Source organism: Vibrio sp. 10N.222.51.C5 (assembly GCF_041474575.1).
In the GTDB taxonomy this organism is placed as follows: Bacteria; Pseudomonadota; Gammaproteobacteria; order Enterobacterales; family Vibrionaceae; genus Vibrio; species Vibrio crassostreae_C.
The window spans coordinates 1-57,671 of the sequence record NZ_JBFRUJ010000032.1 but is presented as its reverse complement, the minus strand read 5'-3'; the positions used below and the strand labels follow the sequence as shown (position 1 = coordinate 57,671).

The following is a 57,671-nucleotide window of genomic DNA, read 5'->3' as shown; positions in this document are numbered from 1 at the left end:
CTTACAAAATATACTTCCTTCAGGCGCTCCGTTATCAGCTCTCCAAACAAGAAGTGCATTAGTTGATGCGTACAAGTGGAATGAACAAGTTGATGGTAGTTCATTAGCTCTGTTCAGCATGTACGCGAAATTGAGCGATAGAGCCGACCCTGCTGAATCTTTGCTAGCGACGACAGTCTTCAGCTTAGAAACGGAAAGCAGCCAAATTTTATTGACGAGTGCTCAAGTTAATGCGTTCAGAAAAGGTCGAGCGGTTAAAAGTGAACCTTTAACGAAAGGGGTTAGAGGGAGCTATTTAGTTCATAAGTCTCTGACGCTGCGAGCACATCAAACCAAAGTTTGGTCGATTGTCGCTGATATAGACAAGACTCATTCCGATATCTGTCAGCTTCAATCTGAGCTCTCTGTTCCTGCTAACCTAGCACTAGCTTTAGAAAAGAGCGTTGCAGATAATCAAGATGAATTGATCACATTAATGTCTGGCGCGGATGCGTGGCAAATAACAGCTGAAGAAAATACCAGCGTTCACCATTATGCCAATGTGTTGTTCAATAACATGCGTGGTGGCGTGTTTGAAAACGGCTATATGTTAGAAAAGGTTGACGTAGTTAAAACTATGGAAAAGGCCAACTCTCAGGTAGCTGGCCGCCATCAAGACTTTTTTGATCAGTTAGGGGATGTTTTCAGCCATTCTGAATTAGTTTCGCGCGCTAAAGCGACAGGGGATTCTCAATTAGTTCGATTGAGCTACGAGTATCTACCGCTTACTTTTGGACGTCGTCATGGTGACCCTAGTCGCCCTTGGAACCACTATGAGATTAAGCTTAAAGATGAAAATGGCGAACGCTTACTTTCTTATCAAGGCAACTGGCGTGATATTTTCCAAAACTGGGAAGCGATGGCTCTTAGTTATCCAGGGTTCATCAAATCATTCATCTCTAAGTTTGTTAATGCTTCAACGGTGGATGGTTACAATCCGTATCGAATTACTAAAGATGGTGTAGATTGGGAGCTGTTAGAGGCGGATGATCCTTGGAGTAACATTGGTTACTGGGGCGATCATCAAATCATTTATCTATTAAAATTCATTGAGTTAGCAGACAAATTTGAGCAAAGCGATCTTATCGAATTACTAGAGAGTGACATTTTTAGTTATGCCAACGTGCCTTACGAGCTTTGTGGAGTTCAAGGCCTCTTTGATAACCCTAAAGATACCGTAGAGTTCAACCAAGACTTGCAGGAATTGACAGAGCAACGTGTAAAGAGCTTAGGCAGTGACGGTCGCTTGTTGATGACGGGTGACCAAGAAGTTTATATGGTCAACTTAATGGAGAAGATACTCGTCCCTTTATTGGCGAAATTGAGTAACTTAGTGCTTGATGGTGGTATTTGGCTCAATACACAACGTCCAGAATGGAATGATGCAAACAACGCTATCGTTGGCAACGGCCTCTCAATGGTAACCTTGTACTACATGCGTCGCTATGTTGCCTTTATGCAGCGCCTGTTAGAGAAGTCACCATCGTCATACAGTATTTCCAAAGAAGTGTTTGAGTGGATGTCTTCTGTTACACAGATCGTTTCAGAGGCAAATACAGAGATTCGTCAAGATACGGTCACTCGTCAAACGCGTAAAGCAATGCTGACTAAGCTGGCTAAATCCGCTGCTAATTATCGTGAGCGCGTGTACCGAGTAAATGGATTCTCAGGGAAAACGAAAGTTGAGAAAGAAGCGATTGTTCAATTGATGGGCGCGAGCTTAAAAGTCCTAGATTCTACGATTGCAAACAACTTGCGTGAAGACGGTTTGTACAATGCGTATAACATCTTGAGTTGTTCTGGTGAGAGCTTAATGGTTGAAGAGCTTTACCCTATGCTAGAAGGGCAAGTTGCAGTATTGAGCTCGGGTCTATTATCATCTAAACAAGCGGTTGAGTTGTTGGATAAATTGTTTGCCAGTGACATGTATCGTGCTGATCAAAATAGCTTCATGCTTTACCCTGACCGTGAGCTGGCTTCTTTTATGGACAAAAACTGTTTAGACGCTAAAGACATTGACCAGAGCAAATTGTTAAGCATGATGGTTGTTGCCAAAGATAACCGATTAGTAAACCAAGACAGCAAAGGTTCTTACCACTTCAATTCAAGCTTTGAAAACAAAGGTTTCCTTCAGGCTGCGATTGATGAAATTAAAGCCGATTACCCGTCAATTAGTGATGATGAATTTTGTCATGTATCTAGTTTGTATGAGCGTGTATTCAACCATAAAGCCTTTACTGGGCGTTCGGGAACCATGTTTGGTTATGAAGGTTTAGGTTGTATCTATTGGCATATGGTTTCTAAGTTGCTGCTAGCTGTGCAAGAAAACTATCAGCATGCTTGGAGTATGGACTCTAATAGCCAGGAAACTCTTAAATTAGCGGATTACTATTACAAAGTGAGAGCTGGTATTGGTTTCAACAAAACGCCGGAAAACTACGGTGCGTTTCCGACGGATCCGTATTCTCATACGCCAAAGCACTCTGGAGCACAGCAGCCAGGGATGACAGGGCAAGTTAAGGAAGAAGTGATTACTCGTTTTGGAGAGCTAGGTCTAGAGGTCGTTGATGGCACAATTGTAATTAACCCTTCACTTCTTAGTCCTAAAGAGTTCTTACAAAAAGCGGCGACTTTTGACTGCCAAAATATTGAAGGACAAATGCAGAGCTTTATTGTTCAGGCTGGGCAACTGGCTTTTACTTACTGTCAGGTACCGTTTATTTACCAACTCAATGATGAGCCAACACAGGGTATTGAAGTTCAGTTTAAAGACGGAACAAGTGAGGCATTTGCATCGTTAACGCTAAACCATGAAATGGCTTCACAGCTCTTTTCTCGTAGTGGTCTTATTGAGAAAGTCGTTGTCGTGTTGTCAAAGCACCAGTTACTCTAATTCTAATTTAAAGTGAAATAAAAAGGCTCTAAGTGAATACTTAGAGCCTTTCTTTTAAGTGTAAAAAATGGGGTGCTTGATATACAAAAATCAAAGCTTAGCCACGGACTCTCTTACAATCAATGTCGGGGTTAGTTTGTGCTTCAATGGGTAGTCGCGTTTATTAATTAACGATAAAACACCTTTTGCAGCTTCTTCTCCCATCTCATGAACTGGAAAGTCGACCGTCGATAAGCGAGGACGAATATGCTGGCTATGAGTATCGTTATCGAAGCCTACGACTGAAAGGTCTCGCCCAATAATGAGGTTTCGCTCTGCTGCTACGTCATATACAGCAAGCGCGATGTTGTCATTTTGACAGAAAATCGCGGTGATCTCAGGGTCTCGGTCTAACAAGCGTCGCGCAGCTTCGTGGTTGCCTTGATGATCAAAGCGTCCCTCTACAAACAGCCCTGCGTCGTATTCGATACCGAACTCTAACAAGGCATTTCGATATCCTTGAAAGCGATCTCTACTATCAACTTTACTCAACTGGCCTGTGATACAAGCGACTTTTTTATGCCCATTTTCAAGTAAGTGCTTCGTTGCAAGGTAGCCACCAAGCTCATTATCAATGTAAATACAGCGATCAGAAATCTCAGGAATAAAACGGTTGAGAACAATCATTGTTTCACTGTCTTTCGCTATTTTGATCAGTTCGTCATCACTGAGCTTGTCTGAGTGAACAATGAGGCCATCCACAAGTTTAGATTGCAAAAACTGGATAGAATCGAGCTCTTTGGTTCGTGATTCCTGGCCACTTGTAACGATTAAGTGAATATTATTTTGGCGAACGGTATCTTCGGCTGTATGCATTAATGGTCCATAGAAAGGCCCATCAAGCGAACCAACTAGCATGCCAATGCTATTTGAACGACTGGAGGCTAGAGCTTGTGCAAACGCATTAGGCTTGTAGCCTAGTTGATCAATAGCTTTGAATACTTTTTCGCGATTGGCTTCCTTTACCGTAGGGTGACCATTTAATGCTCGTGAGACGGTTGATTGAGAAACTTGAGCAAGTTCAGATACTTCTTTAATGGTGATCAATGGTAGTGGCCTTATCTCTACAAGGAGTGAACTAAGCTATATTACCTTCGTGATCAATAAGAGCCTAGTAATCCAATGATTAATATTTAAAAACTCAGAACTGCTTAACGCTAAATTTGAAGGTTAAGCATACAAAGTAACGTCACGAATATTTCCATATACTCGTTCAAATATCAAGCAAGCGCTTTCTTTGTGTTGTAATAAAAGTGAATCTGTTTTTCTGAACTTCGTTGTAAGCTAGAAAAAACAGAAGCCTTAGAATAAAGGGATTCTAGGGTGTTATGCAGATAATCAGGTCAAAAAATTCTTGAGAATCTACACAAACCACAACGAATTTTAGCAAAATGTGAAACCCAACAAGAAAGCGCTTTCTTAAGGTGAGCGTTGTCTCTTTTTTGAACTATGCACTTTTATATACTCATTTTGAAACAGTCGTGCATGGCATATTGGGTCCATGCTCGCGGACTTATTCATTTATCGACTTTCTGTTATGGGCTCCGATATTACGTGTCGCCTGCTTAGAAAGTCGTGATACAAGGAGTTGTAATGCAAGATCTAACCAATCAGGTAAAGATATTAACGTCTTTTATTTCTGCCGCTTTGATGTCTGGCTGCACGGCGATAGAGCTGCCGGTATCCGAAAGTGCTGACTTAGCTCAAACTGAAAAAGCGATTGTGCTATCCCATGCTCCAGTTACTTTAAGTTCAGACTGGCAATTGGTGTGGGAAGACCAGTTTGAAGGCGAGCAAATAAATAAACGTAATTGGTCATTAGAAGTGAACTGTTGGGGAGGAGGGAACAATGAACAACAGTGCTACACGGATGATCCTAATAACGCATTTGTTAAAGATGGCTTTTTACACATTGTCGCGCTGAAGCAAAGTCATACTGGGCCTGACAATGCCGAAGGTACGATTGGCGGAGCAACTAAAACACTCCCTTATACTTCTGCGAGGCTAAGTACAAGAGACAAGCGTGACACCAAATATGGCCGTTATGAAATCAGAGCAAAGTTACCCGGTGGACAAGGTTCATGGCCCGCGATTTGGATGCTGCCAACCGACAATAAATATGGTACATGGGCTGCTTCTGGCGAAATCGATATTATGGAAGCGGTTAACCTAAACACACTTTCAGATGCGGCGGGAGCGAAAAATGATGCTCTAGAGAGCCGGGTCTACGGGACGTTACATTACGGACGAAATTGGCCAGACAATGTTTATAAAGGGCAAGCCGCGACATTGCCAAATGGTGTGAACCCTACTGAGGGCTTCCATACATACGCGATTGAGTGGGAAGAAGGTGAAATTCGTTGGTATGTAGACAATATTCATTACGCGACTCAAACTCAAGAGGGCTGGTACAGCCAATATGAAGCGGAAGAAGGGAAACTCATTAATGCGAGTGGAGCAGCTCCGTTTGATGAAAAGTTTCATTTGTTATTGAACTTGGCCGTCGGTGGGGCGTGGTCAGCAAACGCAAATGATAAAGGCATCGACGAAGGTTTGTTTCCGAAAACAATGCTAGTTGATTCAGTAAAGGTTTACCGTTGTAAGGTTGATCGTTGGAAAGGAAAAGGGTGTGCAAGTCGTTCTGAACATGCAATACAAGTGATAGGGCACGAAGCTCCAGAGATCTTAGCAACCGATGATAGTTATGCTGATGGACCAACGTTGGAGATTTTTACCGAAACTCTTAACGCAAGCTTGGCTTATGCAAGTTATGACCCATTGGATATTGTTGACTATCAAGAAGTGAGCGAACCAGATCGTGGAACAGTGCTACAAGTGAATAAGAATGAAGGATCAGGAAATATCTATTTTCGTTCTCCTGTAACGGATGTGACACATTGGCAAGAAACGGGTGAACTGGTCTTTGATTTGAAAGTTGAGAGTATGGCCGACGGGGTTGAACTACTGGTTAAGATGGACAGTGGCTGGCCGAAAACAAGTGACTATACCGTGCCGCTATCAGCAATGAATGAATGGAAGACGGTACGTATTCCAATAGCTGACATTTTAAAGAGAGACAACCGTTTTGCTGGTGGGAATCAGGCTGATCCAACAATGATCACTAACCTTTTAGTGTTTGAGCCTCAAGGAAAAATGAGTTTTAAATTAGACAATATGCGATTTGAAAAGTAAGCCTTTTAACTAAGGGGTTTGAATAAAAGTCTGAATATAAAGGGAACATACAATGTATGTTCCCTTTTTTATTTTGACGATTATTTGAGGAAGGCAATCGACGATGTATTCCGAAACAGGTTCTGAGTGATTGAACGGAGCAATTCGTCCTTAATATGTAAACAGTGACATTTTTCTTGGTTCCATGATTGTTCAAACAAAATACTTAACATCTTTATTTTTGTGACTCACGCATAAGAAAGCGCTTTCTTTGGTGGGGTTGATCACGGTTTATATTCACGAGATCGATTTATACTCTTTCCATACCAACTGAGCGGTTAGAGCCAATAAGATTAAGAGTGCATAGTGAATGTGGGCTTAGATTTGATCTTCTTTAAATCTGTTCGATTGGTTTTTTTAAGAAAAACAAAGAAAGCGCTTTCTTTTTGAAAGTATAATTTGGAACATGGAGTTATTATGAAACTTTCTAAGCTTACCCTTGCTTGTTTAGTCGCTACTGCTGGCTTGTCTACTGTACCTGCTGTACATGCCGAAAAATCGGATGGATTTGAATTTCACGGTTATTTCCGTGCTGGTGTTCTATTCAGTGAAAATGATGATTTTAAACGAGCAAAGTTCCCAGCATCTAAAGAGCGTTTAGGTCGATTGGGTGTTGAGTCGGATAGCCACTTTGAAGTTGCACTGCAGAAAAATTTTGAGAATGACGGTGGTCAGAAAATTCGAATCAAAACACGAGCAGCAGCCAACAATGCGGAATATGCAACCAACCAACTTGGTGCCAATGCCGATGCAACCAACAGCGAAATTGGTATGGCAGAAACTTTTGTCGAGTTTGAAGGTGTATCTGAAACCGGTGTTGTATGGGGTGGTAAGCGCTTTTATGGTAAAGATAATTACATCTTTATGACCGACTTTTTCTACACGGATATGTCAGGTACTGGTGTTGGTATTGAAGGTGTTGAGCTAGGTGGTAATAAGTGGGACTTTGCTTATATTGCAAGCGATGACTCTGGCGATACAAGTTTCTGGGGTGACAGCAACAACATCATGCATGCACTTCATGCTGGCGTGAACTTTGGCAGTGTTGAGCTTCACGCTATGGCTAAGTATATGCCAGACAATATGGTCGATTTAGGTTTTGGTAATGGCCCAGAAGCATTCGCTGAGAATGGCTATGAAATGACGGCAATTGTTCACACTGAGTCTGTCTTTGGGTTGTCAGATAAAGGTTTTACAAAATACATCGCGCAGGCTGGTAAAGGCTTAGGTTCAGGTAACCTTTTAGGCGGTACTCTTACGACTTACAACACGTACAAGCCTGGTAGCGACTATCAAAGTTGGTTAACGACAGGCACGGGCTGTGGTACGTCTTGTTTGAAGGCTGTTGATGAAAACGATGTATCGCTACGTGCTTTAGCATGGGGTGGGTACTTTTTTGAAAATGGTGTGAATATTTTCCACTCTCTTCAAACCCAGTACAACGATTTTGACAATGGTGACACAGACGGCTGGGTATCAGCAATGGTGCGACCAACGTTCCCAATTTCAGAAAACTTCTTTATCGCTACCGAAGCTGGTTACATGTACAACTACGAAGACCGTAATGGTGAGTCAAAGAATTCTTATGATTACAAGCTAACAGTAGCACCGACTCTAGTTGTGCACTCTGGCTTCGGTCCATCTCCAGAAATTCGCTTCATGGCATCTTACCTTGATGGTGAAATGCAAGATGGTACGGGTAAAGAGGGCGACTTTGTTGTAGGTATTCAAGCTGACATGTGGTGGTAGAATTTTTTACCTTCGGGTCTTAAGTGATATCGAGCATACCGGGGGAGTGGTATGACGGCCTTGCCTTTAGGGCGGGCAAGGTTCTCGATATCCTATTTATTGCAATAGTTGAGCTCTTTCCTAGCAGCACAAAGAGTTTCATTTTTATTGCTATGAGTCTTCCATATTTGAGTTTCGTTTCAAATGTGTTCTTGCCAAAGATACTCATCGACCGCTTCGAAAGGAGCGGTTTTTTTATGTGTGACATATCTAATCTTTTAAGGCTTAAGGCTTAAGGTTTAAGGGGGAAAGGGGGAAAGGGTTATGAGTTATGGGAAGAATGTTGCTTTCTAAATTCGCGAGGGCTGCATCCATTTTGGGCCTTAAAACATTTGGAGAAATAGTTGCTGTCAGAAAAGCCGCAAGACTCAGCAATGTGTTGGATGCTTTTGTTGTCGTTTAATAATAAGGATGCCGAGTGTCGAATTTGAAGGTCTTTGACGTATTGGTTTGGGGATGTATTTAAAAACTGCCTGAATAACCTTTCTAGTTGCCGCTTGCTGATATAGGCCGCTTGCGCAATGGTTTCTGTATCTAACCCTACTTCTTTGTAATGACGGTCAATATGTGCGAGAGCACGGCTCAATGCCAGGGTTGTTCTTGGTAAGCTATGGGTCTGTTCTTGATATCGCCGAGCAAGTTCTATCGCAAGTTGCTGCATTGTGCTCGTCAATATGATTTCAAACCCCTGTTCTGCGTTGTCGTATTCCGATTTGATTTGTTGTAGAAGTCCATTGATTCGTTTCAACTGAGAAAGTGATAACGTAAGCTTTGCTTGATATTCAGATGCTTGTCGAGCAATTGGTTCTACCTTGAAAAGCGCTTGATAACCTGGCATTTGACGCATTGAAGGGACCTCAAAAAAAGGCAATGCCGTATCAAACATCAAGTTTACAATCTTCAGTTTATTTACTTCACAAAATCCATGTTCAATATCCCCATTTATAACAAATACATCTCCTGTACTTAAAGGGTAAGTGTGGCTAGCTACCGTATGCTTTCCACTACCACTCACAACTAAGAAAAGTTCAGAAAAGTCATGGCTATGTTCGTCAAAGTCGAAATCGTGATGACCATCGACATAGGCAAATTTTATCTGAGGATATCTCTGATGACTTTGGAGTCTAAACTTGGTTTTCATGTCGCTATTTTACCTATTTCTGTCGCTTATTTGGTAGTTAAACGCCGTGGTTAAGATTACTATTTTTTGAACAAAGACAATATTAACTTTTAGAGCGAGAGGTCAAATTTTTGCTCTAAGTAAAAAAATAGTAGGACTTTAAATGAATACTGTGGAAATTCTCGAAGCACAGAAGCAGCTTGCACCCATAAGTCGACAAGCGGCTACTGAGGGCATTGTGCTACTAAAAAATAGTGATTCAATATTGCCATTGCAGGCTAGTGATACGGTGTCTCTTTTTGGTCGCTGTCAGATTGATACCTACCGAAGTGGCACTGGATCTGGTGGAGCTGTGAATGTCCCTTATTCCGTTAATGCATTACAGGGCTTGTATGAGAATCCAAACATCAATCTTAATCTCAGTTTGGTGGAGGTATACAAACGTTGGGTCAAGGACAACCCGTTCAATGACGGAGGAGGTGGTTGGGCAGCAGAACCTTGGTTTCAAGATGAAATGCCTCTTTCAAATTCAGTTGTGATGGATGCCGTTGCCAAATCTAACAAAGCCGTTATTTTTATCGGTCGAACGGCGGGTGAAGATCAAGATAATGCACAGCAGCAAGGCAGTTACAATTTAACCGCGCTAGAAATACAAATGTTGGAGAAAGTGACAGAATATTTTGATGATGTCATTGTGATACTGAACGTGACCAACATAATCGATATGTCATGGACAAGTTCACTTAAAGGTTCTGCTGCGATTAAGGCTGTTCTGTATAGTTGGGCCGCAGGTATGGAAGGTGGGCATGCTTTAGCTGATGTTTTATCAGGTGATGTTAGCCCGAGTGGACGTTTGACCGACACTATTGCGCACTCTTTATCTGATTATCCTTCCAGCGCTAGCTTCGGAAATAAAGAGCGTAATCTGTACCAAGAAGATATCTATGTCGGGTATCGGTATTTTGAAACTTTCAATCCTAAAGCTGTTCAATTTGAGTTTGGTTTTGGGCTGTCCTACACCCGCTTTTCCAATAAATTAAATGCATTGACGACTCTTGGTTCCGGCTCTGAACAAGAGTTGGTCTTCGATATTGAAGTTAAAAACATAGGCGAGAAATACAGTGGTAAGGATGTGGTTCAACTGTATGTTGAATCGCCTCAAGGTCACCTTGGTAAGCCTTCACGAGCACTGATCGGTTTTGTGAAAACACCGACCTTGGACCCGCAAGATACGGTGTGTTTGACTATTTCATGTCCTCTATCTTCCTTCGCATCATTTGATGACTCCGGTAAAACGGGACACCCAAATAGTTACGTACTTGAAGCTGGAGAATATCACTTTTATCTAGGAGGAAGTGTTCGCCAGGCAAAGCTTGTTAGTGAGAGCGTTAAAATAGAAGAGCTGTTAGTTGTTGAGCAATTAACGGAAGCACTTGCTCCTGTCACCGGATTTAGTAGGTTGATCCCAAAAGGCAACGAGGAAAATGGTGTTTACAGTTGCGATTACGAATCTGTGCCGCTGCGAACTATTGATTTGAGTAAACGTATTCTGAGTGAGCTTCCAAGCTCTATTCCTCTTGGTGAAGATACGGGCATTCGTTTACTGGATGTTAAGCAGGGGCGAGCGAACATTGACGAATTTATCTCGCAAATGACCGTAAAGCAGTTAGCGACAATTGTTCGTGGGGAAGGTATGTGCAGCCCTAAGGTGACGCCAGGTACTGCTGCTGCTTTTGGGGGTGTTTCGCCGAGCTTATTTGATTTAGGTATCCCTGTCGTTGCAGCTGCTGATGGTCCGTCTGGTATCCGAATGGACAGCGGACATAAAGCATCTCAAGTCCCAATTGGTACATTATTAGGCTGTACATGGAACCCAGAACTGAATGAGAAACTATTTCATTTAGTGGGGAAAGAGATGCAAGCCAATCATATTGATACGTTGCTTGGTCCTGGGATTAACATCCACCGCCACCCTTTGAATGGTCGAAATTTTGAGTATTTCTCAGAAGATCCATTTCTCTCAGGGGTAATAGCTGCATCTCAAACTCTTGGTCTTAAAGCTGCAGGAGTATCTGGCACAATCAAGCATTTGGTGGCGAATGATCAAGAAACGTCACGGTTTGATGTTGATAGTGTTATATCTCAAAGAGCACTTCGTGAGATTCATCTGAAGCCTTTTGAAATAGCGGTAAAACAAGGAGGAGCTTCGAGTGTTATGACCTCCTACAACCCTATTAATGGTCACTGGGCTGCATCCAATTACGACCTCAATACTACGATTCTTCGTGGGGAGTGGGGTTATAAAGGGATAGTGATGACGGATTGGTGGGCAAAAATGAATGACCCAATCAAAGGTGGCTCTGAAAGTCGAAGTTACACATCCTTTATGCTTCGCTCTCAAAATGATCTTTATATGGTTGTTGAGCATGATGGTGCGGAAAATAACGTGTCGAATGACGATACGTTACAGGCGCTTGAAAACGGAACGTTGAGCTTAGGGGAGTTGCAACGAAGCGCGATGAATATTTGTCGTTTTATTATGGACTCTCCAGCAATGGGTCGCCCATTAGTCGCTTTTGATCCAGTTAAGAGCTTTGAGGCGACCCAAAATCTTAATAAACAACAGAGTAAAACTGATGGAGACTTTTGCTCTCTGACGGCAGAGCAACATGCAATAGTATTACCACTTAATATCAGAGAAAACCGTAGCATTGTTTTGGAAGTTAAACAGGCTGGTGTGTATCGATGTGCAGGTATTGTTAACTACGATAGTGGCACTTTGGCTCAATCTGCGTGTAGTTTAAGTCTCAATAACGTGTACGCGATGTCTCTATCAGTGAATGGTACTAATGGCGAGACAGTTTCAGTTGAGGGGCTCTCCGTTAAGCTTGATAAAGGCTTTTATTCTTTGGATATTGAATTCATCAAATTAGGCTTAGAATTGGAGCAATTAGTATTTTCGTTTATGCCTGAATAGGGCTAAGGGATAACAGTCGTTTATTTAACTCTCGTTGCTCAAAAAAGAGGTAAAGTGAGAGAAAATAAACGACTACTTTGAGGTTGAGTTATTGTGCTTTTTGATATTGCTTCATCGCGTCAACAAAGGAGTTTCGCATCCCTTCGATTCCTAATCGCTCAGATTCTTCAACGTAAGTCAGTGCTGCACTAAAATCTCCAGATGAAACCGAGTTTTCTATAAGAGTTTGATAAACCTCTTTCTTATTCAGTGTATTTTCCGTTAATAAATCTGATTGGGCTACGGTTGATTCTGGAATAATTTGTTGAACTCGCTTTTGACGGTTTTGTTCTTCAACAACGGTGGTTACCGCTGTGAATTTAAAATCAAAGGAGACTTTCCCGATTGCAGAATGAGGGATGGCGTAGTCCGTGTTATGAGCGATGTTTGCCTGGATATCACCAGAACGTATCGCCATATCACTTGGTTTTTCGACAGGAGTTGTTTCCGCGAGTGCTTCGCTGGTTGTGAATACGACCAAGTAAGCAGGAGCCTCGCCGTTTAAGTAACGTTCTTGCAGTTCGATTTGCGCGCCATATTGTGCACCATCAAGCAGGCTAAGTGGTTGGTACTTAATACTTTCATTGCCAATGACATCTAGCGGCTGGTAATTTTTGTCTAAGACTAAAAGTGACGGAACGAATGCTGAATAACTAGCATTTGAAGTCACTGAAAAACGAATAGCATCTAGTGTTGCAGGAAGCTTTAGCCCTCCAGCAAAGGATCGGCCCGATTTGAACTCGATCTTAGGGCTTGCTGTGGTGATCGAAACAGATGTTTCTTCTGGGTTCGTAACGCTTTGATATTGAATTGTACTCAGGTTTTCACAGCAGTTTTCGTTGTTCTGTAGTGACTCTAGCCCCGGAGAAGTTTTGTGGTAGCTAACCGGTGACTCTGTCACTGTTGAACAGGCGCTTAGTGCGAATACCGCTGGTAGAATTGCTAAATATTTCATAATTTCTCACAGTTAAAAAAGCATATCTGATTCAGAGTGCCTGATTGATAATAGAGACACACTACAAGAAAGCGCTTTCTTTTTGAGTGACGAACACCAAATTTAAAGAAATACTCGCTAATAATTAGTACGAATTAGGTAACAGGCTGCCGTTGGGCTGTTACCTAGATTGAAAGTTAACGAGATACCGAACTTAACAACTGAGTAAAGCGTTGCCATGATTTTTGGTCAGCTTCATGTTGATAGTTATTCGATCCGAATACTGTGAAGGCGTGTGGCGCACCACTATAAGTGATCATCTCATGCGGAACTTTGGTTGATTCAAGTTGAGCGGCGAGGCTTCCAAAGTCGTGCATTGAAATCATGGCATCAGCCGTGCCGTGGAACACGACTACGGGAGCTTTAGTCTGCGAGTAGTCTTGACCTTTTGGTGTTGATAAACCGCCATGGAAGGTGACATAAGCCTTCGAAGGAATGCCCGCACGAGCGGCTTCCAATACAGTGGCTCCGCCGAAACAGTATCCCATCATTACGTTGTTATCTAAGTTGCCGCCAAGTCTTTTCGCTTCCATGGCACCAGCGTTGAGCAACGTACGCATTTTTTCTCTGTCTTTATACAGCTCGCCTGTATGTTGCTTTTTATCTTTCACTTCCGTAGGGCGAATGCCTTTACCAAATAGGTCGATGGCGAACACGTTGTAACCGAGTTCGTTGAGCATCTCAGAACGTTTCTTTTCGTAATCGGTTAAGCCATCCCAATCGTGTATTAGCAGTACCAAAGGCGCTTGGTCACTGGCTTCACTCCAATAACCTTCGTAATCCATCCCATCGACTTGGTAAGTGACGTTTTCTCCTGATATCGCAGAGAAGGGCAGTAAAACTGAAAACAGGCCGAGCGTAGTGAGTTTTCGCATGCGTAATTCCTTTCGATGACAATTGACGTTCCAATCGAAAGTATAGATAACGCGATGATTCTCGCCAGATTTCTGTCTCTAACTTGAAATGTCTGGCAGGGATAGCAGGTGGCTATTACTGATAAACAGCCATCGAAAGGGAGTGCGATGGCTGTTCATGATGCGCTGAGAAATTCTCAGTTCGCAGAAACGCGGGGCATTAGAGTAGAAAAGAACGGATTACTACCAAGTAGCGTTATCAGCGGTGTGACTACTTCGAAGTTCTGGGTACTTACGTTGATAGCGCGGCAACATCGACTCATTACCTAAGATACCACCTTGATGGATATAGATGACAGTTTTGGTTGGGTTATCTTCTTGCCATTGTTCTAAGCATTGCCACATTAATGGGTCGTAGAGCAGGTCGAATTCAATATCAGTTTGTTCTTGTAGAGCCAACCAAGTTTGATAGTCCTGCTGGTACAACTTACCAAAGTGGTGTTTGGCTTTAAGCGGTAATATCTGCGGGTGATCGGTTTCGCCAAGCTCGTTGAACTGTTGCGTTAGGTAATCACTGCCGCCAACACATGCACAGGTTAATACCGGGATGTTGTGTAGTTTTAAATGCTTATGTAGATACAGAGCCGTGGCGCCTGTGCCTGCTGGCAGTGCCACAACAAAATCGTATTGGTTTTCAAAGCGAGTCCAGCTCAGTATTTCCATCGCCAGTTGTTTTACGCCATATTCAGAAAGCTGAGAGCGTCCACCTTCTGGTAACACAATGCATTGTGAGTCAGGCTGTCTGACTTGCTCAATATACGTCTGTGGATGAAGTTCAGAGCCTGTTTCTTTGACTGAAATAACCTCAGCCCCAAGGTCGATAGCGCCACGGTAGTTGCCGAGTGGGCGTTCTTGTAGCCATTGAGGCAGGTGGTCGACGTAGAACTCAAGCGTCCAACCTTTGATTTTTGCAAGTGCGGCGAGCGAGAACAATGAGTTGGCTTGAGCGGAACCATAGCTTATTAGGGTGGTAGTGCTTGGGTGCTCGTCTTCCAGTAGCTTCATGAACTTTCTGGCTTTGTTGCCGCAAAAGTGGGAATGAAGCTGATCGTCACGCTTTAAGAAAAAGGTGTGGTCGTTGTATTGATGTTGAGTTACAGGGCTATTATTTAGTTTCATCGCACTTAGACAAAATGCTGACTCAAGAGCCAGCATTTTTAAATCAAATAGGACGGACGAGTATCTAGTAGCCAGAGGCGGCTGTAAACCAACTAAATCAAGTTTTCGTTCGATATTGACGCGGATGAATCGGCTTGAAAGGTGATCTTGGCTGTGCATCCACCACAGCTGCGATTAAACAATTCAAAGTCCCAATGAAAACGCTGACACAAGTCATCGACAATCAACAAACCTAGCCCGTGTCCATTCGGGTTGTATTGCTCCTGAAGGCCTTCGCCTTGGTCTTCAATAATAAGACTGTCTTGAGAAAGGGTAATAGTTACTGTACCGCTATTAGTGGCTGCAATCGCGTTTCTTAACAAGTTACCGACCAACATATTCATTATCGCGCTGGTGGCCTGAATTGTGGGTTCTGATTGAACTTGTAAGGTTATCGCGACTTCCTTCTCGTCAGCCTGCAACGAATTTTTAGAAACGATAGTCTCTAGCTCTTGCTGGCTGAATAAACGTAGCGGTGCATCGTCACTGTTTCTTTCATAGCGAACGAGGCCAAGCAGTGCATCGACCATTTCAGACATTTGAACAATGGCTTCATCAATACGTTCAACCTGACGAGATTGAAATTCGGTTGTTTCGCTTCTCAGTAACAGTTTGTTGGCACCACGAGCAACAGTCAACGGAGTTCTTAGTTCATGACTTGAGTAGCGTGCGAAAGCTTGCTCGCGTTTTACTAGAGAATTGATTTCTCTTCTGTATTGATTGAGTTGATCCGTCAACTGACGAAACTCCACCGCCGCATCGTCATTCACTCCAAATTCTTCGTTTAGATTGAGCTTATTGGATTCAAGCTGTTCAGACAGGGAGTTGAAGGGCTCAATCAGCCGTTTAGACAACCGATAGAGCAGAGCTCCGAAGCTGAATATTAGAATAGAGAGAAGGGCTAATACAAATGTGGTGGCATAAACGAGCTCAAAGACACTAAGCTCGACACGGTCTATTTCAGAAAGCAGAACAATAGGGTGAGTTCTACCTTCATGAGTATACTCGCCTACATAGACCATGCGAGATTCTGGATCTTCACCGACCTCACCAATGAAATTTTCTTTGCCTTCAATATACTTTAAATACTTTTTCGGTAGATAGGAAAGATCGTTGTAAGCGATAGTCAGGTCATCAATACGAAGCTCTCCACTTTCACCTGACTGGAATAACCCGACTGCATAGTTGCGGTCAATTAGGATGCGTCTTTCACCCACGCGGTCTTCCGACAAGTACAGGGCTGTGATAAATACCACATAGACAAATGCCGACACAATTACGGCCATTAACCCAAAGAAAACCGCTAAGCGGCCCGTTAGGGTTTTTGTGCTTGTAAGAACATTTGAAATCAATTCGATGGCTCCAATCGGAAGCCAACTTTAGGCACCGTAATTAACATCTGAGTGTCGAAAGGCTTGTCGAGTTGATTACGTAACTGATAAATGTGACTGCGCAACACATCATTGTTGGGCTCGTTTTCTTCCCATAACTTGTAGGAAATAGCTTCACGAGTGACTACTTCAGGTGCGCTTTGGCACAGCATCTCAAGTATGGTGTAAGTGGTTGGGTTGAGCGCTAGTAGTTTATCTTGGCGGTAAGCTTTACGGGTTTTTTGGTCGATGGTGAGTTCATCGAACTGAAGTTTTGAAGAGGCGACTTTTCCGCGGTAACGACGGACTAACGCGTTCATTCTTGCTTCTAGAATATCCAAATCAAATGGCTTGGTGAGGTAATCATCGGCACCATGCTCAAACCCTTTTAACATATCATCGCGGCTATCTAACGCAGTCAGCATCAAAATAGGTGTCGCGTTACCTTGGTCTCGCAGTTTATTACAAACCGTTAGGCCGTCCATTCTCGGTAACATTAGATCCAATATGATGATATCAAATGAGTTTTCCAACGCGAGTTGTAGGCCAAGTTCACCGTTGTCTGCGTAATCGAGTTCCATGCCAATACACTCAAAATAATCAAACAAGACACCTGCAATTTCACGGTTATCTTCGACTAATAGAACTCGTTTCATTTTGATTCTCATACAGAAATAGACAGTAACATTATCCTGAGTGAGCGTGAAAAATATGTCAATAACATAACTTTCACTTATGGGAGGGTAGATTGGCTTCAGATTAAAAAATAGAAGAACGTATTATGTCTGAACTTCATATTAGCCGCCCTAAAGTCTCCACATCACGGATCAATCCCGCCGTTTCACTATCGATCATTGTGCCGTTTTACGATGAACAAGAGGTGTTAGAAGAGTTTCATTCTCGCTTAACCAAGGTACTGGATAGCTTACCGATCACGAGTGAGATTGTTTATGTCGACGATGGCAGCAAAGACAACAGCTTGGACTTGGTGAGTTCATTCACTTCAATCAATAGCTCAATTTCTGTGATTGGTTTAAGCCGTAACTTTGGTAAAGAGTCAGCCATGAGTGCTGGTCTTGAGCATTGCCGAGGACAAGCGGTGATCTTGTTAGACGCAGACCTGCAAGATCCGCCGGAGCTGATCCCACAAATGGTTGCCAAGTGGCGCGAAGGCTATGACGTTGTGAATATGCAGCGTAGCCAACGTGATGGTGAAACGTGGTTTAAGAAGTTTTCAGCAGCAAGCTTTTACAAAGTCATGAACGTGGCAGCGAAGATCGATGTTCCAGAAAATGTCGGTGATTTCCGACTGTTAAGCCGAGAGGTTGTCGACCATATCAACCAACTGCCTGAACGTAACCGTTACATGAAAGGTATTTTCTCATGGCCGGGTTTTAGGCAAGCAACGATTCAGTTTAAGCGCGATGCTCGCTTCTGTGGCGAGACGAAATGGAACTACCTGAAACTCATCGGATTGGCGATGGATGGCATCACATCATTTTCTATCCGCCCACTGCGTATTGCGACGGCCGTTGGTGGATTAGTGGCGCTTACCGCTTTTGTGTATGGCGTCTTCATCGTGTTCAAAACCATGATGTTTGGTGAGCCTATTACTGGCTACCCATCCATGATGGTGGTTCAACTTGCCCTTGGCGGCATTCAACTTCTGAGTATTGGTTTAATGGGGGAATACATAGGTCGTATTTTCATTGAAACCAAGAACCGCCCTTTGTATCTGATTCAATCGGTGGTCGATACCCCAGCATTAAAAACACATTTTAAATTAGAGGAGTCAGCATGAGCCTGAACCGAACGCACCTATGGTATTTGTTGGCTTTTGCATTGGTTCTAAGGCTCTTATCTCTGGCGACATACCCTTTAATGGATACTACGGAAGCGCGCTATGGAGAAATGGCTCGCTTGATGGTAGAAACCGGCAATTGGTTAACCCCTCAATTTGATTACGGCATCCCTTTCTGGGGTAAACCACCGTTGTTCACATGGATGAGTGCGGCTGGGATTGAGCTGTTTGGTTTGAGTGAGTTTGCTGTGCGTGCACCACACTGGCTAGCAGGTTTTGCGACGATTCTGTTGGTTGCATACATGGCTAAGCGTACCGGACAAAGTGCCTTGGTGGCGGCTGTGGTATTGGCGACATGTGGGATTTTCTCTATTGCGGCGGGTGCTGTGATGACCGACATGGCGTTAACGTTAGCGATGACCATTGCCATGTTAGGTTTTTACCTATGTTGGTTAGGAGGAGAGAGTTGTAAGGGAGAGGGCAATGCTGAGACTAATCGGTCTTGGGGTTATGTTGGTTTCATTGGTTTAGCACTAGGCTTGCTTGCAAAAGGGCCGGTAGCGATTGTGATCATGGGTATCGCTGTTTTCCCTTGGTTAGTATTGCAACATGGCTTCTTTGGCGCTTTCAAAGTGTTATGGCAACGCTTTCCACTGTTGTCTGGCTTAGGTGTGATGCTGGCGATTGCCTTGCCTTGGTACATCATGGCTGAAATGGCAACACCGGGTTTTATTGATTACTTTATTGTTGGCGAGCACTTTAAGCGTTTTGTTGTGAGTGGCTGGGAGGGCGATTTATACGGTTCTGCCCATGACCAAGCAAGAGGCATGATCTGGTTGTTTTGGCTTCAAGCGGCTGCACCGTGGTCGATTGTGTTGCCTATTTTGACTTTCGCCCGTCGTAAGAAAATCGCAGAAGTTAACGCTGAACATAGTGGATTGTTTTCATTCCTCGTGTGTTGGTTGGTCTCTCCTCTGATTCTTTTTACCATGGCGGGTAATATTCTTCCTGCCTATGTGTTGCCAGGCATTCCTGCCCTTGGCTTGTTGGTGGCAATGCTTGTAGTAGAAAAAGATAAGAAGTGGTTCTCGAGTGTGGCTTTAGTGCTACCTGTGTTGCTAATGATTGCAATGGTCTACCTCAACTTAGGCAAAGCGAATGAGAAAAGTGACCGTATTATCTTCGAACAGATTACGGATGAAGCGCCGAGCTTTTATGTCGGTAAACGACCGTTCTCCGGGCAGTTTTACAGTCATGGACAAGCGAAAAAGTTACTCGATGTTGAACAGTTAGATGGTATCGACAAGTTCTATCTGATTGGTAAAAGAGCGGAAGTAGAAACCAAGATTAAAGACAACGCGTTAACCTGTATTTTAGAACCGACGGTGAAGATCAAGCGCGCTCTATTTAGTTGTCATAGCCAAAATATCAAACCAAATCTATCGTTGAGCCATATTCGAAGTGATGGCGATGTTCAATTTTAACTCGTCATCGAGACTGTTTAGCCACAAGTTCGACGCGCTAAACAAAAAACTACAACCTCACCATAAGATGATTAAATTCGCTATGGTGGGGGCGGGTGGCTTTGTTGTCGATTGTGCCGTGTTTGCATTGCTGCATTACGTTATTGGACTGCCTTTGATGAGTGCTCGAATTGGTTCTTTCATCGTAGCTGCAACGACAACTTGGTTTGGAAATCGAGTGTTGACCTTTGAGCTCAAAGGGCAGGGGAGTTGGTCCGAAAAGCTGATTCAGTGGCAAAAGTTCATGCTGTCAGCATCGATATCGGCGATACCTAATTTGCTGTGCTTTAAGTTGATGACGGAGTTACTCCCTGCATTTACTGGGGCAGTGTTTATCGCAATGGCGGTTGGCATCTTGGTGGGCATGGTCAGTAACTATTTGCTTAGTCAGTATTGGGTGTTCACACGTTAAGCTCCCTAGTAGCAGACACAAAAAAGCGCAGCTAAATAGCTGCGCTTTGTGTTTTTACGATAGCGAAGTAAACTGGTTCGCGATATTAGCGTTGTGCTGCGCGCTGGCGGTTCTTGCCGTTACTTGCAGGTTTGCCACCTTGACCATTGCCCGCTTTGTTACGGTTTGGTTTGCCATTTCCGCCGCCATTACCTTGTGATTGCTGACCACCAGGACCTTTCTTAATGAAGCCAGTCGCTGGTTTACGAGCATTGCCATTACCGCCACCTTGGTTAGCATTACCTTGGCTACCGTTGCCGTTACCATTCGGCTTCTTGCCACCCGGTTTCTTACCAGAGTGGTTACGTGGGCTTTCGCCACCAAGACCTGGCTGAGATTTACTGTGCTTAGTCGCAAAGCGTTGTGAACCGTGACGACCAGACTTACGACGTTGTGCCGGTGTTTGTGCATCAAAGTCTTCTGCTGGTACTAGGCAGTTTGCTTTGTCACCAATTAGGTGCTGTTTACCCATGCTGATCAGTGCTTCACGGATGATTTTCCAGTTTTCAGGATCGTGGTAACGAAGCAGTGCTTTATGCAGACGACGTTGACGATCACCTTTCGGCACAGGAACATCTTCACGCTTCTTATATTTCACGCGTTTCAGAGGGTTAGTCTCTGAGTAGTACATCGACGTTGCATTACACATTGGCGATGGGTAGAAGTTCTGTACTTGGTCACACTCGTAGTTGTGCTTTTTCAGCCACATTGCAAGGTTAAGCATGTCTTCATCTTCTGTGCCCGGGTGAGCAGAGATAAAGTAAGGAATTAAGTACTGTTTCTTACCGGCTTCAGCGCTGTACTTCTCGAACATCTCTTTGAAACGATCGTAAGTGCCCATGCCCGGCTTCATCATCAGATCCAGTGGGCCTTTTTCAGTATGCTCTGGAGCAATCTTCAAGTAACCACCAACGTGGTGAGTCACAAGCTCACGAACGTATTCTGGAGATTCAATCGCTAAGTCGTAACGTACACCAGAAGCGATCATGATCTTCTTAACACCCGGTACTTTTCTCGCAGAGCGGTACAGGTCGATAGTGTGTTGATGGTCTGTGTTTAGCTTTTCACAGATTTTCGGGAACACACATGATGGACGACGACAGTTAATTTCAGCTTTTGGATCTGAACAACCTAAACGGTACATGTTCGCCGTTGGGCCGCCCAAGTCAGAAATAGTACCTGTGAAGCCCGGTACTTTATCTTTAATGTCTTCGATCTCATCCAAGATAGATTCTTTCGAACGGTTCTGAATGATGCGACCTTCGTGCTCTGTGATTGAACAGAAAGAACAACCACCAAAACAACCACGCATGATGTTAACCGAGGTTTTGATCATGTCGTATGCTGGGATTTTCGCTTTGCCGTACATCGGGTGCGGAACACGCTTGTACGCAAGGCCAAACACGTAGTCCATCTCTTCTGTGGTCAATGGAATAGGCGCTTGGTTAATCCAAAGCTCGCGATCACCGTGACGTTGAATCAGAGCACGACCTGAGTACGGGTTTGTCTCAAGGTGCAGAATACGACTAGCGTGAGCGTAAAGAATACGGTCATTGTTTAGCTTTTCGTAACCTGGGATACGAACCGCTGTAGTTTTTGCATCGTGACGAGAAGGGCGAATAGTAATAGGTTGCGCTTTTACTTCTTCTTTTTCGTCTTTCTTGGTATCACACTGAGTTTCAACTTCGTACGGGTTAACCGGAACATACGCTTTGTTCGGCTTTTCGATACGAGAAGAGTCAATGATCTTGAAGCCTTCAGGGGCCGCAGGAAGATTGATAGCAGTACCGCGGATATTGGTCAGCGTAGACATGTCTTCACCATCGGCAATGCGGTGTGCTACTTCAACCAGTGCACGCTCAGCGTTACCAAAAAGAAGAATGTCAGCTTTTGCATCAAACAATACAGAGCGGCGAACTTTATCTGACCAGTAGTCGTAGTGAGCTACACGACGTAAGCTCGCTTCAATACCACCAAGCACGATTGGCGTGCCTTTGTAAGCTTCACGACAACGTTGAGAATAAACCAGAGTTGCACGATCAGGACGCTTGCCACCTTCATTGTTCGGAGTATAAGCATCATCGTGACGTAATTTGCGATCAGAGGTGTAGCGGTTGATCATGGAGTCCATGTTACCCGCTGTGATGCCGAAGAATAGGTTAGGTTTACCTAGCTTCATGAAGGCATCTTTATTGTCCCACTTTGGTTGAGCAATAATGCCCACGCGGAAACCTTGAGCTTCAAGCAGACGGCCGATGATAGCCATACCAAAGCTCGGGTGATCGACATAAGCGTCACCAGTTACAATAATAATGTCACAGCTATCCCATCCAAGAGCATCCATCTCCTTTCTACTGGTAGGCAAAAAGGGTGCAGTTCCGTAGCACTCGGCCCAGTATTTTTTGTGTTCGTGAATAGGAGTGATATCGCTGTACATATTTCAACCTCTGATTTTTGAGGCGGGAATTATAGCGGCATGAGCCTAGACTAGCCAGTAGAACATGCCCCTGTTAGTTCTGGTGTCTTTCGTCTTTTTACGGTAAATGGCGATAAAAGAGCCATACAACAGCATAGTTGAAGCCTTGAATAACGTCGCTAATTTGTGATTTTGATTAGTGTTCGCAGCAGTTTTTGATATTATTCGCGAAAATAAGTCTGAAGAAGTAGATCCACAATGGTCGAAACGTTATTAGTACAATTTGCTCCGATGCTTTTAGGAGCCCAACTGATCTTAACCCTCATCTTGGTGAAAGGGGATATTTGTCCGGGGCAGCGTGGTCGGATCCACAAGATGTTACCTGCGATTGGCGTGCTGTGGCTTGCCGTCGCTTCAGTAAAAATTGAAGCCTTTCTGGTCGTGTTTGCGATCTTTTATTTCTATTCTCAAGTTCAAACCAAGAAGACACGTGATTCCGGCCCTATTTGGGTGATGTACTTAGCTTGTGGTTTGGCATTGTCTTACGTTGCTATCCAAGCGACGGAACAAGCAACTACCGTTGGTATCATCACTACTGTATTGCTAGTGGCACTGTTAGGCTCAGCGTTTGGCCATTTACTGCTGACGATTGCAAGAACACGCTTACAGGCATTTCACCGTGTTCTGCCTGTTGTTGGTGTTTTGACGGGCATGTTGGTGGTTTTGGCAACAGTCGTGAGTGTCTATTCTTTGTCTGAAGCTCAACTAGAACCAGTGATTTCAACGCTACTGTTCAGCTTTGCTTTGCTAATCTCAGCTATCGTGGTGTGGTGTTGGCATCTACTGTTCGTTAAAACCCCGGAAAAACTTCAACTGACGGTTTCGTTACTGATGTTATTGGCTGCGGCTGTGGGTTTAACGCCAGTGTGGGCACTTTAATCGCGCACTTTCATTAATTACGTGCGCTCATTAATCACGCATTCTCTTTAAGAAGTGTGATCAGTTTTTTAGCATGGCCTTGGTAAGCGTTCTAAACTTAATTTTAGTCGGTGTGTTCGTAAGGAGTACGAGATGGATTTAAGCAACGTCAAAGGTTTCGATAGCATTATCTTGCTGGGAATCGTGAATGAGAAACTTCGCCTAGAGTGCGATAGCTTTGAAGAGCTGATCAGTATGTATGAAATGGATATAGAAAGTGTCGTGGGCAAGTTCGATATGCTTGGCTATCAATACGACCCATTGACTAACCAGTTTAAGTCTTATCCAAGATAGTCTATTTTCGCGAATCAACAGATATCGAAAATCATCGATACTGAAACTAAAAAGTCACAGATTATCTGTGACTTTTTTTGTTTCTGGCGTTTGCCTTTCCGATTTAATACAGGCTTAAGCTAGCTCAATAATGAACCTCTTAAACGACTTCAATACCATCTAAGTGACTCTTACTCTGCTGTCTTGCTGTGCTAAAGAAAGCCTGTAGGTAACGTTTGTCTTTTTCTGAGTTTCTTACTGCGGCAAACAGTCTTCTTGAAAGCCCTTTACCTAACGGTTTGCTGGCTATCAAACCTTGTCTTGAGAACTCACTGATCGCCCAATTTGGTAATGCCGCGACACCTAATCCTGCCGATACCATTTGCACCAACATTAAGGTGTTGTCTGCTTGTTTCCACTTCTTAGGTTCTACACCTGCTGGTTGCAAAAAGTGCTTCACTACGTCTAAACGCTGCTTTTGAACTGGGTAGGAGAGCATAGTGAGATCGCTAAGATCTTGCGGTTCAATGCTCGCTTTATCGGCCAAAGGCGAGTTGATCGCGGTGATAAGACGCATCTCAAAATCGAAAAGCGGCTCGTAATGAACCTCAGAGCGAGGCTGTATATCAGAGGTGATCACCAAATCTAGCTCGCCTGCCATTAGCGCGGGTAGCGGCTCAAACCCAAAGCCTGACGAGAAATCTAGCGTTACGCTTGGCCAAGCCACTTGATATTCCTTCAAAGCAGGCATTAACCATTGGAAGCATGAGTGACATTCAATCGCCATGTGCAAACGACCATTCACATCCTCTTTCAGGCTCGCGAGTTCGTTCTCCGCTTTAGCTATTCTTGGCTGTATCTCATCGGCAAGCCTAAGCAAAATCTCACCTTCAGAGGTGAACTTAACTGGTCTAGTTTTACGTAGGAAAAGCTGACCACCGATACGCGCCTCAAGGTCTTTCAGTTGGTGAGAAAGCGCCGACTGAGTCAAGTGAAGAGAAGTTGCCGTCGCTGTTAGCGAGCCGCTGTCTCTTAAGGTAGTCAATGTTCGAAGGTGTTTAAGCTCTATCATGAGTTTTCCTCATATTCCCTAAGCCAATTCAATATTTCTTAATAATCACCCTACGGGGTTTTCTTTCATTTGTAAACGTCTAGATGTCCAGATGGATTTAATTTTTCAGCTTTAGATTATTCAAGATGAATATTTTTAATAAACAAGATGAATATTTGGACGTTGTTCATCGTTCAGATTAGGGAGATAGTTTAGCCATCTAGACGCCTTGTAAAGAACTTAAACCATAAGCTAGGCAGTTTGATCGAACACTAAAAATTATTGAATAAGGAACAGGTTCATGACTACGACAACGCATATTTTAGGCTACCCACGTATCGGCGAAAAACGCGAACTCAAATTCACTTTAGAAAAATACTGGCGCGGTGAGATTAACCAATCAGATTTAAAGCAACTCGGTAGCGAACTAAGAAATCGTAACTGGAATGTACAAGCTAAGGCGAATCTAAGCTTTGCAACTGCGGGTGACTTCGCATGGTACGACCATGTTCTAACAACGACGTTACTTCTAGGTCATGTACCTGAGCGTCACGCTGGTGGATCAGAAGGTGAAAAAGCCTTCCCAGATTTAGATACCTTGTTCCGCGTTGGTCGCGGTCAATCTCAAACTCAAATACAATCTCAAAGGCAGCCAACTTGTTGTGGCGCTAAGCACGGCTCTGAAAGCGCTAAAGATGGTGCAGCAGCATCAGATATGACGAAGTGGTTCAACACTAACTATCACTACATTGTTCCTGAGTTCAGTAAAGACGACACCTTTGAAGTGAGTTGGCCACAACTGTTTGACGAAGTGAGTGAAGCGATTAAAGCGGGGCATAAGGTGAAGCCAGTTCTTCTAGGCCCGTTATCTTATTTATATCTCGGCAAGGAAGTAGAAGAGGGCTTTGACCGTTTAACTTTGCTTCCACGCTTGCTTACCGCTTACCAAGCGATTCTGGCAAAACTGGCCAAGTTGGGCGTTGAGTGGGTACAAATCGATGAACCTATCCTTTCTCTGGAACTTGAGACTAAGTGGGCAGATTCATTCAAATTGGCTTATCAGGTGATTCAAGGTGATGTGAAGCTACTCCTTACCACGTACTTTGATTCTGTGACTGACACGTTAGATAAAATCATGGAACTGCCCGTCAACGGCTTACACATCGATTTGGCTGCCGCACCCCAGCAACTCGATGAAGTGGTGAACAAGCTACCTGAAGATTGGGTGCTGTCTGCAGGTGTCATCAACGGGCGCAATGTTTGGCGAGCAGACTTGGCTACTCAGCTAGCGAAACTGCAACCAGTGAAAGAGAAGTTAGACGATAAGCTTTGGGTCGCAAGTTCATGTTCGCTGCTGCACAGCCCAGTTGACTTAGAGTTAGAAGATTCACTTAGCGATGAAGTGAAAAGCTGGTTTGCTTTCGCGAAACAGAAAGTCACGGAAGTTAGCTTATTGGGTGCTGCGCTTGACGGCGATCAAAATGCCATATTAGCGTGTGAGACGTATAGCCAACCTATTGTTGCACGCAAGAGTGCAACTCATGTGAATAAGCCGCAAGTTCAAGCTCGTATTAACACGATAACTAAAGCGCTAGCAGAGCGCACTGCTCCATACGCAGAACGTGCCGTACACCAGTCTGAGGTGTTAGGCTTACCGCTGTTACCAACCACAACCATTGGTTCATTCCCACAGACAGGCGAGATCCGTGTTCAACGTAGCGCTTACCGCACTGGCAAACTGAGTGAAGCGGAATATAACACTGCATTGAAAGGCCATATTGCGGATGCCGTTAAACGTCAAGAAGCACTGGATTTGGATGTGCTTGTTCATGGCGAAGCTGAACGTAACGACATGGTGGAGTACTTTGCAGAAAACCTAGCAGGCTTTCAAACCACTAAGTTTGGTTGGGTACAAAGCTATGGCTCACGCTGCGTGAAGCCGGCGATTGTGGTCGCGGATATAGAGCGTGAGAAGCCGATGACCGTAGAATGGTCGACCTATGCCCAATCTCTGACCTCGAAGCAGATGAAAGGGATGCTGACAGGCCCAGTCACTATCTTATGTTGGACATTCCCACGTGAAGACATTTCACGCAAAGAGATCACTAATCAATTGGCATTTGCGCTGCGAGATGAAGTGTCTGATTTGCAAGACGCGGGCATCAACATTATCCAAATCGATGAACCAGCGATTCGTGAAGGTCTGCCATTGAAAAAGCGCGACCACGCAGAATACCTAGAGTGGGCGGTCGATGCCTTTAAGATCTCAGCGGCAAGTGCTAAACCAGAAACTCAGATTCATACCCACATGTGTTACAGCGAGTTCAACGAGATCATTGATTCAGTAGCCGCGCTAGATGCCGATGTGATTACCATTGAGACTTCTCGCTCGAACATGGAACTGCTGAAAGCATTTGAAGAGTTCAACTACCCGAATGCGATTGGACCTGGCGTTTATGACATTCACTCACCAAACATCCCGTCAGAAGAGTGGATTGTTGATTTACTTAAGAAAGCGGCAGAGAAAATTCCAGCGGAACGTTTGTGGGCAAACCCTGATTGTGGGCTGAAGACACGGAACTGGGCAGAGACGGAAGCGGCGCTGACTAACTTAGTTTCGGCAACTAAAGCACTGCGTAAAGAGTGGGAATCAACCGAGGCATAATTCAGCTTAGGATTTTGATTGCTTCATAAAACAAAGGCCTCGCATTTGCGAGGCCTTCTGGTTTTATACTTGTTCGAATCTCGAGCTAGAATCTAGCTGCTGCTCTGACACGTCTCTTTGCTGATCAACTTCTCAACCATCAGTTGTCCGCGAGTGTTGCGAATCTTGATGTTGTAAGCCAAGCCCATATCAAGGTTTGCTCTCACTTCAGAGTTGGTGCAGTAGCTATTCACACTCATGTCTACAACTTGGTTTAAAGGCTTAGCACCTTTTGCATCTTGGTTGTAGATCATCATGATTTCGATAACCGTGTTTTTTGCTAGCACGCGCATGACCGACAGTGGGCCATACTCAATCGGAAGGCCTGCGGATAAAACGCCAGCGCGATGCTGCGCCATCATTTCTAGCTGTCTTTGTTTGTCTTGTTCACTTGATGAGCTGCAGCCTGCAAGCAGAACAGCGGCCAGTGAACCGATAATCCATTTTTTCACGTTAAAATACTTTCTTGAATGGTTTAACAATCACATTTTGGTAGACACCTGCAGCAATGTACGGGTCTGCGTCTGCCCATGCCTGTGCATCGTCTAAAGAATTAAACTCAGCAATCACAGTAGAACCTGTGAAGCCCGCTTCACCAGGGTTATCTGAATCAATCGCTGGCATTGGACCTGCTGTCAAAAGGCGGCCTTCATCGTGAAGTGTTTGTAGGCGTTCTAGATGTTGTGGGCGAACACTTAGGCGTTTTTCTAATGAATTTTCGACGTCTTGAGAAAAAATCACGTACCACATATTGAGATATCCTTATTTTACTTCACTAAATTGAGGGCGTTTAAATTCGCTATCTTGCTAATTTACGCGAACTAATTGGTATTGGAAGAGCTAATGATAAGAAATTGTGAAATGGTGCGGGAGAGTGAGAAGGTCTTTAGCATTTTTAATCGAAACGACTAAAGACCTTAAAGTGCGATAGGGCTGTCGAAAGTACTATTTATTAATTGGACGAGGCTTACCACTTTCATCAACCGCAACGTAGTTGAATGTCGCGCCACACACCTTGTAGCGGTCACCGATACCGTGGTCAAGTACAGGCTTAACCCATACTTCTAGGTCGATATTCATCGAGCTGCGACCAATCTTAGTGCAGTCACCGTAAACGCACACAACATCACCTACAGAAACCGGCTGTTTGAACTCGATACTCGATACTGAAACCGTGACTATCTTGCCGTTAGATATCTCTTTTGCCAGTATGCCGCCAGCAAGGTCAAGCTGTGACATTATCCAACCACCGAAAATCTGGCCTGCTGCATTTGTATCAGAAGGCATCGCTAATGTGCGAAGAAGTAAAGAACCAATCGGGTTCAAAGTTGATTGAATAGTCATTGTCGTACTCTTAATGGTATTGATTGTTTTATCTAAAAATAGATGTGTTTACGAGACTCGTGGTGGTCTAATTTTTAACGTCTTCACCGAACACAAATAATCAGCGGCCAATGATCACGAGTATCATTGGCCAATCGCATATTGATAATAATTGTATCAAATAGGGTATGAGGACTCATCCCTAAGGGCTATTTCTCGTCGGTATTTTTATCCGTTAACTCTTTCTGCTGGTCTTTTGGTAGATGCTTATAGATATAAACACCAGTGAGCAAGGTGAAGAGCAAGGTCGCGATGAGTAGACCAAACACTTTGAAGTTGACCCAAACATCCAACGGTAGGCTGAAAGCAACGTAAACGTTGAGAACGGCACATAGGGTAAAGAACAGCGTCCATGCCCAGTTGATCTTGCCCCATACCGAATCAGGCAGTGTGATCTCTTTGCCTAACATACCTTTAATCGCTGATTTGCCTATGATGTGACTGACCGTCAGGCCAATCGCAAACAGTGCGTAAACGATGGTGACTTTCCATTTAATGAAGTTGTCGTCGTGCAAGAAGATGGTCATGCCACCAAATACGGCAACCATTAGAAAGGTGATGACCTGCATTTTTTCGACTTTCTTGTAGAGGAAGTACGTCAAAATAATTTGAACTGCAGAGGCAACGATCAAAGCGCCGGTCGCGGTATAGATGTCGTACATCTTATAAAGCGCAAAGAAAATAATGAGAGGAATGAAATCAAGAATTTGTTTCATGAGACACTGACTATCCAGTTAGTTGAGTTGCTGACAGTCTAACGAAAACTGTCTCGATGCTAAATAGCTCGAGACAATTGGGTGCCAATTAATTCAATCTAACCACTCATCGTGTTTAAAGAGTTGAAGCAGGTTATCGCATTGACGAGGTTTGGTAGCGAGGTATTAGCTTCTTGATATCTTCAAGGTAACCTTCGCTCTTTAAGCTGTCTAAGGTGTTTTCGAGCTCTTGCTCACTCATGGCAAAACACGTCGATTTGCCTGTCGTTAGGTCGAGATACTCGTGATATTCACGCTCTGTGAAGTGGCCAATTCTGTCCATTAATAAGGTTTTAATTCCATGGTGAATCAAGCCGTAATACGTATGTCTTTGTAAGGTCATAGCCTATCCTCCGTGACAAGCTGCAGTGAAACTGTTGCAACCTGCTGTATATTGGTTGGGTTATCTATGACAAAGCAATTCGAATGCCATTTTCTCTAGTTGAACGGAACATTTTCCCTACCAGATAGAATTGAACTTCTTTTCAAATAGTTAAGGCGAGGTACGTTCTATTCTCTGACAACCAATACGTAACAGACATAAAATAGTTTCATTTTGAGAACGATGAAATTCTCATTATGACGCTCTACTGCCGTTTATAGTGTGCTTCTATCTACGGTGATTGCCGCTAATCGACAAGCCAATCAACCAGCGTAGATAAAGATGGATTTTGTCGATTCTTAGGCTGCAGCAAAAAGTAACCATTTCCAGAAAAGACACTGCCTTCACTCACTTTCACCAACCTGCCCAAATCAATATCTTGTTTTGCTAGCGTGATGTCGCCTATAGCAATGCCAAACCCTTGAATGGCTGCGTTCATCGCTTGATCAAGTGTCGCGAATTGTTGGTTGTTCTTACTTGAAAGGTCATGACTGCCTATGTGCTCTAACCAAAGTCGCCAATCACTTTGCTCATTGTTAGCGTGTAACCAAGTGTATTGAGCGAGCTTGTGTGGCTTGATGATGGTCGATGCGTCGTCGACAAGATGGCTCTGTGTAATGCTTTGTGCTTGGCAAACGGGCGCTAGCTGCTCGTTAAACAATAATTGGCTGATAATCGATTGTTGGTTTGGCTTCTTACCATAGGTAATTACGGCGTCAAACGGATCAAAGCTTGGTTCGAAGACGTGCTTGATGGTCGACGTCAGTTCGACATCAATTTCAGGATAGGCTTGCTGAAAAGACATCAACTTAGGTAGTAGCCAAGAGGTAATACAGCTCGGTGCGTTGAGTTTGATCTTAGACGGAGAGCTAGCCACCTGATTTAGAGCCGATTGCAGCTGATGAATCGTTCCTTGTATCAGGGGAACCAGTTCTTCTCCTTTCGGCGTTAAAGACAATCCGCGAGCATGGCGATAGAAGAGATCACAGCCAAGGCTTTCTTCAAACGACAATACCTGACGACTCACTGCACCTTGCGTAACATTGAGCTCATGTGCCGCGCGTGTAAAGTTGAGGTGCCTTGCCGTAGACAAAAACGCGAGCAAGGTTTTGGTTGAAGGAAGTGTGCGATTCATATCTTTACCTATGACTTTTTATCATGGCTATTATGTGATTATTTCGATTCATTTATCAATAGTGTTCTGTTTGAATGTAAATACTTAATCATCATTTGTGATTCAATATGTGTATAAGTCACATTTTTTGAATATGAAGGCAATGATGAAGACATTGTGATTTTGTGAAAGGGATAGCTTCTTGACATCTTTTATTGATAGCTTAGTGCCTCAGGCTGTAAAAAAATTAATACCTTATCAATCGGCAAGAAGAATTGGTGGTGATGGACGTGTCTGGCTAAACGCCAATGAATTGGAAAGCTCGCTGTTTCAAGGAGAAGCAAGTCACAACCGATACCCAGACTTCTTACCACAAGATATTGCTAAGGCTTATCAAGATTACTGTAGTACCGATGCCGCGACTGTGGCTGTTCGTGGTGCAGATGAAGCGATTGATTTGCTGATCAGAACATTCTGTAAACCGGCGTGCGACAACATACTTATCTGCTCTCCAACGTATGCGATGTATGAGTTTTGCGCTGATGCATTGGCGATCAATACCTTGGACTCTCGATTGCAGGAAGATTTCAGCCTGAACGTCGCTGATATTGTGAATAAAGCAGAGCTGGCGAATATCGTGTTTCTTTGCTCACCAAACAACCCAACGGGTAATGTGATTCCTAAATCGGATTTGGTTCAGGTACTGGAAGGCACGATTGGAAAGTCGCTAGTGGTAGTCGATGAAGCGTATATCGAATTTGAACCACAAACGTCAGCCGTTAGTCTTATTGAACGCTATCCACATTTGGTTGTGATTCGCACCTTGTCTAAGGCATTTGGACTGGCTGCGGTTCGTTGTGGTTTTATCTTAGCGAGTCAAAATGTGATGCAGTATGTCGCGAAGCTGATTCCACCTTATCCGATGCCAGATTGCTCATCTCAAATTGTATTAGACGCGTTGTCTGATGACAGAGTTTCAGTGATGGAAGACGCCACACAAAAGCTGGTCGAACTACGTAACTGGTTTGCTTGTGAGTTAACGCAATTTGATTTCATCGAGTCTGTTTACCCTTCATCGACAAACTTTATTTTGCTGCGTCAAAAACCTGGGCATCAAGTGTTCAGTGTCTTGGCGAAGGACGGCATTGTGACAAGGAACCAAAACCATGAACCGGCTTTGCGTAACTGTGTTCGAATCAGTATTGGTAGCCAAGAGAGCATGCTAGAAGTGATAACGTCACTAACACGTTACCAAACCGAATTAGAACAGAGTCAACAAGGCAAAGACATTCAACAAGCTCAACATAAAGAAACTCAATCTCAACTCGATAAAGATCATATCTAGGATGGCAATGATGAAAAAGATAATACTAGGACTCGCTTGTGCGGTCGCTTTACTTGGTACAACGGTACAGGCGAAAGAAATCCGTTTGGCGTCGGACTTTACGTATCCGCCATTCAACTATAAAAACAGCGACGGTGTGCCTGTCGGGTTTGATATTGAGATAGCTGATGCCTTGTGTGAGCAAGCTAAACTCGATTGTACTTGGGTTTCACAAAGCTGGGATTCGCTAATTCCAAGTTTGTTGGCAAGAAAGTCAGATGTGATTATGGCGTCAATGCGTATCACCGAAGAGCGTAAGCGTAAGATCTTATTTACTGATAAGTACTACCAAACTCCAGCCGTGTTTGTTGCTGCTAAAAGCGCGGAGTTCAGCGTTGATGAGGCGGGCTTGGCGGGCAAAACTATAGGTGTTCAACAAGGTACGATTCACGATCGCTACGTAACCGACAAGTTTGGCAGTGTGGCCAACATTAAGCGTTACACAGGGCAAGATGAAGTGTATCTGGATCTGCAAAATGGTCGTCTAGATCTAACCTTTGGCAACTCGGATCAACTGTCATTAGCTTTCTTAGATAAAAAAGAAGGTGAGGGCTTTGAATTTAAAGGTAAAGCAGTAACCGACAAAGCCTACATTGGCGAGGGTACGGCGTTAGCACTAAGAAAGCAGGATTCAAAACTGGCGAAACAATTCAATGCCGCGATTGAAGAGATCAGAGCGAACGGTACTTACGACAAGATCGCCGCTAAGTACTTCACATTTGATATTTATGGCGCTGATTTGTAATTCGTCTAACGCCTAAAAATTAGAACACCAAAAACAAAAATCCGAGGGCTGTAAGGCTCTCGGATTTTTGTTACAAACAATTCATCCTCTCAAGCTTCTCTCTATTGCCTTTATCTATTCTTGTTACCTAAATCCAGCCGCAAACCTTGTCTTCATCACCTCACAAAGCACTGTTCACGACTCGCGTTTTCGAACGAGGAGACCTTCTTTGTCTTGCTCCATAACTGAATTTAATGTCTTAAAATAACATAAATGGTTCGGTGCTTTTTTACTAAGAGATTGTTCTTAAAGGAGTTGAAAGTAATCGAAATTACCAAAAAATCCAAAGTAGAACTGATTAATGGTCTAATTAGTCCCAAATATGATTGGTATCACAATCAATTAGGTTCTCAGGCCAATAGATAAACCTTAGTTCACAAAATATACATATAGTATTGTAATACAAAATTCATAGGGTAAGAATATTGTAATGAAACGTTACTGCTATGAGCGATGTGCAATTGAACGTTAGATTTCAAACTTAGCTATAGCGTTGCATATAAAACTGTACCTCTTACAAAATGGATTCTGGAGAAGAACATGAAAAAACACCTACTGACGATTGCAGCGGCTTCAATTCTGATGGCATTTGGCGCTCAAGCAAAAACTTTGACGTTAGGGCATGCAATGTCATTAGAAAGCGCAGCTCACCAAGGCATGGTGATCATGGCTGATAAAGTGAAAGAAAAATCGAATGGTGAACTTACGATTAAGATCTTTCCAAACGGTCAATTAGGCTCTGAACGTGACCAAGCGGAGCAAGTTGTTACTGGCGCGATTGATATGGCCAAAATCAATGGTGGGTTAGCCGAATCTTTTGAACCAACGTTTAAGGTTAATGCACTGCCTTTCTTATTCCGTGACGTTCCACATATGAGAACGTTCATGCGAAGTGAAGCTGCACAAGAGATGTTGCTTTCAAGTGAAGGTAAAGGCTTCATCGGTCTTACATTCTATGACTCAGGCACACGTAGCTTCTACGCTAAAAAAGCCATTAACTCACCGGCTGATCTCGCTGGTATGAAAGTTCGAGTTCCGGGTTCTCCAACCATGATGGAAATGGTTAACCTATTAGGTGGTAAAGCAACGCCTGTACCTTTCAATGAGGTATACACGGCGCTGCAACAAGGCGTAATTGACGGTGCTGAAAATAATATTTCTAGCTTAGTTGAAATGAAACACAGCGAAGTTGCCAAATTTTACTCTATGGACCAGCACATGATGACACCTGACGTGATCATCATTTCAGAATACAAATGGGGTTCATTAACGGCAGAAGAGCAAAAGATCTTAAAAGAAGCTGCTGCTGAGTCTCTTGAAGAGCAGATCAAAATCTGGGATGCAACAGATGACATGAACAAAGAGAAAGGAATGAAAGAAGGTGTCACGTTTGTTGAAGTTGATAAAGCCCCTTTCCGTGCAGCTGTTAAACCTATGATTGATGAGGCGAAAAAAGATCCAAAACTAGCTCCATTCATTGAAAAAATTGAAGCTCTTTAATCAGTCTTAGTGAAAATATAATTTTGCCTTGGCTTTGCTAAGGCAAAATTTTTTGAGGTATCACACCATGTTAGCAACTTTCAGAAACCTACTTGATAGGCTGATTCTTTTTGTCTCTTCTTTTGCACTAATGTTACTTGTCGTTACTGTCACTTGGCAGGTCTTTAGTCGTTATGTTTTGAATGATCCAAGTAACTGGACTGATGAACTTGCTCGTTATGCGATGGTATGGCTTGGCTTATTAGGAGCAAGCTACTTATTCGGTATCAAAGGACACTTAGCAATAACGTTATTGGATGGTTATCTTAAGGGTAAAGCACATATCGCATTACATGTACTCATCAATATCATTTCTGGCGCATTTGTATTTCTAGCAATGCTTCAAGGTGGCATCGCCCTAATGGGAAGAACCACACAACAACTCTCTCCAGCACTGCAATTACCGATGTCGACGGTGTATTCAATATTGCCGATTTCAGCCGTTATTATCCTCATTTATTTGGTCATGAATACGTTTGATCTTTTTTGTGAACCCAACAAAAAATAAGTTTTAAAAGGACTCTATATTATGGATTTGTCCATTGGTGTTTGGCTGCTAGGCCTATTCTTATTCATGATCGCGATAAGCATGCCGATTGCGATTGCAATTGCCATGTCATCTTTAACCATCATGTATTTCATCTTACCGTTTGAAGTCGCCAGTATTACTGCGGGTCAAAAAATCATTACCGGTATTGATAGTTTCAGTTTATTAGCCATCCCTTTCTTTATCCTCGCGGGGAATATAATGAATGTAGGTGGCATCGCGAGTCGACTCATCAACCTTGCAAAGCTCTTGGTTGGTTGGATCCCGGGCTCACTTTTTCACGTCAACATCTTCGCCAATATGATGTTTGGCGCCGTTTCAGGATCAGCCGTTGCAGCAGCAGCTGCGGTTGGTAAAACCTTAGGCCCAGAATTAGAAAAAGATGGTTATGATAAAAACTTAGCAACAGCAGTAAACGTTGCATCTTGCCCGGCAGGCTTATTAATACCGCCGAGTAATTCACTGATCGTATTTTCAGTGGTATCGGGTGGAACATCCGTTGCGGCGTTGTTTATCGCAGGGTATGTCCCAGGTATTCTAATGGGCTTAAGTTGTATGGTCGTCGCCTATTTCATCGCTAAAAAGAAGGGCTACAAAACAAGTGCCAATGACGGCTTCACAACGAAAGATGTGCTGAATATTGTTTGGCAAGCAACACCAAGCTTAGGGCTTATTGTTGTTGTTATTGGCGGTATTATTGGTGGTATATTCACTGCAACAGAAGGGGCATGTATAGCGGTTCTATACTCTTTTATATTGTCACTCTGTTACCGAACCCTCAAATGGGCACACTTTCCGATAATTTGTAGAGAAACCGTTCAGGTTACTGGCATTATGCTGTTCTTGATTGGTGCTTCTACCATTATGTCATGGGCAATGGCGTTTACCGGTCTACCAACCATGATCAGTGATTGGATGCTCTCTATCTCAGACAATCCAATTATCATCTTTATTCTGATGAACCTGATTCTACTGATTGTGGGTATGTTTATGGACCTTACGCCAGCCGTATTGATCTTTACCCCTATCTTTATGCCGATTGCTGAGCACTTAGGCATGCATCCAATTCACTTTGCGATGATGATTATCTTCAACTTATGTATTGGTATTGCAACGCCACCCGTTGGCACGGCGCTATTTGTGGGTTGTAGTGTCAGTGGCTCTAAGATTGAGAATGTTATAAGAAGTATCATGCCGTTTTGTGCCGTACTGATCGTCACACTGTTGGCTATAACTTTTATTCCTGAAATTAGTTTGGCTCTGCCTCGTGCGTTTGGATTAATCAATTAGTCTTACAAGGGTAAGGTTTACCGACTCAATATTAATCATTTCCTAATAAAAAACCGCCTGTATGAAGGCGGTTTTTTTATCAATCAAAACTGAAGCTTAATATTATGCTTGCTGTTTTTGTAGCTCAGCTTCTTTCGCTTCGTCTTCGATTAGAGAGTCAACGATAACTGCACATGCTGCATCACCAGTGATGTTCAGAGCAGTACGGATCATGTCGAAGATACGGTCTAGAGCGAACAACAGAGGTAGACCTTCGATAGGGATACCAGCCGCTAGAAGAACTGCAACCACTAGGAAAGAAGGACCAGGAACACCTGCTTGGCCAACGGCGCCTAGCGTAGACGTTACGATGATAGCAACGTAAGCACCCATAGATAGGTCGATGTTGAACAGCTGTGCGAAGAAGATAGCAACTAGGCCGTAGTAAATTGCGTTACCAGACATGTTGATCGTCGCACCAAGAGGCAGAACGAATGAAGCCGTAGAGTTACGAACGCCAAGTTCCTTCTCTACCGTTTCCATTGTTACTGGCAGTGTCGCCATTGAAGATGCTGTTGATAGTGCAACCGCTTGAGGCTTCTTCATTGCCACTAGGAACTTCTTAGCAGAAGTCTTAGTGAAGATTTGAATCATTAGCGGGTAAGCAACAAAGCCGAAGATCAGAATCGCAGCGATGTAGACAACGAACAGTTTGAACACAACCATAAGTGCGCCAAAGCCGAATGTACCCACAGCTTCTGCCATTAGGCCGAATACGCCAAGTGGTGCAATGATCATAACCTTGTTGATCATCCAAACCATAGCGTCAACAATCGCGTTTACGCCATTGATGATAGGGTCACGTTTCTCTTTCGCTTGTTTAGAAATCGCAATACCGAAGAATAAGCAGAAAACTAGAATTTGCAGAATGTTTGCTTCATTCAGTGATTGGAAAACGTTGGTCGGGATCATGCCTGTGATGGTTGCCCAGAACGTTGGAAGTTCACCTTTCGCAGCGTATTCAGAAGAGAACATGCCTTCAACGCCAGAAACATCGATACCACGACCTGGTTCGAATATTTCACCCATTACTAGCGCTAGTGCTACAGCAAGTGCAGACGTTAGTGCAAAGTAACCTAGAGTGGTCACGCCCACTTTACCTGCTGATGAGCTGTTGCCTAGACCAGCAGCACCTGAAATTAGGGCAACCGCGACTAGAGGGATAACCAGCATCTTGATCAAATTGATGAAGATAGCACCCAGTGGAGCGAACATAGTTGCGCTGTCACCCATCATCGCACCGACTAGGGTACCGATGATCATTGCAATAACGACTTGAACGCCGATGTTGCTTAGTAAACTCTTTTCTTTTAACACTTCCATAACCTCTGTGCTACTAAATATAAAAATCCCAGAACTACTCACCAATGTACGATGTACCATTGGATTAATATTTCGCGAGAAGTTTTACACGTATCTTTTACATTTATCAATATGAGCAGAGATGAAAGAACACCAAAAAGCAGTAATCAAATGTCATTTGATGATTTTTCACACTAAAGCAAACGTTTGCTTTTTTGATTTGTCATTATTTTCATAAATGGTGGTGATGTTTTGGTGGGGTATTATAGGTGTACTGCAGGTTTGTATGAGGTGTTGTTTTTATCAGAAATTTAACAATTGAGAGGGTTTGGACGTGTTCTCGGAGAAAAACTCCCACAGCGCTAATTATCGCACTAGTGGGAGCCTATTTATTATTTTTGCGTTGCCGCTTTCATTGGCGTAACAAACTCAGCAAGTGCTTTAAGCATTGCTTCTGGTTGTTCAACGTTGTTTTCAATGATTTTCACAACCGCAGAGCCAGAGATAGCACCAGCAGCGCCAGCTTCGATGGCTTCTTTTACTTGCTCAGGAGCAGAGATACCGAAACCAAGCAGTGCTGGTGGCGCATCAAACTTGTTCAAACGGTCAAGTAGGGCTGTCACAGGCATGTTTGCTTTGGTTTCTGCACCCGTTACGCCAGCACGAGAAAGTAGGTAAGTGTAACCACCACCTAGCTCAGAAACCGATTGAAGCGTCTCATCACTTGCTGTTGGTGGAGCAATAAAGATTGGGTGAACGCCAAACTTCTTAGCTGCAGCAACAAACTCGCCACTCTCGTTGGTTGGTACATCAGCAATCAATACTGAATCGATACCTGCATTAGCACAACGCTCGTAGAAGTTCTCGATACCACGTGCGTACACCAAGTTTGCGTACATCAGTAGGCCGATTGGTAGCTCTGGGTATTTAGCACGAATTTGACCAATAAGATCAAAACACACATCTGGCGTGACTTTAGAATCTAACGCACGAATGTTTGCACCTTGGATTGTCGGGCCATCTGCAAGCGGATCTGAGAATGGGATACCAAGCTCAAGTGCATCAGCACCCGCTTCAACGAGTGTTTCCATGATCTTAAGAGACTGCTGAGGGTTAGGATCGCCAACCGTTACGAATGGTACAAATGCGCCCTGATTCTTTTCAGCTAAGCGAGTGAAGAGTGATTGATAGCGATCCATTATAATGCTCCTTTCTCTTTAAGAATGTCGTGTACAGAGAAGATGTCTTTATCACCACGACCAGATAGATTAACCACTAATAGCTGTTCTTTCTCTGGGTCATCGTGAGCCATTTTAACAGCATGAGCCAAAGCATGAGATGACTCTAGCGCTGCGATAATACCTTCTTTACGTGCAATCAATTGGAACGCTTCTAGCGCTTCGTCGTCGGTCACGTTGTCGTATTCAGCTCGGCCAATAGCATTTAGGTGCGCGTGTTGAGGACCAACTGATGGGAAGTCTAGACCCGCAGATACAGAGTAAGACTCTTCTACTTGACCATTCTCATCTTGCATCAGTGGTGCTTTCATACCGAAGAAGATACCAGTTTTACCGTGTTTAAGCGGCGCGCCGTGTTGGTCGGTATCAATACCTTTACCAGCAGGCTCTACACCGATTAGGCGTACAGACTCTTCTTCAATGAAATCCGCGAACATACCGATAGCGTTTGAACCACCGCCGACACACGCGATAACTGCATCAGGAAGGCGACCTTCACGAGCTAGAATTTGGTTCTTCGTTTCTTCACCAATCATGCGTTGGAAATCACGAACAATCGTTGGGAATGGGTGAGGGCCCGCTGCAGTACCCAATAGGTAGTGCGCGTCTTCATAAGTTGCCGACCAGTCACGTAGCGCTTCGTTACATGCATCTTTTAGCGTTGAAGAGCCAGAATGAACAGGGATAACCTCTGCGCCCATTAGCTTCATACGGAACACGTTCGGGCTTTGACGTTCAACGTCTTTTGCACCCATGTATACACGACACTTAAGACCTAGTAGAGCACACGCTAGAGCCGTTGCCACACCGTGTTGGCCTGCCCCAGTTTCAGCGATGATTTCCTGCTTACCCATACGTTTTGCTAGCAATGCCTGACCAAGAACTTGGTTTGTCTTGTGAGCACCGCCGTGAAGTAGATCTTCACGCTTTAGATACAGTTTGGTTTTTGTACCTTTTGTTAGGTTGCGTGCTAGCGTTAGCGCCGTTGGACGACCAGCATACTCTTGAAGAAGCGTCATGAATTCGCTGCGGAACTCAGGATCGGCTTGTGCATCGATAAATGCTTGTTCAAGTTGGTCTAGTGCTGGCACTAGGATCTGCGGTACGTATTGACCACCGTATTCACCAAAGTAGGCATCGAGTTTAGCCATTGTGTTATTCCTTCAATTCTACTGATGTGTATTCACACCAAGTCATTTAATCTTGTTTGAGCTTCGCAAAAGGCAAAGCTCACAAATATGTTTTTAGTTTCTGCTTTCTAATTTCTAGCGCCGAGTTTGGACTAGTAATTGCGAATCGCTGCAAAAGCACGTTGCAGTTTGTCTGCGTCTTTTTTTCCTGGAGCGGATTCAACGCCAGAGTTTAGGTCTAATCCTAAGCAACCCAACTTAGCGGCTTGGTTAGCATTTTCTGGGTTTAGGCCACCCGCCAACATGATTGCGCTTTGGTTGTTGATTAGGTTCCAATCGAACACTTGGCCTGTGCCACCAGTTTGAGAACCCACTTTAGTATCTAGCAGGTGACGAGTCACGTTGCTTTCCAGTAATTCTGGTAGCGAGCTTTTAGCACCGGAAGCAGCACCAGAAGCAACACCGTAAGCTTTCCAAATCTCAACGCTTTCAGGTAGTGACTGTTTTAGCTCATCGACAAACGCTTGAGACTCATCACCGTGCAGTTGCACCGCAAATAAACCTAGCTCAGAAACCGTTTTCGCAACGTCAGTAACGCTATGATTTTGGAATACACCCACGTAGTTCAAAGGTGCGCCGCTCATGGTTAAACGAGCTGCTTCGATATCAACATGACGCTTAGACGCTTCAACGAAAATCAAACCACCGAATACCGCACCAGCTTGATACGCTTTCGCTGCATCATCAGAGTGAGTTAAACCACACACCTTGTTTTCACCGAGTGTTACTTTACGCACCGCAAGCTCTAGGTTCTTTTCAGCCATCAGAGAGCTACCGATTAGGAAGCCGTCTGCAAATGTTGAAAGGTCACGAACTTGTTGATGTGTGTAGATGCCAGACTCTGAAATCACGACTGCGTTTGGAGCCAGTTCGCGAATCAGCGGAGCCAACTCTTTGGTACGGTTCAAATCAGTCGAAAGGTCACGAAGATTACGGTTGTTAATGCCGATCACCTTAGCGTTTAGAGCGACTGCACGGTGAAGCTCTTCTTCGTTGCTGACTTCGGTCAATACACCCATGTTGAGTGAGTGAGCGACTTCCGCCAGCGCTTTGTACTCTTCGTCATCTAATACCGATAGCATTAGCAAGATAGCATCAGCTGAGTAATGACGAGCTAGATACACTTGGTAGGTATCAACCATGAAGTCTTTACACAGGATAGGCTGCTTAGCAATGCTGCGAACTTTAGGTAAAAACTCAAAGTCACCTTGGAAGTACTTCTCGTCTGTCAGCACAGAAATCGCGTTTGCGTGGTTGTTGTAAACAGAAGCAATGTAGTCGAGGTCAAACTCGTCACGGATTAAACCTTTTGACGGAGAGGCCTTTTTACATTCAGTGATGAAAACCGTTTGTTCTCCGCTCAGAGCGTCATAAAAGCTGCGGTCTGTTGCAGTTAGTGACGCTTTAAACTCGTCTAATGGTTGAGTCTGCTTACGTGCTTCAACCCATTGGTATTTATCACGAACGATTTTTGCTAATACTTCCGCCATTTCAGCTTCTTTGACTGAAACGTGGGTCGACAGTTTATCGGTAGTCTGTGTCATGTTCTTTGTCTCGATTCGTCGTTCGTTAGGCGTGTGCAGCAAGCTTTTGTACAAGCTCGTATGCTTTGCCAGAGTTCATCGCGTCAATTGCTTGCTGTGCGTTGGCTTTTAGGTCTTCGTGACCAAACAGACGCATCAGTAGAGCAACGTTGACTGCCACTGCGCCAACTTGAGCATCAGTGCCTTTACCCGTCAGGATATCGGTTGTGATGGCTTTGTTCTCTTCTGGCTCGCCGCCCTTGATTGCTTCAAGAGGGTGAGTGTTCAAACCAAAGTCTGCTGGTGTCACTGTGTATTCGTGAATTGTGCCATCTTTGATTTCAGCAACCATGGTTTCGCCGTGAATCGCTACTTCATCAAGGCCGCTACCGTGAACAACCGCCGCGCGCTTCATGCCCATTTGCAGCATGGTTTCCGCGATAGGGCGTACAAGCTCTTTGCTGTAAACACCCATTAGCTCGATGTTAGGGCGAGCTGGGTTAATCAGTGGGCCAAGGATATTGAAGATAGTGCGCGTTTTCATGGTTTGACGAACAGGCATCGCGTGACGTACACCAACGTGATACTGCGGAGCAAATAGGAACGCTACGCCAAGTTCATCAACAGCCGTACGCGTGTCTTCTGTTGTCATCGCTAGGTTGATACCGAACGAATCCAATAGGTCAGAAGAACCTGATTTGCTCGATACGCTGCGGTTACCGTGCTTCGCGACTTTTAAGCCACACGCTGCGGCAACAAATGCAGAAGTCGTCGAGATATTGATGGTGTTGTGACCGTCGCCACCTGTACCTACGATGTCTGCGAAATCGTAATCAGGGCGCGGGAACGGGTTTGCATTCGCAAGTAGTGCTTTTGCTGCGCCTGCAATTTCATCGGGCGTTTCGCCTTTGATTTTCAGTGCAGTTAGCGCAGAAGCCATCAAGATTGGGTCAAGTTCCCCCTTGATGATCACATCAAACAATTGTTGGCTTTCTTCTTGAGTAAGAGACTGCTGTTCGTAAAGTTTATTAATCTGTTCCATGATCGTTTCCTATTTTCCAGTCTTTTCAAGGCGAAGAGGTTTCTCAAGAGCCCATTCGATAGCGTTTGCTAGAAGCGTTGCACCGTAGGTCGTCATAATTGATTCAGGGTGGAATTGGAATCCACACACCTTGTCTTGTTCTTGAACCACAGACATCACCAAATCATCGACTTCAGCTGTCACCGTTAGGCTATCAGATACATGCGTTGCCACTAAAGAGTGATAGCGAGCGATAGCCAATGGCGAAGGTAAGCCTTGGTAAGTCGCATGGTTTTGGTGTTCCATCATCGACACCTTACCATGAATGATTTCGCCAGCGCCTGCAACGGTGCCGCCATAGGCTTCAACAATCGCTTGGTGGCCTAAGCAAATACCAATCATTGGTACTTTACCTTTTAGAAGCTGAATTAGCTCTGGCATACAGCCCGCATCTGCTGGAGCGCCAGGGCCTGGCGAAAGCAGTGCAACGGGGTTGTCTAGTTCGTTGATCGCAGCTTCAACAACCTTTGCCGGAATGTTGTTACGGTAAATCTTTACGCTGTGACCTAATGAACGAAACTGGTCTACAAGGTTGTAAGTGAATGAGTCGAAGTTATCGATGAATACAATATCAGCCATGATTACGACTCCTTCTTACTTGATGAGTGTTGGTTTGTAGCAGAGCTCTTAGTATGCGCTGCTTGAATCGCAGAGATGACCGCTTGAGCTTTGCCGCGAGTCTCATCAGCTTCTGCTTGTGGGTCTGAGTCGAATACTACACCAGCGCCAGCTTGTACTTGTGCCACGCCATCTTCAACGTAAGCAGAGCGAATTACGATACAAGTATCCAGAGTACCTTCACCTGTTAGGTAACCGACTGCACCACCGTAGCTACCACGACGCGTTTTTTCTACATCACGAATAAGCTGCATTGCGCGGATTTTTGGTGCGCCCGTTAGCGTGCCCATGTTCATACAAGCTTGGTAAGCGTGTAGAGCATCTAAGTCTTCGCGTAGCTGACCAACAACACGAGAAACCAAGTGCATTACATGGCTGTAGCGGTCTACTTTCAACAAGTCTGCTACGTGGCGAGTGCCAGCTTCCGCGATACGTGCTACATCGTTACGCGCTAGGTCGACTAGCATCATGTGTTCTGCGTTTTCTTTCTTGTCGGTGCGCAGTTCAAGCTCGATACGGCTATCTAGGTCGAAATCGATTTGACCATCAGGACGCTTACCGCGACGACGAGTGCCCGCAATTGGGTAGATCTCGATTTGGTTGGTTTCTGTCTCGTATTTCAGCGCGCTTTCTGGAGATGCACCGAACAGAGTAAACAGCTCGTCTTGCATGTAGAACATGTAAGGGCTTGGGTTGCTTTGTTTGAGTTCTTTATAAGCCGCCAGTGGGGCAGGGCAAGGTAGAGTGAAGCGGCGTGAAGGTACCACTTGGAATACATCGCCTTTAACTACGTACTCTTTTAAATCACGAACCGTTTGGCAGAAGTCTCCATCTGAAACGCTAGGTACAGCTTCAACGTTGTCTAACGGCGTTACTTCAGTGATGGCTTTCAGGGACTGACACTGAGTTTGAATGTCGGCTAGACGGTCAGTTAATTGCGCTTTGATGTTGTCATCTTGAGCAAATAAGCTCGCGTGAAGTAGGCCTTCGTTCTCTTGGTGATCGAAACGCAATAGTGTTTCAGCTACATAGAAGACAAAGTCAGGACAATTGTTGGTTGCTTCAGCATCACCTAGTGGCTCAAAGTTTGCCACGATGTCGTAAGCGAATAAGCCCGCCATGAATAATGCGTGTTTGTTATCCGCGTCTTGCTCAAAGCTGTGCTGAACCAAACGCAGTGCATCGAATGAAGAGGCTTCTCTTAAACGTGAGTCTTCGTCTAATTCGTTGCTTGGTTCGATAAAAGTCAGCGTCAAAACGTTATCAGTAAGGTCAGATTTAATTTCTGCTTTCACGTTTTGAGTGAGATGTTCGATAAGCGCTTGACCGTTTTCAGTCAATGCTTGAAAGGTTACTTCATGTCCGCGACATACGATGCGAACAGCAGAGTCGATAAGGAGTAGGCTTGTCAGGTTCTGTTTAGATTCAATCTCGGCAGATTCCAACAAAAGACTATCAGTTTTGTTTTCACACAAAGTATGAAAAACGCTGGTTGGATCTTGCGAGTAAGGAACTGAAGAATTGATGACCTCAATGGTTCCCAGCTTTTTGATTTCAATGGCCTTGTTCACAAGACCTCCTTTATGATTCTTTAAATTTCCTGCCGTACATAGTCGCATAAAGATACCTTTCACCCAATCTAGAATATGGTCAATTCGATGATTTGTTAGTCAGTTGAATGTGAGATGTTCGACAAATTAAAAAGCCCGCTATTAAAGCGGGCTTAGTGATAACTTTTTTATAAACAAACTGTTTAATTAGAAGTACACGTTAGCCCACCAAGAACTTGTCCAAGTGCGCCACCAATTAAGCTCTGAACTTGCTTCTAATGAAGAAAGTTCTAAAACTTTATCTTTATGGTTTTGGTTAAATTCTTGTAACATGGTGAACCTATCAAATGTGATACTTCGTATTTGTGTACTAGTTAACTAGTTTTCTGCTTGCGGGTCAAGTGTGTTGACACAAATATAACGATAAAAATTGAAAACAATGAAAAAGAATATATGAGAATTGATCTACATAGTCATACAACAGCCTCAGATGGCCGACTTACTCCACCTGAGCTAATTGACCGAGCGCTTGGCTTTAACATCGAAGCGCTAGCGATTACAGATCATGACACGACTGATGGGCTTGCTGAAGCACGCAGCTACATTGCGGATAACAACCTTCCTATTCAGTTGATAAACGGCATTGAGATTTCGACTGTTTGGCAAAACAAAGATATCCATATTGTTGGGTTAAACGTTGATCCTGAGTCACCAGAACTCAAAGCGCTCATTGAACAACAGAAGCAACACCGTATTGGGCGTGCTGAGATGATCGCTCACCGTCTTGAGAAAGCGACTCGTGAAGGGGTGTTAGAAGAAGTTAAATTGATTGCGGGTGATGCACCAATCACTCGCGCTCACTTTGCTAAGTGGCTAGTCGACAATGGCTATGCGAAAACCATGCAGCAGGTGTTTAAAAAGTTTCTTACTCGCAATAACCCAGGTTATGTGCCGCCAACGTGGTGTTCAATGAGTGATGCTGTCACGGCTATTCATGCTGCTGGTGGACAAGCCGTGCTCGCTCACCCTGGGCGATATGGCCTTACAGCCAAGTGGGTTAAGCGCCTGCTAGCGGCATTTGTTGAAGCGAAAGGGGATGCGATGGAAGTAGCTCAACCTCAGCAAGCGCAACAAGAAAGACGCACACTCGCGGATTATGCTATACAATACAAACTATTAGCCTCCCAAGGCAGTGATTTCCATTACCCATCTCCGTGGATGGAACTTGGACGCAATCTCTGGCTACCTTCTGGGGTCGAAGAAGTATGGAAAGATTGGGAGTTTCAAACGGTTTCACCATCTGAATAGTCTTTAGGTGAGCCAGCTCCTTCTGATGATAGAGTCGAGAGATTCGATAACGAGGATCAATAATGAGCCAGTTTTTTTATGTACACCCAGATAACCCACAAGCACGCTTAATTACTCAAGCGGTTGCGATTATTCGCAATGGCGGCGTTGTGGTTTATCCAACAGATTCCGGTTATGCGCTGGGCTGTCAGCTTGAAAACAAACAAGCACTTGAACGTATCTGTAAAATTCGTCGCATCGATGACAAGCACAATTTCACCTTGTTATGTCGTGATCTTTCTGAATTATCACTGTATGCACGCGTCGATAACGTGGCTTTCCGTCTACTGAAAGCACATACACCAGGTGCTTACACGTTTATCTTTAAAGCAACCAAAGAAGTGCCAAAGCGTTTGATGAACGCCAAGCGTAAAACGATTGGTATTCGTGTCCCAGACAACAAGATTGCACTCGACCTTTTGGAAGCGATGGGTGAACCATTAATGTCGACGTCTCTGATTCTGCCGGGTAACGAGACTACGGAGTCGGATCCAGAAGAAATTCGTGACAGCCTAGAACATGCGGTTGATGTCATTTTGAATGGCGGTTACTTAGGTGAGCAACCGACGACGGTTATTGACTTCAGTGACGATGATGCCGTGGTTCTACGTCGTGGTGCTGGCGATCCTGCGCCGTTTGAATAATCGCTTTACTGATTAACAGTCTGTAACGATACAGCAAACCTGCCACAGTAAATAACAAGTGCTTTTTGGCAGGTTATTTGCGATAATACGCGACCGCGATTTGGTCGCGAAAAATTCATTCGACGTCTGTGAAGACGACAATTAGGTAGAAAAGAGTAAATGAGCGAAAAATTACAGAAGGTTTTAGCGCGAGCTGGTCACGGTTCTCGTCGTGAACTAGAAGGTTTAATCAAATCTGGTCGTGTAAGTGTTAACGGTCAAGTTGCGAAACTGGGCGAGCGTCTTGAAGACGAGAACTCAGTGATCCGTATCGATGGCCATACTGTTTCAGGCAAGGCTTCTGAAGAAGTGGTTTGTCGTGTACTTGCTTACTACAAACCTGAAGGTGAGCTTTGTACTCGTCACGACCCTGAAGGCCGCCGTACTGTTTTCGATCGTCTACCTAAGATCCGTGGTTCTCGTTGGATTTCAGTTGGTCGTCTTGATGCAAACACATCAGGCCTTTTGCTTTTCACTACTGATGGTGAGCTTGCAAACCGTCTAATGCACCCAAGCCGTCAGGTTGAGCGTGAGTACCTAGTACGTGTATTCGGTGAAGTGACTGAGCAAAAAGTTAAAAACGTTACTCGTGGTGTACAACTAGAAGACGGCATGGCTCGTTTTGAAGATGTTGTTTACGCTGGTGGTGAAGGTATGAACCATACTTTCTACGTAGCGATTAACGAAGGTCGTAACCGTGAAGTTCGTCGTCTTTGGGAATCTCAAGAAACGACAGTAAGCCGCCTGAAACGTGTACGTTACGGTGATATCTACCTTGATAAGAAACTGCCTCGTGGCGGTTGGAAAGAGCTAGATCTTCAAGAAGTTAACTACCTGCGTGAGCTTGTTGAGCTTAAGCCTGAGAAAGAGACACTGTTGGATCTTGATCCTTCAAACACTTCTCGTAAGCGTGAGCGTTCTCGTAGCCAAAAAATTCGTCGTGCTGTTAAACGTCACGAAGAGCGTGCAAACGCACCAAAAGGCCGTAGCAACCAAACTAAGCGTAAGAAGCCTGCAACTCGCGGTACTACAACACCTGATTCAGGTCGTAGCGCTCCAGCTGCAAACAAAGGCAAACCTCAGGCTAACAAAAGTAAGCCTAAACTGAACAACGGTCGTCCGGCTAAACCAGCTAAGCCAAGAACACGTCAGTAATTACGTAATTTCTTACGCGTAAAGCTTCATTAGCTGAAAGCACTGAATACTAAAAAACCTGCTCATTGAGCAGGTTTTTTTACGTCTGGAGAAATAGCAGATGCGGGATGCGAGTAACCGAGCTTTTCGCATCTCTTATCTCGTGTAGGCGCATCTATAATCTGCTCGTATCTCGTATCTCGTATCTCGTTTCTTTTACTTATGATTCGAAAAGTTATCGCCTTTCGCCAGTCGGTCGTAAAGCACAACATTCACTGATGCTGCTAGGTTCATGCAGCCGTTGGTCGGAACGAAAATCGTCTCACGACAGAAATCTGTGATCTCTTTCTTTAGCGTGCCATCTTCTGGGCCAAAAATGTAAAACGCACGTGGTGGGTGCTTGTAATCAGGTAGAGGCTTAGCACCTTCAATCAGATCAACAGCAACCGGCACGCAGCCTACTGGAATAATATCTTTCAGCTCTTCAACACCAATCAAAGGCAGGGCTAAGTGCTTTTCTTTGGTGTCGGTATGGAATTTTCGCGCATGGTCGTAGCGTGTGCCAGTGTAAAACACAGAGTTGGCGCCGTAGCAGCCAGCAGCTCGCATTACAGAGCCTACGTTTTCAGGCGTCTTTGGGTTAACTAGGCCAATGCAGGCATAGCCTTTTGATTGTGTGTCTGTTTTTGCTTTGGTCATAATCAGTGAATCTAACGTTGATGATGAAAGTGAGTAATCATGATGAGAAATGGCGTGATAAAAATAGCCGAGCAATCGGCTCGGCTAACTTTTAACTCGCTTACATGAATACTTGTTTACTCATGCTGATGAGCGTCAACAGCGGTATTAGTCACGTTTCCACAGCATGTGACAGAACTTATGTTCTGGGTCACGGCTGATTAGCATGCGAGCAAATACGTCGTCTAGAACGTCATCAGCTTCATTCACAAGACCAATGCGCACTTCAGCGTAGATCTCTTTGTCGACTTCAAAGCCAACATGTTCAACCCAATCATCGCCAGTTTCAACAAGCTCTGCTGCGCCACGATCTTCAAACTGAGCAGTGAAAAGAATCACGTCTGCAGGCTCTAGGTTGTCAGGTGCCATCTCTAGGAAGATGTCGTATGCAGTGTCAATTGCGTCGTCATAAGACATTAGGTCGTTAGCTTCGGTCATAATAAGTATCTTAGCTTGCGCGGTTCATGTATTTACGTTCAGCAGTGTTTACTACTACTTTGTCGCCAGTCGCGATGTATTCAGGTACTTGAATAGTAAGACCTGTAGAAAGACGAGCAGGCTTAGTACGAGCAGACGCTGATGCACCTTTTATTGAAGGATCAGTCTCTTCGATAACTAGTTCAACAGATGTTGGTAGCTCAAGCGTTGCAGCGTTGCCGTCGATAAGGATCGCGTACATGCCTTGAGTTTCTTCGTTGATGAACAGTAGTTCGTCTTCGATAGTCTCACCGTTGAAGATGAATTGTGTGTAATCTTCGTTGTCCATGAAGATGTACTCGTTGCCATCAACGTAAGAGAACATTACTGCACGCTTAGTTACGTCAATAGTTTCAACAATTTCGTCAGCCTTGTGGCGAACTTCAGTTTTAACGCCAGTTGCTACATCGTTACCACGGAAGCGGTAAATCTTTTGGCCGCCACGGCCGCCTGGTGTTGTTACTTCGATATCTTTAACGATCACTGTTTTGCTTTCTACTGTGATAGCAAAACCTTTTTTAATTTCACTTGCTCTAGGCATTTTGTGTTTGTCCTTAGTGGGTCTATCCGCTGATTATATCTCGGAGATGCTATAAATAGGAATAGCTTGAATCATAAAGTCACCTAGGCGATCATAGAGTTATAGTTAAATCATTATTTTATTTACCGAAACGACCTATGCAGCTACCCGTTATTGACCCAACACAGCCTTTTCAACCTGAATTTCAACCTGTGGTTAACGATCTGATTACCTTTCTAAAAGGTGGGTTAGGATCTAATCTGCACAGTATTTATATTTATGGCAGTGTGGCTCGTAAGCAAGCCGTCTTCGGTCGCTCCAATCTAGATGTGGTTGTGGTGACCCATCGACCGTTTCCTGACCAACGAACCACTTTGTTGAACACCATCAAATGGCGTTTCCAAAAGAGCTTCCCGCAGGTAACTCAAGTGGCGATAAAAACTACCTTAGTGAGTGAGATAGTCGATTTCGACAATATCTTCACTTGGGGTTTTATGCTCAAGCATTTAGCCGTGTGTGTGCATGGTGAAGACTTATCAGACTGCTATGGTGATTTTGAAACAAGTTGGGAAATCGCTAAGCACTGGAATATGGATGCGGAAAACTGGTTGGCGGTGTATCGCAACAAGATCGCACGAGCGACAACGCCAGAACAACAAGTCGCTGCGCAGGTGATTATTGCCAAGAAGCTTCTACGGGCGAGTTACTCACTGGTGATGTACCGCGATAAATATTGGTACGATGATCCTGTTGAATGTGGCCAACAGTTCTTGAAGTATCACCCAGATCGAGAAGTCGAAATCCAAAGGTTGGGCATTTTACTTTCTGGTCGACCAATCCCTAAACGTTCGGTGATCGGTATTCTTGATGGCTTTGGTGAGTGGTTGATTAAGCAGTATCAGAAAACCGAGTTCAGAATCGGATAGAGATTTATAACCGATCCATTGATACTAAAAAGCAGAGTGTGCTGAAGAACATATCTCTGCTTTTTTCGTTTTAAGAGCATATTGAATATAGTGCTAGAACAAACCCAACTGCTGCCCACTAACTCTTTCAAAGTCTAAACCGATGAAGGGCAGTATTGCCTCTGCGACCGGTTTAATCTGCTTGTCGATATAGTGCTGATAATCGATACCACTCTTTAAATACTCCTTGGGCTCAGGGCCACTCAGAGTAATCAAATACTCAATGCGTCCTTTATTTTGGTATTGAAGAGGGCGCCCTAACTGAGCATTGATCTCATCGGCCATACGAGCTGCGCGAACCTGCGGCGGAATGTTCTTTTGGTATTCATGTAATTTGCGGCGTAAGCGCTTTTGATACACCAATAAATCATCATGTTTGCCAGCAGAGGTTTCATCAACAAACTGTCTGACGTAGTCGGTTGGATCTTGATCGTGAAACACCATCTCATACAAGGTTTGTTGGAATTGCTGTGCGAGAGGTGTCCAATCGGTGCGTGCACTCTCAAGCCCTTTAAATATGATCTTTTCTTTATCGCCTTGAGTGATTAATCCGGCATAACGTTTCTTCGAGCCGGTTTCTGAACCTCTAATGGTCGGCATTAGAAACTTGCGATAGTGAGTCTCGTATTCCAATTCGAGTATTGAGGTTAGGTTGTGGGTCTCTTTTAAGTGATTCGTCCACCAATCGTTGATGTAAGCGACCAGTGTGTTCCCGATCTCGTCTGCTTTTTGCTGATCATAACTGCCGTTCAGAGACACGAAGGTTGAATCGGTATCGCCGTAAATCACTTGATAGCCTTTGTCTTCGATCAGAACCTTGGTTTGCTTCATGATCTCATGTCCACGCATGGTAATTGAAGACGCTAACCGGGTATCGAAGAAACGACAACCAGACGAACCTAACACACCATAGAATGAGTTCATGATGATCTTAATCGCCTGAGAGAACGCTTTCTCGTTGTTCTTCTTCGCCACATCACGTGCAGCCCAAAGGTTTTCGATCATCTCGGGCAAGAAGTGTTTAGAGCGGTGGAATTGCCCACCTCGAAAGCCATCAACGGCTTGGTTTTCTGCTGGGCCTAGTTCAAGCTTCAACCCTTCAATTAGTCCCATAGGGTCAATCAGAAACGAGCGAATGATCGATGGATACAGGCTCTTAAAATCGAGTACCAAAACCGAGTCGTACAGATTGGGAATTGAATCCATCACATAACCGCCGGGGCTCGCAATCCAATTCTCTGGCTCTAAGTTCGGTGCGACATAACCCGCTCTGTGGATTTGAGGCAGATATAAGTTAGTAAAGGCCGCAACAGAGCCACCAACGCGATCCAGCTCAACACCGGTTAATCGAGAGCGCTCAATCGCGAAGTCGAGTAGGTGAGTGTGCTCGAAGATGCTGTTTACCAGTACGCAGTCTTGAAGGTTGTACTTAGCGAGTGAGGGTTTATCGAACTCAAACATTCGGTTTATCTCATCCATACGGTCATGAACGTTATGGATGTCTTTGCCTTCCCCAAGCAGCTCTTGCGATACCGACTCAAGAGACCAAGAACGGAAGTGGTAGGTCGCTGTCTTGAGCATATCAATACCATCCAAGACAACGCGCCCCGGAATCGTGATAAAACCTTGCTGATTTTGAGCAGAACTGCGGAAAAAGCTCGGTTGGTTGTCTCTGCCGATGTTGAGCTTCACTTCGTTCCATTCTGAACGTTTGTGCAGCAGCCTAAAATCGAAGTCGATAACATTCCAGCCAATGATGATGTCAGGATCAAATTCAGAGAACCAAGCTATCATGGCTTCAAGTAGCGCTTTCTCGTTGGCAACCCATTGGATATTGGTTTCAGCTTGTTGTGCTTCGCCGACCATGATTACTTGGCTGTCCATCGGGCTGTCTAGGCCAATTGAATAAAGCACGCCTTTTTCCGAACACTCAATATCAAGCGAGACCACAGATAGACTGGGTAAGTAATCACCTGCTCGGCATTTTGCGTTTGAGACTCGACGATGCTGATTTTTTTGCACAGCAGATCCGGTGAACTCAATACTTCCCTTGATAAAACGTTCCATCAAGAATCGATCGGCGAGTCGAATATCGCTTTCAAAGGTTTGGATTTCTTCGTTGTGAAAGGCTTGCGCTAAACCAAAGCTGCTTCTCGACAGTGAGGTGTAACACGCGGCGAGAGGTGTTTGCTCGAATGTGGCTAATTCTAGAGGCTTAAATTGGCAATCGATCGACTCTTTCGCTGCGATTGCCTGACATGCCTCAACGTCAGATTGAGCGACAAAAAATACCGGTTTTTCATTTTGAATCGTCAGCAGAGTAGGGCCTTGAGGGGTGCTTAACCACAAGTCGATTTGTGTGCGCCCTGAAAAATCTCTTGCTTGTCTTGTGAGTACAAAGCCTTGCTGAATATCCAATGTAGTAACCTATTGAAATGGGGAATCGAATACTACCATCTAGCGACCCTCTGCGCACAAAAGGCAGTAAAAATACTAACTAAATTCTAGTTAGTAGAGGCAAATAACGGGACTCTATAAGCAAATAAGTGAAATTGTCGCGAATGGTTATTCAATGGTATTGAAAATATCTTTATCTTATGTAATTTTATTGGGTGTTGTTTTAACTGGTTGATTTTTAGAAAAAGCTTGTTGTTTTAGTTAGCTTATTTGTTAATAAGTACTTGCTAAAGTTCGTGTTTCAGCACATATTCAACAGAGCTTTTTTTTAGTAATTAAGTTAAGATGTACTCAATGCTGCGATCCACTGTTCCTTTGTTCAATTGTTTCAAACAGATGAAATGACACAGTGGTTGCAGAGCCAATTAATAGTGTGGAGATACAAGTTTGATAAATGTTTTCCTTGTAGATGATCACGAGCTGGTTCGCACAGGGATACGACGTATTATTGAAGACGTCCGTGGAATGAACGTAGCAGGGGAAGCTGAAAGCGGTGAAGATGCTGCAAAATGGTGTCGTACTAACAATACTGACGTTATTTTGATGGATATGAATATGCCTGGTATTGGTGGCTTAGAAGCAACCAAGAAGATCTTGCGTTTCAACCCTGATGTTAAAATCATCGTTTTAACTGTTCATACGGAAAATCCGTTTCCAACTAAAGTGATGCAAGCTGGAGCTGCTGGTTACCTTACTAAAGGGGCTGGTCCGGATGAAATGGTAAATGCAATTCGAGTGGTTAATAGTGGCCAACGATACATTTCACCAGAAATTGCGCAGCAGATGGCTTTGAGCCAATTCTCGCCTGCGTCTGAAAATCCATTCGCAGACTTATCTGAACGTGAACTTCAAATCATGATGATGATTACCAAAGGTCAGAAAGTGACGGATATTTCAGAACAACTCAATCTAAGTCCTAAAACAGTCAACAGTTACCGCTACCGCTTGTTCAGTAAGCTGGATATCAGTGGCGATGTAGAGCTGACGCATTTAGCGATTAGACATGGAATGTTAGACACTGAGACCCTTTAACACTGAGATCGTATAGTGACCAACTTGTTTGACTCAGTCTCATTCCTCAAGACAGTAACAGAGCAGCCCGGCGTTTATCGAATGTATAACGCCGAGGCTGCCGTTATTTACGTCGGTAAAGCTAAGAACCTCAAAAAACGCCTTTCCAGTTATTTCCGTAAAAAAGTCGACAGTGAAAAAACACGCGCTCTAGTTAGTAATATTGACAAGATCGATGTCACTGTAACGCACACGGAAACAGAAGCGCTCATTCTTGAGCACAACTACATCAAGCAGTACTTGCCTAAATACAACGTACTTTTGCGTGATGATAAGTCGTACCCTTATATTTTTATTAGCGGTCACAAGCATCCTCGTTTGTCGATGCACCGTGGTGCTAAGAAGAAAAAGGGCGAATACTTTGGTCCTTACCCTGATTCCGGCGCTGTGCGTGAGACGCTACACCTAATCCAAAAGATTTTCCCTGCCCGCCAGTGTGAAGATACGGTTTATGCCAATAGAACGCGCCCGTGTTTGATGTATCAGATTGGTCGTTGTGCTGCGCCATGTGTTAGCTCAATCATCTCTGATGAAGAGTACAGTGAACTTATCGACTACGTTCGTCTGTTCCTGCAAGGGAAAGACAAATTAGTCCTTGAGACGCTCATCGACAAAATGGACAAGGCAAGCCGTGAGCTTCGTTTTGAACAAGCTGCCGCTTTCCGTGATCAAATCCAAGCGATTCGACGTGTGCAAGAACAACAATACGTATCTGACGATTCAATGGAAGATATGGACGTGTTGGGATTTGCTCAAGAGAATGGCGTAGCGTGTATTCATATCTTGATGATTCGCCAAGGCAAGGTTTTAGGCAGTAGAAGCCATTTCCCTAAAATTCCCAACAATACGGTGCGAGAAGAGGTCTTTTCGAGCTTTTTAAGCCAATACTATCTTGCGCATAGTGAAGCGAGAACCATCCCAACCCGTTTGATTCTCAATGCCGATTTGATGGAAGATGTCACACCGATTCAAGAAGCCTTGTGTGAAGTAGCGGGTCGTAAGATTCACTTCAATACCAACCCTTCAGGTACTCGAGGTCGTTACCTTAAATTGTCTAATACCAATGCATTGACGGCTATTACCACCAAGATTAATCACAAGATGACGATTAATCAGCGCTTCAAAGAGCTCCAAGAAGTGCTGTCGATGGATGCTATCAAGCGCATGGAATGTTTTGATATCAGTCATACCATGGGTGAAAGCACGATTGCGTCGTGTGTGGTGTTCAATCAAGAAGGCCCGGTTAAACCAGAGTACCGTCGTTACAACATCACCGGCATTACAGGTGGCGATGATTATGCAGCGATGGCTCAGGCGCTTGAGAGACGTTATTCGAAGCAACTCGATGTCGACAAGATCCCAGACATCATCTTTATCGATGGTGGTAAAGGTCAGCTAAACCGCGCTCATGAGATCATTTCTCAATATTGGGGTGATTGGCCGTTTAGACCAAGAATGATGGGTATTGCGAAAGGCGTGACGCGTAAACCGGGTTTAGAAACTTTGGTAACCCTTGAAGGTGAAGAGTTTAATTTACCTAGCGATGCACCAGCGCTGCATCTTATCCAGCACATTCGTGATGAGAGCCATAATCATGCGATTGCAGGGCACAGGGCGAAACGTGGTAAAACGCGCAGAACCAGCGCTTTGGAAGGAATTGAAGGGGTAGGACCTAAACGTCGTCAAGCTTTGCTGAAATATATGGGTGGCTTACAAGAACTTAAGCGTGCAACTGTCGAAGAAATAGCCAAAGTGCCGGGCATTAGTCATTCTTTGGCAGAAAACATTTATCAAGCATTGAAACAATAGTAAAAATCCCGCACCATTAAAGCGCAATTAATAAGAGCCCAATAATATGCGTTTGAATATACCTAACATTTTGTCCTTACTGAGACTATTTTTGATCCCAGTATTCGTTGTCGTTTTCTATCTACCTTATCAATGGGCTCCTTTCGCTGCTGCGATGGTGTTTTGGGTAGCCGGTTTCACTGATTGGCTAGATGGCATGCTAGCTCGTAAGTTAGGGCAAACGTCTCGCTTCGGTGCCTTCATTGACCCTGTGGCTGACAAAGTGTTGGTCGCTACGGCTCTTATCCTGATTACAGAGCATTACCACTCTATTTGGATAACTATTCCAGCCGTGACCATGATTGCTCGTGAGATCATCATTTCAGCGCTTCGTGAATGGATGGCTGAAATCGGTAAACGCGCAAGTGTTGCGGTATCTTGGGTTGGTAAAGTCAAAACGGTTTCTCAGATGTTCGCTCTTTGGGTACTTATCTGGAGATACGACGACTGGATGGTGTGGGTAGGTTACATTGCACTGTATGTCGCCACCGTTCTTACTTATTGGTCAATGGCACAATACTTGATGGCTGCCAAAGACGATTTGTTAGACGAAAAACATCATTGATGAAGAAGCGAGCTGAGGCTCGCTTTTTTGATCTTTAACCTAAGGTTAAGTTATCAATAGTGGATATCTAATGTGATATAGATCTCCTTTGAATAACCCGCTCACAGTGTGTTTTGAACATAAAGTCAGCTATTTGGCCTGTTTCGTATGAAATCTATTCAAACGAATTAAAAATACAAAAATAATATTGACTCAATCGTCTGAATCCGTAGAATGCATCCCGTACCCAAGAGGATGGCAATGAGCGATTCGATTGGAGTTACTAAGGCGCCTTGGCAGAGTGGCTATGCAGCGGATTGCAAATCCGTGGACCTCGGTTCGACTCCGGGAGGCGCCTCCATTCTCTCTTTCTTCTAGAAAGAATTTGAATGAAAATGCGATACTAGCT

General features: G+C 44.2%; 49 protein-coding genes, 1 tRNA gene and 1 other annotated feature (1 of these 51 running past the window's edge). Of the genes, 23 read left to right on the top strand and 27 right to left on the bottom strand.

Translation table 11 applies throughout. From position 1 onward, the window contains the following. Nucleotides 1-2,932: the 3' portion of a hypothetical protein gene (locus tag AB4558_RS10935; RefSeq protein ID WP_372073321.1), read on the top strand. 512 nt of this gene lie to the left of the window's left edge; only the last 2,932 of its 3,444 coding nucleotides appear in the window; its start codon lies beyond the left edge, outside the window; it ends in the stop codon at nt 2,930-2,932. Between the two features lie 90 nt (nt 2,933-3,022). Here the strand turns inward: AB4558_RS10935 and AB4558_RS10930 are convergent, their stop codons facing one another. Beyond that, entirely contained in the window at nt 3,023-4,018 is a 996-nt protein-coding gene (locus AB4558_RS10930; protein ID WP_102319824.1) for a LacI family DNA-binding transcriptional regulator, read from the bottom strand. A gap of 546 nt (nt 4,019-4,564) precedes the next feature. On the opposite strand from AB4558_RS10930, the gene AB4558_RS10925 reads away from it, so the two are divergent. After that, nucleotides 4,565-6,163, top strand: coding sequence for a family 16 glycosylhydrolase (locus AB4558_RS10925; RefSeq protein ID WP_372073319.1), 1,599 nt, complete (start codon nt 4,565-4,567; stop codon nt 6,161-6,163). 456 nt (nt 6,164-6,619) lie between these two features. Next, nucleotides 6,620-7,951: a carbohydrate porin gene (locus AB4558_RS10920; RefSeq protein ID WP_017070688.1), complete on the top strand. Its 1,332-nt coding sequence runs from the start codon at nt 6,620-6,622 to the stop codon at nt 7,949-7,951. 301 nt (nt 7,952-8,252) lie between these two features. Here the strand turns inward: AB4558_RS10920 and AB4558_RS10915 are convergent, their stop codons facing one another. Next, a complete protein-coding gene (locus AB4558_RS10915) occupies nt 8,253-9,131 on the bottom strand; it encodes a helix-turn-helix domain-containing protein (protein WP_372073317.1) in 879 nt (292 codons plus the stop codon). A 142-nt stretch (nt 9,132-9,273) separates the two neighbouring features. On the opposite strand from AB4558_RS10915, the gene AB4558_RS10910 reads away from it, so the two are divergent. Further along, nucleotides 9,274-12,087, top strand: a complete 2,814-nt coding sequence (locus tag AB4558_RS10910; protein ID WP_017071400.1) for a glycoside hydrolase family 3 C-terminal domain-containing protein — start codon at nt 9,274-9,276, stop codon at nt 12,085-12,087. 88 nt (nt 12,088-12,175) lie between these two features. Here the strand turns inward: AB4558_RS10910 and AB4558_RS10905 are convergent, their stop codons facing one another. The 5 genes from AB4558_RS10905 to AB4558_RS10885 form a co-directional block, all read right to left on the bottom strand. Then, nucleotides 12,176-13,081: a MalM family protein gene (locus AB4558_RS10905; RefSeq protein ID WP_061038885.1), complete on the bottom strand. Its 906-nt coding sequence runs from the start codon at nt 13,079-13,081 to the stop codon at nt 12,176-12,178. A 176-nt stretch (nt 13,082-13,257) separates the two neighbouring features. Next, nucleotides 13,258-13,995 carry a dienelactone hydrolase family protein gene (locus tag AB4558_RS10900; protein WP_372073315.1) on the bottom strand — a complete coding sequence of 246 codons (738 nt, stop codon included), beginning with the start codon at nt 13,993-13,995 and terminating at the stop codon, nt 13,258-13,260. A gap of 222 nt (nt 13,996-14,217) precedes the next feature. After that, nucleotides 14,218-15,153: a pyridoxal-phosphate dependent enzyme gene (locus tag AB4558_RS10895; protein ID WP_136982024.1), complete on the bottom strand. Its 936-nt coding sequence runs from the start codon at nt 15,151-15,153 to the stop codon at nt 14,218-14,220. A gap of 92 nt (nt 15,154-15,245) precedes the next feature. Beyond that, a complete protein-coding gene (locus tag AB4558_RS10890) occupies nt 15,246-16,544 on the bottom strand; it encodes a HAMP domain-containing sensor histidine kinase (protein ID WP_017063525.1) in 1,299 nt (432 codons plus the stop codon). Next, complete coding sequence (locus AB4558_RS10885; protein WP_372110741.1) at nt 16,541-17,218, bottom strand: response regulator transcription factor; 678 nt, start codon at nt 17,216-17,218, stop codon at nt 16,541-16,543. Before AB4558_RS10885 ends, AB4558_RS10890 begins: the two co-directional genes overlap by 4 nt. 125 nt (nt 17,219-17,343) lie before the next feature. On the opposite strand from AB4558_RS10885, the gene AB4558_RS10880 reads away from it, so the two are divergent. From AB4558_RS10880 to AB4558_RS10870, 3 genes are read left to right on the top strand one after another with little or no spacing between them, the layout of a single operon-like run. Beyond that, a complete protein-coding gene (locus tag AB4558_RS10880; protein WP_102398635.1) occupies nt 17,344-18,363 on the top strand; it encodes a glycosyltransferase family 2 protein in 1,020 nt (339 codons plus the stop codon). After that, on the top strand, nt 18,360-19,847 hold the full coding sequence (locus AB4558_RS10875; protein ID WP_372100500.1) for an ArnT family glycosyltransferase: 1,488 nt from the start codon (nt 18,360-18,362) through the stop codon (nt 19,845-19,847). Before AB4558_RS10880 ends, AB4558_RS10875 begins: the two co-directional genes overlap by 4 nt. Next, entirely contained in the window at nt 19,834-20,298 is a 465-nt protein-coding gene (locus tag AB4558_RS10870) for a GtrA family protein (protein ID WP_017070766.1), read from the top strand. Before AB4558_RS10875 ends, AB4558_RS10870 begins: the two co-directional genes overlap by 14 nt. Nucleotides 20,299-20,383: 85 nt before the next feature. Here the strand turns inward: AB4558_RS10870 and AB4558_RS10865 are convergent, their stop codons facing one another. Continuing rightward, nucleotides 20,384-22,681, bottom strand: a complete 2,298-nt coding sequence (locus AB4558_RS10865) for a YgiQ family radical SAM protein (RefSeq protein ID WP_017067347.1) — start codon at nt 22,679-22,681, stop codon at nt 20,384-20,386. 330 nt (nt 22,682-23,011) lie between these two features. Between AB4558_RS10865 and AB4558_RS10860 the strand changes: the two genes are divergently transcribed. Next, nucleotides 23,012-23,692, top strand: coding sequence for a hypothetical protein (locus AB4558_RS10860; protein WP_017062029.1), 681 nt, complete (start codon nt 23,012-23,014; stop codon nt 23,690-23,692). A 132-nt stretch (nt 23,693-23,824) separates the two neighbouring features. Then, on the top strand, nt 23,825-24,025 hold the full coding sequence (locus AB4558_RS10855; RefSeq protein WP_372158799.1) for a DUF4250 domain-containing protein: 201 nt from the start codon (nt 23,825-23,827) through the stop codon (nt 24,023-24,025). Between the two features lie 139 nt (nt 24,026-24,164). Here AB4558_RS10855 and AB4558_RS10850 read toward each other — a convergent pair whose 3' ends face one another. After that, entirely contained in the window at nt 24,165-25,076 is a 912-nt protein-coding gene (locus AB4558_RS10850) for a LysR substrate-binding domain-containing protein (protein WP_136979790.1), read from the bottom strand. Nucleotides 25,077-25,356: 280 nt separating this feature from the next. Between AB4558_RS10850 and metE the strand changes: the two genes are divergently transcribed. After that, nucleotides 25,357-27,720: a 5-methyltetrahydropteroyltriglutamate--homocysteine S-methyltransferase gene (metE, locus tag AB4558_RS10845; RefSeq protein ID WP_372158797.1), complete on the top strand. Its 2,364-nt coding sequence runs from the start codon at nt 25,357-25,359 to the stop codon at nt 27,718-27,720. A 92-nt stretch (nt 27,721-27,812) separates the two neighbouring features. On the opposite strand, the gene AB4558_RS10840 is transcribed toward metE, so the two are convergent. The 6 genes from AB4558_RS10840 to AB4558_RS10815 form a co-directional block, all read right to left on the bottom strand. After that, nucleotides 27,813-28,211, bottom strand: a complete 399-nt coding sequence (locus AB4558_RS10840) for a GspS/AspS pilotin family protein (protein WP_050635140.1) — start codon at nt 28,209-28,211, stop codon at nt 27,813-27,815. Between the two features lies 1 nt (nt 28,212). Next, nucleotides 28,213-28,509: a YciI family protein gene (locus tag AB4558_RS10835; RefSeq protein WP_004736512.1), complete on the bottom strand. Its 297-nt coding sequence runs from the start codon at nt 28,507-28,509 to the stop codon at nt 28,213-28,215. 195 nt (nt 28,510-28,704) lie between these two features. Then, on the bottom strand, nt 28,705-29,103 hold the full coding sequence (gene yciA, locus AB4558_RS10830) for an acyl-CoA thioester hydrolase YciA (RefSeq protein ID WP_017061510.1): 399 nt from the start codon (nt 29,101-29,103) through the stop codon (nt 28,705-28,707). A gap of 188 nt (nt 29,104-29,291) precedes the next feature. Then, nucleotides 29,292-29,858: a septation protein A gene (locus AB4558_RS10825; protein ID WP_372158795.1), complete on the bottom strand. Its 567-nt coding sequence runs from the start codon at nt 29,856-29,858 to the stop codon at nt 29,292-29,294. 133 nt (nt 29,859-29,991) lie between these two features. Next, nucleotides 29,992-30,240, bottom strand: a complete 249-nt coding sequence (locus tag AB4558_RS10820) for a hypothetical protein (RefSeq protein ID WP_017069991.1) — start codon at nt 30,238-30,240, stop codon at nt 29,992-29,994. Nucleotides 30,241-30,526: 286 nt separating this feature from the next. Then, nucleotides 30,527-31,414 (bottom strand): LysR substrate-binding domain-containing protein, encoded by an 888-nt coding sequence (locus AB4558_RS10815; RefSeq protein WP_017069990.1) that lies wholly within the window; start codon nt 31,412-31,414, stop codon nt 30,527-30,529. Between the two features lie 181 nt (nt 31,415-31,595). Here AB4558_RS10815 and hisC point away from each other — a divergent pair, with 181 nt between their 5' ends. From hisC to AB4558_RS10790, 5 genes are all read left to right on the top strand, one after another. Next, on the top strand, nt 31,596-32,738 hold the full coding sequence (gene hisC / locus AB4558_RS10810; RefSeq protein ID WP_372073299.1) for a histidinol-phosphate transaminase: 1,143 nt from the start codon (nt 31,596-31,598) through the stop codon (nt 32,736-32,738). A gap of 10 nt (nt 32,739-32,748) precedes the next feature. After that, a complete protein-coding gene (locus AB4558_RS10805) occupies nt 32,749-33,522 on the top strand; it encodes an ABC transporter substrate-binding protein (RefSeq protein WP_102393430.1) in 774 nt (257 codons plus the stop codon). Between the two features lie 579 nt (nt 33,523-34,101). After that, nucleotides 34,102-35,061 (top strand): TRAP transporter substrate-binding protein, encoded by a 960-nt coding sequence (locus AB4558_RS10800; RefSeq protein ID WP_017063537.1) that lies wholly within the window; start codon nt 34,102-34,104, stop codon nt 35,059-35,061. Between the two features lie 67 nt (nt 35,062-35,128). Further along, nucleotides 35,129-35,608 carry a TRAP transporter small permease gene (locus AB4558_RS10795; RefSeq protein ID WP_004736522.1) on the top strand — a complete coding sequence of 160 codons (480 nt, stop codon included), beginning with the start codon at nt 35,129-35,131 and terminating at the stop codon, nt 35,606-35,608. A gap of 21 nt (nt 35,609-35,629) precedes the next feature. Continuing rightward, nucleotides 35,630-36,937 (top strand): TRAP transporter large permease, encoded by a 1,308-nt coding sequence (locus tag AB4558_RS10790; RefSeq protein WP_010438025.1) that lies wholly within the window; start codon nt 35,630-35,632, stop codon nt 36,935-36,937. Between the two features lie 102 nt (nt 36,938-37,039). Here the strand turns inward: AB4558_RS10790 and AB4558_RS10785 are convergent, their stop codons facing one another. The 8 genes from AB4558_RS10785 to AB4558_RS10750 all read right to left on the bottom strand — a co-directional run bounded on the left by AB4558_RS10785 (nt 37,040) and on the right by AB4558_RS10750 (nt 45,811). Next, entirely contained in the window at nt 37,040-38,359 is a 1,320-nt protein-coding gene (locus AB4558_RS10785; protein WP_321163247.1) for a dicarboxylate/amino acid:cation symporter, read from the bottom strand. Nucleotides 38,360-38,670: 311 nt separating this feature from the next. Continuing rightward, entirely contained in the window at nt 38,671-39,477 is an 807-nt protein-coding gene (trpA, locus tag AB4558_RS10780) for a tryptophan synthase subunit alpha (protein WP_372073297.1), read from the bottom strand. Then, the gene (gene trpB / locus AB4558_RS10775; RefSeq protein ID WP_017067402.1) at nt 39,477-40,667 is read right to left on the bottom strand and encodes a tryptophan synthase subunit beta; all 1,191 of its coding nucleotides are present in this window, start codon (nt 40,665-40,667) and stop codon (nt 39,477-39,479) included. Before trpB ends, trpA begins: the two co-directional genes overlap by 1 nt. Before the next feature lie 131 nt (nt 40,668-40,798). Beyond that, complete coding sequence (trpCF, locus tag AB4558_RS10770) at nt 40,799-42,250, bottom strand: bifunctional indole-3-glycerol-phosphate synthase TrpC/phosphoribosylanthranilate isomerase TrpF (protein WP_372073295.1); 1,452 nt, start codon at nt 42,248-42,250, stop codon at nt 40,799-40,801. Nucleotides 42,251-42,275: 25 nt separating this feature from the next. Then, the gene (gene trpD / locus AB4558_RS10765) at nt 42,276-43,271 is read right to left on the bottom strand and encodes an anthranilate phosphoribosyltransferase (RefSeq protein WP_372073294.1); all 996 of its coding nucleotides are present in this window, start codon (nt 43,269-43,271) and stop codon (nt 42,276-42,278) included. A 9-nt stretch (nt 43,272-43,280) separates the two neighbouring features. Next, entirely contained in the window at nt 43,281-43,889 is a 609-nt protein-coding gene (locus AB4558_RS10760) for an aminodeoxychorismate/anthranilate synthase component II (protein WP_017063544.1), read from the bottom strand. Between the two features lie 2 nt (nt 43,890-43,891). Next, nucleotides 43,892-45,499, bottom strand: coding sequence for an anthranilate synthase component 1 (locus AB4558_RS10755; RefSeq protein ID WP_372073292.1), 1,608 nt, complete (start codon nt 45,497-45,499; stop codon nt 43,892-43,894). 125 nt (nt 45,500-45,624) lie between these two features. After that, nucleotides 45,625-45,739: a sequence feature (Trp leader region), on the bottom strand. Next, complete coding sequence (locus tag AB4558_RS10750; RefSeq protein WP_372073290.1) at nt 45,686-45,811, bottom strand: Trp operon leader peptide; 126 nt, start codon at nt 45,809-45,811, stop codon at nt 45,686-45,688. Its footprint overlaps the feature before it by 54 nt. A 120-nt stretch (nt 45,812-45,931) precedes the next feature. Between AB4558_RS10750 and rnm the strand changes: the two genes are divergently transcribed. From rnm to rluB, 3 genes are all read left to right on the top strand, one after another. Beyond that, nucleotides 45,932-46,786, top strand: a complete 855-nt coding sequence (gene rnm, locus AB4558_RS10745; protein WP_017061496.1) for an RNase RNM — start codon at nt 45,932-45,934, stop codon at nt 46,784-46,786. Nucleotides 46,787-46,848: 62 nt separating this feature from the next. Continuing rightward, nucleotides 46,849-47,469 carry an L-threonylcarbamoyladenylate synthase gene (locus tag AB4558_RS10740; protein WP_009848751.1) on the top strand — a complete coding sequence of 207 codons (621 nt, stop codon included), beginning with the start codon at nt 46,849-46,851 and terminating at the stop codon, nt 47,467-47,469. Between the two features lie 159 nt (nt 47,470-47,628). Then, nucleotides 47,629-48,663 (top strand): 23S rRNA pseudouridine(2605) synthase RluB, encoded by a 1,035-nt coding sequence (gene rluB / locus AB4558_RS10735; protein ID WP_017055112.1) that lies wholly within the window; start codon nt 47,629-47,631, stop codon nt 48,661-48,663. Nucleotides 48,664-48,858: 195 nt separating this feature from the next. Here rluB and AB4558_RS10730 read toward each other — a convergent pair whose 3' ends face one another. The 3 genes from AB4558_RS10730 to yeiP form a co-directional block, all read right to left on the bottom strand. Further along, entirely contained in the window at nt 48,859-49,341 is a 483-nt protein-coding gene (locus tag AB4558_RS10730) for an RNA methyltransferase (protein ID WP_372073288.1), read from the bottom strand. Nucleotides 49,342-49,488: 147 nt separating this feature from the next. Continuing rightward, entirely contained in the window at nt 49,489-49,818 is a 330-nt protein-coding gene (locus AB4558_RS10725) for an HI1450 family dsDNA-mimic protein (protein WP_004741258.1), read from the bottom strand. 10 nt (nt 49,819-49,828) lie between these two features. Further along, nucleotides 49,829-50,398 carry an elongation factor P-like protein YeiP gene (yeiP, locus tag AB4558_RS10720; RefSeq protein ID WP_017055115.1) on the bottom strand — a complete coding sequence of 190 codons (570 nt, stop codon included), beginning with the start codon at nt 50,396-50,398 and terminating at the stop codon, nt 49,829-49,831. 137 nt (nt 50,399-50,535) lie between these two features. On the opposite strand from yeiP, the gene AB4558_RS10715 reads away from it, so the two are divergent. After that, nucleotides 50,536-51,303, top strand: a complete 768-nt coding sequence (locus AB4558_RS10715; protein WP_017061494.1) for a hypothetical protein — start codon at nt 50,536-50,538, stop codon at nt 51,301-51,303. 93 nt (nt 51,304-51,396) lie between these two features. Here AB4558_RS10715 and AB4558_RS10710 read toward each other — a convergent pair whose 3' ends face one another. Beyond that, complete coding sequence (locus AB4558_RS10710) at nt 51,397-53,760, bottom strand: DNA polymerase II (RefSeq protein WP_102429054.1); 2,364 nt, start codon at nt 53,758-53,760, stop codon at nt 51,397-51,399. 426 nt (nt 53,761-54,186) lie between these two features. Here AB4558_RS10710 and uvrY point away from each other — a divergent pair, with 426 nt between their 5' ends. From uvrY to AB4558_RS10690, 4 genes are all read left to right on the top strand, one after another. Beyond that, the gene (gene uvrY / locus AB4558_RS10705; RefSeq protein ID WP_004729778.1) at nt 54,187-54,831 is read left to right on the top strand and encodes a UvrY/SirA/GacA family response regulator transcription factor; all 645 of its coding nucleotides are present in this window, start codon (nt 54,187-54,189) and stop codon (nt 54,829-54,831) included. Nucleotides 54,832-54,846: 15 nt separating this feature from the next. Next, entirely contained in the window at nt 54,847-56,679 is a 1,833-nt protein-coding gene (gene uvrC, locus AB4558_RS10700) for an excinuclease ABC subunit UvrC (RefSeq protein ID WP_029235668.1), read from the top strand. Nucleotides 56,680-56,725: 46 nt separating this feature from the next. Further along, nucleotides 56,726-57,283: a CDP-diacylglycerol--glycerol-3-phosphate 3-phosphatidyltransferase gene (pgsA, locus tag AB4558_RS10695; RefSeq protein WP_017061490.1), complete on the top strand. Its 558-nt coding sequence runs from the start codon at nt 56,726-56,728 to the stop codon at nt 57,281-57,283. A gap of 266 nt (nt 57,284-57,549) precedes the next feature. After that, nucleotides 57,550-57,623: transfer RNA gene (locus AB4558_RS10690), tRNA-Cys, on the top strand. Nucleotides 57,624-57,671: the final 48 nt, after the last annotated feature.

What these genes read in the sequence shown, in the direction of transcription:
- trpCF (WP_372073295.1), bottom strand. Translation starts at nt 42,250, where the DNA reads ATGACACAGACTACCGATAAACTGTCGACCCACGTTTCAGTCAAAGAA.
- AB4558_RS10860 (WP_017062029.1), top strand. Translation starts at nt 23,012, where the DNA reads ATGGTCGAAACGTTATTAGTACAATTTGCTCCGATGCTTTTAGGAGCC.
- AB4558_RS10790 (WP_010438025.1), top strand. Translation starts at nt 35,630, where the DNA reads ATGGATTTGTCCATTGGTGTTTGGCTGCTAGGCCTATTCTTATTCATG.
- AB4558_RS10825 (WP_372158795.1), bottom strand. Translation starts at nt 29,858, where the DNA reads ATGAAACAAATTCTTGATTTCATTCCTCTCATTATTTTCTTTGCGCTT.
- AB4558_RS10800 (WP_017063537.1), top strand. Translation starts at nt 34,102, where the DNA reads ATGAAAAAACACCTACTGACGATTGCAGCGGCTTCAATTCTGATGGCA.
- AB4558_RS10785 (WP_321163247.1), bottom strand. Translation starts at nt 38,359, where the DNA reads ATGGTACATCGTACATTGGTGAGTAGTTCTGGGATTTTTATATTTAGT.
- AB4558_RS10905 (WP_061038885.1), bottom strand. Translation starts at nt 13,081, where the DNA reads ATGAAATATTTAGCAATTCTACCAGCGGTATTCGCACTAAGCGCCTGT.
- AB4558_RS10715 (WP_017061494.1), top strand. Translation starts at nt 50,536, where the DNA reads ATGCAGCTACCCGTTATTGACCCAACACAGCCTTTTCAACCTGAATTT.
- AB4558_RS10795 (WP_004736522.1), top strand. Translation starts at nt 35,129, where the DNA reads ATGTTAGCAACTTTCAGAAACCTACTTGATAGGCTGATTCTTTTTGTC.
- trpB (WP_017067402.1), bottom strand. Translation starts at nt 40,667, where the DNA reads ATGGCTAAACTCGATGCCTACTTTGGTGAATACGGTGGTCAATACGTA.
- AB4558_RS10805 (WP_102393430.1), top strand. Translation starts at nt 32,749, where the DNA reads ATGAAAAAGATAATACTAGGACTCGCTTGTGCGGTCGCTTTACTTGGT.
- AB4558_RS10920 (WP_017070688.1), top strand. Translation starts at nt 6,620, where the DNA reads ATGAAACTTTCTAAGCTTACCCTTGCTTGTTTAGTCGCTACTGCTGGC.
- AB4558_RS10895 (WP_136982024.1), bottom strand. Translation starts at nt 15,153, where the DNA reads ATGAAACTAAATAATAGCCCTGTAACTCAACATCAATACAACGACCAC.
- AB4558_RS10760 (WP_017063544.1), bottom strand. Translation starts at nt 43,889, where the DNA reads ATGGCTGATATTGTATTCATCGATAACTTCGACTCATTCACTTACAAC.
- AB4558_RS10850 (WP_136979790.1), bottom strand. Translation starts at nt 25,076, where the DNA reads ATGATAGAGCTTAAACACCTTCGAACATTGACTACCTTAAGAGACAGC.
- AB4558_RS10880 (WP_102398635.1), top strand. Translation starts at nt 17,344, where the DNA reads ATGTCTGAACTTCATATTAGCCGCCCTAAAGTCTCCACATCACGGATC.
- AB4558_RS10835 (WP_004736512.1), bottom strand. Translation starts at nt 28,509, where the DNA reads ATGTGGTACGTGATTTTTTCTCAAGACGTCGAAAATTCATTAGAAAAA.
- yeiP (WP_017055115.1), bottom strand. Translation starts at nt 50,398, where the DNA reads ATGCCTAGAGCAAGTGAAATTAAAAAAGGTTTTGCTATCACAGTAGAA.
- metE (WP_372158797.1), top strand. Translation starts at nt 25,357, where the DNA reads ATGACTACGACAACGCATATTTTAGGCTACCCACGTATCGGCGAAAAA.
- AB4558_RS10875 (WP_372100500.1), top strand. Translation starts at nt 18,360, where the DNA reads ATGAGCCTGAACCGAACGCACCTATGGTATTTGTTGGCTTTTGCATTG.
- rnm (WP_017061496.1), top strand. Translation starts at nt 45,932, where the DNA reads ATGAGAATTGATCTACATAGTCATACAACAGCCTCAGATGGCCGACTT.
- trpD (WP_372073294.1), bottom strand. Translation starts at nt 43,271, where the DNA reads ATGGAACAGATTAATAAACTTTACGAACAGCAGTCTCTTACTCAAGAA.
- rluB (WP_017055112.1), top strand. Translation starts at nt 47,629, where the DNA reads ATGAGCGAAAAATTACAGAAGGTTTTAGCGCGAGCTGGTCACGGTTCT.
- AB4558_RS10900 (WP_372073315.1), bottom strand. Translation starts at nt 13,995, where the DNA reads ATGCGAAAACTCACTACGCTCGGCCTGTTTTCAGTTTTACTGCCCTTC.
- AB4558_RS10855 (WP_372158799.1), top strand. Translation starts at nt 23,825, where the DNA reads ATGGATTTAAGCAACGTCAAAGGTTTCGATAGCATTATCTTGCTGGGA.
- AB4558_RS10740 (WP_009848751.1), top strand. Translation starts at nt 46,849, where the DNA reads ATGAGCCAGTTTTTTTATGTACACCCAGATAACCCACAAGCACGCTTA.
- AB4558_RS10915 (WP_372073317.1), bottom strand. Translation starts at nt 9,131, where the DNA reads ATGAAAACCAAGTTTAGACTCCAAAGTCATCAGAGATATCCTCAGATA.
- AB4558_RS10885 (WP_372110741.1), bottom strand. Translation starts at nt 17,218, where the DNA reads ATGAAACGAGTTCTATTAGTCGAAGATAACCGTGAAATTGCAGGTGTC.
- AB4558_RS10870 (WP_017070766.1), top strand. Translation starts at nt 19,834, where the DNA reads ATGTTCAATTTTAACTCGTCATCGAGACTGTTTAGCCACAAGTTCGAC.
- AB4558_RS10910 (WP_017071400.1), top strand. Translation starts at nt 9,274, where the DNA reads ATGAATACTGTGGAAATTCTCGAAGCACAGAAGCAGCTTGCACCCATA.
- AB4558_RS10820 (WP_017069991.1), bottom strand. Translation starts at nt 30,240, where the DNA reads ATGACCTTACAAAGACATACGTATTACGGCTTGATTCACCATGGAATT.
- AB4558_RS10925 (WP_372073319.1), top strand. Translation starts at nt 4,565, where the DNA reads ATGCAAGATCTAACCAATCAGGTAAAGATATTAACGTCTTTTATTTCT.
- yciA (WP_017061510.1), bottom strand. Translation starts at nt 29,103, where the DNA reads ATGACTATTCAATCAACTTTGAACCCGATTGGTTCTTTACTTCTTCGC.
- AB4558_RS10750 (WP_372073290.1), bottom strand. Translation starts at nt 45,811, where the DNA reads ATGTTACAAGAATTTAACCAAAACCATAAAGATAAAGTTTTAGAACTT.
- trpA (WP_372073297.1), bottom strand. Translation starts at nt 39,477, where the DNA reads ATGGATCGCTATCAATCACTCTTCACTCGCTTAGCTGAAAAGAATCAG.
- AB4558_RS10865 (WP_017067347.1), bottom strand. Translation starts at nt 22,681, where the DNA reads ATGGATGCTCTTGGATGGGATAGCTGTGACATTATTATTGTAACTGGT.
- AB4558_RS10730 (WP_372073288.1), bottom strand. Translation starts at nt 49,341, where the DNA reads ATGACCAAAGCAAAAACAGACACACAATCAAAAGGCTATGCCTGCATT.
- AB4558_RS10815 (WP_017069990.1), bottom strand. Translation starts at nt 31,414, where the DNA reads ATGAATCGCACACTTCCTTCAACCAAAACCTTGCTCGCGTTTTTGTCT.
- AB4558_RS10725 (WP_004741258.1), bottom strand. Translation starts at nt 49,818, where the DNA reads ATGACCGAAGCTAACGACCTAATGTCTTATGACGACGCAATTGACACT.
- pgsA (WP_017061490.1), top strand. Translation starts at nt 56,726, where the DNA reads ATGCGTTTGAATATACCTAACATTTTGTCCTTACTGAGACTATTTTTG.